Raw genomic sequence first — 50,349 nt, 5'->3', positions numbered from 1 at the left:
GACTCCCACCCACTTGATGGGGTAAGGCTCCCAGTAGACGACTGGGTTGATAGGCCGGATATGGAAGCACGGTAACGTGTGGAGTTGACCGGTACTAATAGGCCGAGGGCTTGTCCTCAGTTGCTCGCGTCCACTGTGTTGGTTCTGAAACCACGAACAACCGTCGTAGCCGTCAAAGGCCGCGGCTCCGGTTGATTGTTTCATAGTGTTTCGGTGGTCATAGCGTGAGGGAAACGCCCGGTTACATTTCGAACCCGGAAGCTAAGCCTCACAGCGCCGATGGTACTGCAGGGGGGACCCTGTGGGAGAGTAGGACGCCGCCGAACAATTATTGAAAGAGTCGGTCCCCGGACTTCGGTCCGGGGACCGGCTCTTTTTTATTTCCTGTCACTCCGTGTTCACGTTGCGCGATCACCATGCCTGTCATGAGTACCGTTGGATTGCTCAAGGCGGCAGGCGTCGGCTCTGGTGACGAGGTCGTAGTGCCGGCGTTCGACGACGTGGACCTCGCCACGGCCGTGAGCTTGACCGGTGCCGTACCGGTCTTCGCCGACATAGATCCGGTGACGTACTGCCTCGACCCGGCATCGGTGAGCGCCGTCGTCACCCCTCGGACGGCGGCTGTCGTCGTCGCGCACCGCTTCGGCCGGTCGGCCGACGTCTCCCGGCTGCGCGCCCTCGCTCAACGGCACGGGCTCCTGGTGCTGGAGCAGCATGACGCCGACGCACCGTACGACGAGACTGCTCGGCGCAGACAGTGGGCCGCCTACCTCGACGCGCGGCTCAACGGGGTGCGCACGCCCGAGGAGGCGGAAGGGCACACGTACCAGCAGTACGTCGTCCGAGTGCCGGGCAATGGACGGCCGGACCGGGACGCCTTCGCGCGGGCCGTGCAGGCCAGGGGAGTGCGGTGCCGGGTGCCGGTGAAGACGCCCGTGCACCGGATGCCCGCGTTCCGCAGGGACGTATGCCTGCCGGAGACCGAGCGGGCCGCGGACGAGACGCTGGCGCTGCCCGTGGAAGCGTCACTGACGAGACGGGACATGCAGCGCATTGTGTCGGCCTGCAACGCGCTCGGAGGACTGCTCCAGCCCGCGTTCTGAGCGGATGTAGGCGGTTGGGAGCACAGGTCCGTTCGGGGTATGATCTATTCCGTTGCCGCGGGGGAAACCCCGAAAGGCAACAGGCCCCCATAGCTCAGTCGGCAGAGCGTCTCCATGGTAAGGAGAAGGTCAACGGTTCGATTCCGTTTGGGGGCTCCGGCCAGAAGACCCCGCCCATTCGGGCGGGGTCTTCTTCGTGCTCTCGCTGCTCTCAGTCCTTCTGCAGGCCCGGTACCCGCATGGTCAGGATCGCCATGTCGTCCGACGGGGCGTCGGAGGCGAAGCGTTCGACCGCACGCATGATGCGGGCCGCCACGGCGCCCGCCGTCAGGCCCGTGCAGCCGGTCAGGACGTCCGCGAGACCGTCGTCGCCCAGCATGCGCGAGCCCTCACGCCGTTCGGTGACGCCGTCTGTCACGCACAGCAGGACGTCACCCGGGTCGAGCCGCACCTCCTGCTCGTAGAGGTCGAGCTCCTCCATGACGCCGAGCAGCGGCTGCGGTTCGGCGGCCGGCTCCACCGTGCCGTCCTGGCGCAGCCGCAGCGGCAGCGGATGGCCGGCGCAGACGACCTTCAGCAGGGCGCCGCCGTCCTCCTGGGGCCACAGCTCGCCGTACAGCAGCGTGAGGAAGCGGCCACGGTCGCCCTCGTCGAGGATCGCGGAGTTCAGCCGGTCCAGGACCATCGGCCCGCTCAGCCCCTCGCGGGCCAGCAGCCGGAGCGCGTGCCGGGCGAGACCGGTGACGGCGGCGGCGTTCGGGCCCGTACCGCAGACGTCACCGATGGCGAAGCCGTACGCGCCGTCGCGGATGGGGAACAGGTCGTAGAAGTCGCCGCCGACCTCGTTGCCCTCGCCCGCCGCGCGGTAGATGACGTCGACCTCCACGCCGTCGATGTCCGGCAGGCCGGGCGGGAGCAGGCTGCGCTGCAGGGACTGACTGATCGCCATGCGCTCGGAGTACAGGCGGGCGTTGTCCAGGGCCAGGGCGGCCCGGCGGCTGAGGTCCTCGGCCAGCTCCAGGATCTCCTGGCGGAAGTGCTCGTCGCTGGGCTTGCCGAGTGTCAGCATGCCGATGACGCGGTTGCGGGCCACCAGGGGGAGGACGACCGTCTCGCCACCCACCGCCGAGGCCGTCGCCAGTGTCGTGCCGATGCCCGAGCTGACGGTGGTCGGCTCGTTCAGTCCGAGGCTGCGCATGGACTGGCGCAGTGCCGCCTGGTGGGCGGCCTCGGAGGGGGCCGACCACACGCGGGCGCCCGGGGTGGGGATCGGGTCCGGCGGCTGGATCTTGGACAGCAGGGCCTTGAGGCCGTCGATGCGGTCCTCGTCCTCGTGGAGGACGTACGACAGGTAGGGCTCCGAAGCCTGGTCGGCGATCGTGTAGACCGCGCACCAGGTAGCGAGGGTGGGAATGGTCATCTGGGCCATCAGCGCCAGGGTCTGGTCGCGGTCCAGGGTGCCGGCGAGCAGGTCGGACGCCTCGACCAGGAAGCTGAGCGAACCGCGGCGCAGCCGCTCCAGCTCGCCCAGGCGGGCCGACTCCACGGCGAGCGCGATGCGGTCGGCGGCGAACTGCAGGCGCAGCGCCTCCTCGTTGGAGTACCGGCCGGGCGCCTCCGCCGCCACACCCAGCGAGCCCGTGAGGCGGCCCTCGACCTTCAGCGGGACCGTGACGACCGAACGCATGCCCGTGCCGCTCATCAGGGGCACGGCACCGGGGACGGCCGAGAGGTCGTCGTGGACCGCGGGCATGCGGGCCGAGCTGTAGCGGCCGGGGCCGGCCTCCACGGGGACCCGGGCGAAGCGCTGCCGGGCGGAGGGCAGGCCGGTGGAGGCGCGCACCTCCAACTCCGTCTCGTCGTCCGTGGCCAGCAGCAGGAAGGCCGCGTCACCGTCGAGCATGTCGCGGGCGCGCTCGACGGTGCGCTGCAGCAGGCCGTCCAGGTCGTCGGGGGCCGGGGAGCCGATGAAGACCTCGAAGGGATCCGTGTTCTGGCTCTCGGACGCGGTCACCGTGTCGGGGGACGAGGAGCCGCGCAGCGGGGTCTGCAGGACGGCGCGCTCGTGGTTCCGCACGAGGAGACAGACCGTCGAGGGATCGCCTTCCGTGTCGCGGACACGCAGGTGGGAGGCGTACACGGGGGTCACGCGGCCGTTGGCGCCACGGATGCCGTAGCTGCCCTCCCAGCGTGAGAGCTGGAGGGCCTCGACGATGCCGGTACTGGTCCCCGGGGTGTGCGGCCAGGCGGCGAGGTCGGTGAGGGGCTTGCCGACGACCTGTTCGGCCGGGTAGCCGAAGAGGTCCTCGGCGTCCTCGTTCCAGGCGGTGATCGAGCCGGATCGGTCGATCTGGATCACCGCGACGCGTACGCGGCCGTCGGCGAGCGGCAGGAGGGCGGCCGGCAGCGACGGGCCCGCGGCACGCGTGCCCACCGGGCGCTCGGGGAGGTCCAGCTGGAACCAGACCTGCTTGTGCGTGGGCGTGTACTCGACACCCCAGCGGGTGGCCAGCGCCGCGCACAGCTGCAACCCGCGGCCGCCCTCGCGGTCGGGGCTGCCCATGTTGACGGGAGCGGACTGGAGAGCGATCTCACGCTCGGGATATCTGTCGGCGACCTCGACCCGTACACCGTCCTCTATGCGCAGGCACAGGACGTCGGCCGCGGTGCCGGCGTGCACCACCGCGTTGGTGACCAGCTCGCTGGTCAGCACCACGGCGTCGTCGACGATGTCGGCGAAGCCCCAGCCCTGGAGGGTGTCGCGGACGAAGGAGCGGGCGGTCGCGACCGATCGCCCGACGGGCTCGAAACTGGCAGCCGCGCGCGCGGTGATCACAGAACTCCTTGTCCGGTTCTCTACGAGCGGGTGTGCGTGGCCGACCCGCTCCTGCACAGGCAGGAGCGGAGTAGGGTGCTCCGTCGGCCGAGGATCCTGGGGTGCTTCCCCAGGATGCAGTCCGGTGGTCATGGTGCGGCCGCCCCTCCGATGCCTGCCCGCTCGTGCTCGTGCCACCGCCCAGGCCGGACGGACCGGTATGGCTGGACAGCCGCATGCAAGGTTACTTACCTTCGCCGTCCATGCGGATGCCGGTCGCGCGGTAATCCGCCCCCGGGGGCGTGCGGACGATGTGCGAAGCTGCCGAACTGTTATGGCCTGGTTCAGCCATGGTGAAACACTGGGCAAGCTTCCAAGGAAGGTACGGCCAGGTCGAGTGCCTTCCCGGCTAGCGGGCAGCAGCCTTCCGGCGGCTCCTGGTATATCGAGGCAGCACCACGCGGCGGCGCACGGCACGCCGGGCAGCACCTGGAACACGTAGAGCAGAGATGGTCGACCCCCGCGGGAGGGACACAGTGGAGTCTGGCGCAGCGGCGCGGGGCACGGAGACGCGCGCGAAAGGGGGACAGACCCCGGGGAGCAGGCGCGCCACGCGCGGTGGCACCACCGCGGTGGAGACGGCTTCCCTCAACCGGTTGCTCGCGGCTCTGGAAGCGATGCGAGACGGCAATTTCCGCAAGCGCCTGCCGGTCACCGGCGACGGCGTCATGTCGGAGATCGCGGCGGCGTTCAACGACGTGGCCGACCGGAACCTGCACCTGACCGGCGAGCTGTCGCGGGTGCGGCGCGTGGTGGGCCGTGAGGGCAAGCTGACCGAGCGGCTGGAGGCGGGCGCCTGCGAGGGTTCCTGGGGGGCGGCGATCGACGCCTCCAACGCGCTGGTGGACGATCTGGCGCGGCCCGTGTCCGAGGTCGGCCGGGTGCTGTCCGCGGTGGCCGAGGGCGATCTGTCGCAGCGGATGGAGCTGCGGGCCCAGGGCACGGACGGGAACGGCGGGCATCCGCTGCGCGGGGAGTTCCTGAAGGTCGGGCGTACGGTCAACAATCTGGTCGACCAGTTGTCGACGTTCACCGACGAGGTCACGCGCGTGGCCAGTGAGGTCGGTACCGAGGGCAAGCTGGGCGGTCAGGCCCGGGTACGCGGAATGTCCGGATCCTGGAAGGATCTGACCGACTCCGTCAACACGATGGCGTACCGGCTGACCGCGCAGGTGCGGGACATCGCACTGGTGACGACGGCGGTGGCCAAGGGCGATCTGTCGCGCAAGGTCACGGTGCACGTGGCCGGCGAGATGCTGGAGCTGAAGAACACCGTCAACACGATGGTCGACCAGCTGTCGTCCTTCTCCGCCGAGGTCACCCGGGTCGCGCGCGAGGTGGGCGTCGAGGGCGAGCTGGGCGGCCAGGCGCAGGTCCCGGGCGTGGCCGGCGTGTGGAAGGACCTCACCGACTCGGTGAACCTCATGGCGGGCAACCTCACGGCCCAGGTACGGGGCATCGCGGAGGTCACCACCGCCGTCGCCAACGGTGACCTGTCGCGGAAGGTGACCGTGAGCGCGCGCGGCGAGGTCGCGCAGCTCGCCGAGACGATCAACCAGATGACCGAGACGCTGCGGACGTTCGCGGACGAGGTCACCCGGGTCGCCAACGAGGTCGGTGCCGAGGGCCGCCTCGGCGGCCAGGCGAACGTGCCGGGGGCGGCGGGCACCTGGAAGGACCTGACCGACTCCGTCAACACCGTGTTCAGGAATCTGACCACACAGGTGAGGGACATCGCCGCGGTGACGACGGCGGTGGCCAACGGTGACCTGTCGCAGAAGGTCACCGTGGACGTCGCGGGCGAGATGCTGGAGCTGAAGAACACCGTCAACACGATGGTGGACCAGCTCTCCGCGTTCGGTGCCGAAGTGACGCGCGTTGCGCGCGAGATCGGCGTCGAGGGCGAGCTGGGTGGTCAGGCGCAGGTGCCGGGTGCGGCCGGGACGTGGAAGGACCTCACCGACTCCGTCAACACGGCGTTCCGTAACCTCACCGGCCAGGTGCGGAACATCGCACAGGTGACGACGGCGGTGGCCAACGGCGACCTCTCGCAGAAGGTCACCGTGGACGTGTCCGGCGAGATGCTCCAGCTGAAGAACACCGTGAACACGATGGTGGACCAGCTGTCGAGCTTCGCCGACCAGGTGACCCGGATGGCCCGTGACGTGGGCACGGAGGGCCGTCTCGGCGGTCAGGCCCGGGTGGACGGTGTCTCGGGGACGTGGAAGGAGCTCACCGACTCCGTCAACTTCATGGCGGGGAACCTGACCTCGCAGGTGCGGCAGATCGCCCAGGTGACGACGGCGGTGGCCCGCGGTGACCTGTCGCAGAAGATCGACGTGGACGCGCGCGGGGAGATCCTCGAGCTGAAGAACACGATCAACACGATGGTGGACCAGCTCTCCGCGTTCGCCGACCAAGTGACACGTGTTGCGCGTGAGGTGGGTACGGAGGGCCGGCTCGGCGGGCAGGCTCAGGTGCCCGGCGTCGCCGGGGTGTGGCGGGACCTCACCGACTCCGTGAACGGCATGGCCGGCAACCTGACCGCCCAGGTGCGCAACATCGCGCAGGTCGCCACGGCGGTGGCCCGCGGTGACCTGTCGCAGAAGATCGACGTGGACGCGCGCGGGGAGATCCTCGAGCTGAAGAACACCCTCAACACGATGGTGGACCAGCTGTCGAACTTCGCCGAGCAGGTCACGCGCGTGGCCCGTGAGGTGGGCACCGAGGGCATGCTCGGCGGCCAGGCGGAGGTCCAGGGCGTCTCGGGCACGTGGAAGGACCTCACGCAGTCCGTGAACGGCATGGCCAACAACCTGACCATGCAGGTGCGCAACATCGCCGAGGTCACGACGGCGGTCGCCAACGGCGATCTGTCCAAGAAGATCACCGTCGACGCGAAGGGCGAGATCCTCGAGCTCGTCACGACCGTCAACACGATGGTCGACCAGCTGTCCAACTTCGCCGAGCAGGTGACCCGGGTGGCCCGCGAGGTGGGCACCGAGGGCCAGCTGGGCGGCCAGGCCCGGGTGCCCGGTGTCTCGGGCATCTGGAAGGACCTGACGGACAACGTCAACGTGATGGCCAACAACCTGACCGGCCAGGTCCGCAACATCTCCCAGGTCGCGACCGCGGTCGCCAACGGTGACCTCACCAAGAAGGTCACCGTCGAGGCCAGCGGCGAGGTGGCCCAGCTCGCCGACACCGTCAACACGATGGTGAAGACCCTGAGCTCGTTCGCCGACCAGGTGACCCGGGTGGCCCGCGAGGTGGGCACGGACGGCATCCTCGGCGGGCAGGCGCGCGTGCCGGGCGTGTCCGGCACGTGGAAGGACCTCACCGAGTCCGTGAACCAGATGGCGTCCAACCTGACCGGACAGGTGCGCAACATCGCGATGGTCACCACGGCCATCGCCAAGGGCGACCTGACCAAGAAGATCGACATCGACGCGCGCGGCGAGATCCTGGAACTCAAGACCACCATCAACACGATGGTCGACCAGCTCTCGTCCTTCGCCGAGGAGGTCACCCGCGTCGCCCGAGAGGTGGGCACGGAGGGCCAGCTGGGCGGTCAGGCGCGCGTGCGGGACGTCGACGGCACCTGGCGCGACCTCACCGAGTCGGTGAACGAGATGGCGGGGAACCTGACCCGGCAGGTGCGTGCCATCGCGCGCGTGGCCACCGCGGTGACCCGCGGCGACCTCAACCTGAAGATCGACGTGGACGCCTCGGGCGAGATCCAGGAGCTCCAGGACTACATCAACAAGATGATCGCCAACCTGCGCGACACCACGATCGCCAACAAGGAGCAGGACTGGCTGAAGGGTAACCTGGCCCGGATCTCCGCGCTGATGCAGGGCCGCCGCGACCTGGCGGACGTGGCCTCGCTGATCATGAGCGAGCTGACGCCGGTGGTGTCCGCGCAGCACGGCGCGTTCTTCCTCGCCCTCCCGCTGGTCGACGGCAAGGACCTCAAGGACGGCACCCAGGGCGACGACGCGTACGAACTGCGCATGCTGGGGTCGTACGGCTACTCCATGGGGTCCATGCCGACGTCGTTCCACCCGGGTGAGGCGCTCATCGGGACGGCGGCCCAGGAGAAGCGCACGATCCTCGTGGAGAACGCTCCGAGCGGCTACCTGAAGATCTCCTCCGGGCTCGGCGAAGCGCCCCCGGCCCAGGTCATCGTGCTTCCGGTGCTCTTCGAAGGGACCGTGCTCGGTGTCATCGAGCTGGCCTCGTTCACGCCGTTCACGCAGATCCAGAAGGACTTCCTGAACCAGATCGCGGAGATGATCGCGACCAGCGTCAACACCATCTCCGTCAACACCAAGACCGAGGTGCTGCTGAAGCAGTCCCAGGAGCTGACCGAGCAGCTGCGGCTGCGCTCGGAGGAGCTGGAGCAGCGGCAGAAGGCCCTGCAGGCCTCCAACGCGGAGCTGGAGGACAAGGCCGAGCTGCTGGCCCGGCAGAACCGCGACATCGAGGTGAAGAACACCGAGATCGAGGAGGCGCGGCAGGTCCTGGAGGAGCGCGCCGAGCAGCTCGCCGTCTCGATGCGCTACAAGAGCGAGTTCCTGGCGAACATGTCGCACGAGCTGCGCACCCCGCTCAACTCGCTGCTCATCCTCGCCAAGCTGCTCGCCGACAACCCCGAGACGAACCTCACCCCCAAGCAGGTCGAGTTCGCCGAGACGATCCACGGCGCCGGTTCCGACCTGCTCCAGCTGATCAACGACATCCTCGACCTGTCCAAGGTCGAGGCGGGCAAGATGGACGTCTCCCCGACGCGCATCGCCCTCGTCCAGCTCGTCGACTACGTGGAGGCCACCTTCCGTCCGCTCACCGCGGAGAAGGGTCTGGACTTCTCGGTGCGGGTCTCCCCGGAGCTGCCCGCCACGCTGCACACCGACGAACAGCGCCTGCTGCAGGTGCTGCGCAACCTGCTCTCCAACGCGGTGAAGTTCACCGACACCGGCGCCGTCGAGCTGGTGATCCGGCCCGCGGGCGCGGACGTGCCCGTGGCCATCCGGGAGCAGTTGCTGGAGGCCGGCTCGCTGCGGGACGCGGACGCCGACCTGATCGCGTTCTCCGTCGCCGACACCGGCATCGGCATCGCGGCCAGCAAGATGCGGGTCATCTTCGAGGCATTCAAGCAGGCGGACGGCACGACGAGCCGCAAGTACGGCGGTACGGGCCTCGGGCTGTCCATCTCGCGGGAGATCGCGCGGCTGCTGGGCGGCGAGATCCACGCCCAGAGCGAGCCCGGCCGCGGCTCCACGTTCACCCTGTACCTGCCGCTGCACCCGAGCGAGCTGCCGCCGCAGGGCTACACGCAGGCCGCGCCCGCCCTGGAGGCCGGGGAGCTGGTGGAGGCCGAGGCGCAGGCGCCGTCCGGCTTCGAGACGCCGGCCGAGGTGAAGTCGTACCAGGCGACCCAGAACGGGCCCGCCGCGCTGTTCAGGCGGCGCCGCAGGACGCTGCCGGCGGCGGACGGACACGGCGCCCTGCCGGGCGGGGCCACCGCTCCCTCCGGGCCTCCCGCGCAGGAGCAGTGGTCGCCCAACGGCCAGGAGGCGGCCCCGCAGCCGCGGCAGCCGGTCCGCTTCGACAGCGAGCAGGTGCTGATCGTCGACGACGACATCCGCAACGTCTTCGCGCTGACCAGCGTCCTGGAGCAGCACGGCCTGTCGGTGCTGTACGCCGAGAACGGCAGGGAGGGCATCGAGGTCCTGGAGCAGCACGAGGACGTGGCGGTCGTCCTGATGGACATCATGATGCCCGAGATGGACGGTTACGCCACGACGACGGCCATCCGGCGGATGCCCCAGTTCGCCGGGTTGCCGATCATCGCGCTGACGGCCAAGGCGATGAAGGGCGACCGGGAGAAGGCCATCGAGTCGGGCGCCTCGGACTACGTCACGAAGCCGGTCGACCCCGATCACCTGCTCTCGGTGATGGAGCAGTGGATGCGGGGCGAGTGACCGGTGTTCCGCGGCGCGGGGCGCCTCCCGCGCGGCGGGGAGCGCGGCGGTGTGCGGCCCGCGCACCCGGGGTAAGCGGCCGAAAGCGGGTCCCGCGGTGGCGAGTTGTCGCCCCCGCGGGACCGGCGCGGCATAACTGAGTGTGGTGGAAGCCGTGTAGAAGTGCGGGATTCGGGGAACCTTCTGGTCCCCCGCTACGTTTCTGCTACGTGCACGGTGACATCGCGGTGACAGGGTGTGGCGACGGGCGGGGTGCGGCTACGATGACCGGCACGAGGACGGGCGGCACAAGGAAGTCGCCCTCTGGGACGGCCCTCGGTGGTGCCGCTCCAGATCCTGCGGACAGGGGAGGCCCCACGCCGGGGCGAGGAGGGCGGGCCATGGTGCAGAAGGCCAAGATCCTCCTGGTCGATGACCGGCCGGAGAATCTGCTGGCGCTGGAGGCCATTCTCTCCGCGCTCGATCAGACGCTGGTGCGGGCATCGTCCGGGGAGGAAGCGCTCAAAGCGCTGCTGACGGACGACTTCGCGGTCATTCTGCTGGACGTCCAGATGCCGGGCATGGACGGTTTCGAGACGGCCGCGCACATCAAGCGGCGGGAGAGGACCCGGGACATCCCGATCATCTTCCTCACCGCCATCAACCACGGACCGCACCACACCTTCCGCGGGTACGCGGCGGGCGCGGTCGACTACATCTCCAAGCCGTTCGACCCGTGGGTGCTGCGCGCCAAGGTCTCCGTGTTCGTCGAGCTGTACATGAAGAACTGCCAGCTCAGGGAGCAGGCGGCGCTGCTGCGGCTGCAGCTGGAGGGTGGCGGCCGGTCCGCCGTCGGCGACAGCAAGGAACCCGCGGGAATCCTCGCGGAGCTCTCCGCGCGGCTGGCCGCGGTGGAGGAGCAGGCGGAGGCGCTCTCCAAGCAGCTGGACGACGAGTCCGCGGACGCCGCGACGGTGGCCACGGCCGCCCATCTCGAACGCAAGTTGACGGGCCTGCGCCGCGCGCTGGACGCCCTGGAACCGGGCACGGGCAGCGGAGCCGCCTCCGTACCGTCGCAGAACTGACAGCAGGTCCCGCAGGAGCCGGTCACACCGGCCGTGCCGCGTTGTGCCAGGCGGCCCAAGCCGCGTGACGGGAAGTCAGGGCTTCGGCGGGGGCCTCGTCAGCTTTCTGCCCCTCCTCCCGCGACACGAACGGGTGAAGCGGTGGGCACACGTGTCCGTTGTGGTTCGCGACGGTAATCTCGCACTCATGGCCTCACGTCAGCCCGCAGCCAAGAAGCCGCCCGCGAAGAAGGCGGTTGCCCCCACGAAGGCTCCGGCGAAGAAGGCCCCCGCGAAAAAAGCCGCCGCGAGGAAGGCGCCCGCCAGGAAGGCGGCTCCGAAGCCGGTACCCAGTCCGACCGGGGGCGTGTACAGACTCGTACGCGCGGTCTGGCTCGGTGCCGCGCACGCCGTCGGCGCCGTGTTCCGGGGCATAGGGCAGGGCGCGCGGGGCCTCGACCCGGCGCACCGCAAGGACGGCGTCGCGCTGCTGCTGCTGGCGCTCGCGCTCATCGTCGCCGCCGGTACCTGGTCCAGCCTGCAGGGCCCGGTCGGTGACCTCGTCGAGATGCTCGTCACCGGCGCCTTCGGCCGGCTCGATCTGCTCCTGCCGATCCTGCTCGCGGTCGTCGCCGTACGGTTCATCCGCCATCCCGAGAAACCCGAGGCCAACGGGCGCATCGTGATCGGCCTGTCCGCGCTCGTGATCGGCGTGCTGGGACAGGTGCACATCGCGTGCGGCTCGCCCGCGCGCAGCGACGGCATGCAGGGGATAAGGGACGCCGGCGGCCTCATCGGCTGGGGCGCCGCGAGCCCGCTGACGTTCACCATGGGCGAGGTGCTCGCCGTACCGCTGCTCGTGCTGCTCACCGTGTTCGGGCTGCTCGTCGTCACGGCGACCCCGGTGAACGCCGTTCCACAGCGGCTGCGGGCGCTCGGCCGGAAACTCGGCATCATCCAGGACCTCGACGGCCGGGAGTTCACCGAGGACGACGAGCGGTACGAGGAGCAGTGGCGTGAGGCGCTGCCCGCGCGCGCCCGTCGGCGCGCCGGTACTCCGCAGGCGTACGACCCCGACAGCGGCGAGCAGGAGCCGCTCACGAAGCGCCGCGGGCGGTCCCGGCGCTCCGGGGCACCGGAGTCCGACGCGAACCGCCCGAAGGGTCCCGTGGACGTCGCCGCGGCCGCCGCCGCCGAGCTGGACGGCGCCGTCCTGCACGGCATGCCGCCCTCCCCGGTCGTCGCCGACCTCACCCAGGGCGTCACCGCGGACCGCCACGGCCGTCAGGAGACCACGCCCGTGCCGGCGGCGCGCGCCGAGGAGCCCGTGCCGGCGGCCGCCGAGGTCCCGCAGCGGAAGAGGTCGGGCTCCGGCGTCCCGGACCTCACCAAGGCAGCTCCGGAGGCCCCTCGCGACCTTCCCGCGCGCGCGGAGCAGCTCCGGCTCTCCGGGGACGTCACCTACGCGCTGCCGTCCCTGGACCTGCTGGCGCGCGGCGGCCCCGGGAAGGCGCGCAGCGCGGCCAACGACGCCGTCGTCGACTCGCTCACCACCGTCTTCACCGAGTTCAAGGTGGACGCGCGGGTCACCGGCTTCACGCGCGGCCCGACGGTCACCCGGTACGAGATCGAGCTCGGCCCGGCCGTGAAGGTCGAGCGGATCACGGCGCTCACCAAGAACATCGCGTACGCCGTCGCCAGCCCCGACGTGCGGATCATCAGCCCGATCCCCGGCAAGTCCGCGGTCGGCATCGAGATCCCCAACACCGACCGCGAGATGGTCAACCTCGGCGACGTGCTGCGGCTCGCGGAGTCCGCGGAGGACGACGACCCGATGCTGGTCGCGTTCGGCAAGGACGTCGAGGGCGGCTACGTCATGCACTCGCTGGCGAAGATGCCGCACATGCTGGTCGCCGGCGCCACCGGGTCCGGCAAGTCGTCCTGCATCAACTGTCTGATCACCTCGGTCATGATGCGGGCGACCCCGGAGGACGTCCGGATGATCCTGGTCGACCCCAAGCGCGTCGAGCTGACCGCGTACGAAGGCATCCCGCACCTGATCACGCCGATCATCACCAACCCGAAGCGGGCCGCCGAGGCGCTCCAGTGGGTCGTGCGGGAGATGGACCTCAGGTACGACGACCTGGCCGCGTACGGCTACCGGCACATCGACGACTTCAACCGCGCGGTGCGCGAGGGGAAGGTGAAGCCGCCGGAGGGCAGCGAGCGCGAGCTCCAGCCGTACCCGTACCTGCTGGTGATCGTCGACGAGCTCGCCGACCTGATGATGGTGGCGCCCCGGGACGTCGAGGACGCGATCGTGCGGATCACGCAGCTCGCGCGCGCGGCCGGCATCCACCTGGTGCTCGCCACGCAGCGGCCGTCCGTGGACGTCGTCACCGGTCTGATCAAGGCGAACGTGCCGTCGCGGCTCGCCTTCGCCACCTCCTCGCTCGCCGACTCGCGCGTCATCCTGGACCAGCCCGGCGCCGAGAAGCTGATCGGCAAGGGCGACGGGCTGTTCCTGCCGATGGGCGCGAACAAGCCGACCCGTATGCAGGGCGCCTTCGTGACCGAGGAGGAGGTCGCGGGGGTCGTCCAGCACTGCAAGGACCAGATGACGCCGGTCTTCCGGGACGACGTCGTGGTCGGCACCAAGCAGAAGAAGGAGATCGACGAGGACATCGGCGACGACCTGGACCTGCTGTGCCAGGCGGCCGAGCTGGTCGTCTCCACGCAGTTCGGCTCGACCTCGATGCTCCAGCGCAAGCTGCGGGTGGGCTTCGCCAAGGCGGGGCGGCTGATGGACCTGATGGAGTCGCGGAACATCGTGGGGCCCAGCGAGGGCTCCAAGGCGCGGGACGTCCTGGTCAAGCCCGACGACCTGGACGGTGTGCTCGCGGTGCTCCGTGGGGAGGATTCGTAGGGAACCGGTCGTCGGCCGGTTCCCTACGCGTACGCGTACCGGGGGGCGGGTAGACGATTGTGACTCACCCGTAAGGAACCGGTGAGCAACCGTTTCCCTCCGGCGCACGTCAAGTTGAGGGAGGGGACACTCGGCTGTCCCATCCTCAGGATGTCCGGCCATTCTGATGGCGTACAAAGCATCACCGTCCGGTTGCCCCACGCTTTCGCACCCCCCCTAGACTGAACCTCCAGCACAGGTGGCTACACCCTCGAAAGGCGCCCCCGTGTCCATCGGCAATCCCTCTGACGGCAATCCCCCTGAAGACGAGCGTCCGTTCGAAAACGAGCTGGACGAGCACGAGGCGGAACGCCCCTCGATCGGCCACGTCCTGCGGCAGGCGCGCATTGCGGCCGGTCTGACCGTCGACGACGTCAGCAACGCCACCCGGGTCCGCATCGCCATCGTGCACGCGATCGAACAGGACGACTTCGCCCCCTGCGGCGGCGACGTGTACGCGCGCGGGCACATCCGCACCCTCGCGCGCGCGGTGCACGTCGATCCCGGACCGCTGCTGGCCCGGTACGACGCCGATCACGGCGGGCGGCCCGCACCCACCCCGGCGGCCCCGCTCTTCGAGGCCGAGCGCATCCGCCCCGAGCGCCGCGGCCCCAACTGGACCGCGGCCATGGTCGCCGCCATCGTCGCGGTGATCGGTTTCGTCGGGTTCACGCTGTTCGGCGGTGACGACGAGGAGGGCGCCAGGACGCAGGTGGCCGAGGGGTCCACCGCGACGACGAGCGCGCCCGCCTCGCAGCCGCCGAAGAACGAGAAGCCCGAGCCGGAGCCGTCGGACAGCGCCATCGCGGCCGCGCCCCGCGACAAGGTGACCGTCCAGGTGAGCGCCGTCGACGGCCGCAGCTGGATCTCCGCCAAGGACCACAACGGCCGGCTGCTCTTCGACGGGCTGATGGAGCAGGGCGACTCCAAGACCTTCCAGGACCAGCAGAAGATCGACCTCGTCCTCGGCGACGCCGGCGCGATCCAGCTGTACGTCAACGGCAAGAAGATCGAGGACGAGTTCCGGGCGGGCGCGGTCGAGCGCCTGACGTACACGAAGGGCGACCCCGAGGCCGGATAGTCCCCGAACGGGGGAGCCGGCCGGGCGGCCTCGTCCGGCCGGAATCGGACGGAAGGCGCCGGTGGGGACACGCGCGCGGGGGCACCGGGGCACGGGGTCGGCCGGGATCGGCCAACCCCGTCGACGTGGGCCGTCAGTGGGACGAAGTAGTCTTGAGCCCATGCCTGAACGCCGTACCGTCGCACTCGTCACCCTTGGCTGCGCCCGTAACGAGGTGGACTCGGAGGAGCTCGCAGGCCGCTTGGAGGCGGACGGCTGGGAGCTCGTGGAGGACGCCGAGGACGCTAATGTCGCCGTGGTCAACACGTGCGGCTTCGTCGAGGCCGCCAAGAAGGACTCCGTGGACGCGCTCCTGGAGGCCAACGACCTCAAGGGCCACGGCAGAACCCAGGCCGTCGTGGCGGTCGGCTGCATGGCCGAGCGGTACGGCAAGGATCTGGCGCAGGCGCTGCCCGAAGCCGACGGCGTGCTCGGGTTCGACGACTACGCGAACATCTCCGACCGGCTGCAGACGATCCTCTCCGGCGGCATCCACGCCTCGCACACCCCGCAGGACCGGCGCAAGCTGCTGCCGATCAGCCCCGCCGAGCGGCAGAGCGCGGGCGTCGACATCGCCCTCCCCGGGCACGCCCCGGTCGACCTCCCGGAGGGCCTAGCGCCCGCCTCGGGCCCCCGCGCGCCCCTGCGCCGCCGGCTGGGCGGCTCGCCCGTCGCCTCGGTGAAGCTCGCCTCCGGCTGTGACCGGCGGTGCTCCTTCTGCGCCATCCCGTCCTTCCGCGGCTCCTTCATCTCGCGCCGCCCCAGCGACGTGCTGAACGAGACGCGCTGGCTCGCCGAGCAGGGCGTCAAGGAAATCATGCTGGTCTCCGAGAACAACACCTCGTACGGCAAGGACCTCGGCGACATCCGGCTGCTGGAGTCGCTGCTGCCCGAGCTCGCCGAGGTGGACGGCATCGAGCGGGTGCGCGTCAGCTACCTGCAGCCCGCCGAGATGCGGCCCGGGCTCATCGACGTGCTCACCTCCACGCCCAAGGTGGCGCCCTACTTCGACCTGTCCTTCCAGCACTCCGCCCCCGGCGTGCTGCGCGCGATGCGGCGCTTCGGGGACACCGACCGCTTCCTCGAGCTGCTCGACACCATCCGCGCCAAGGCCCCGCAGGCCGGTGCCCGGTCCAACTTCATCGTGGGCTTCCCCGGTGAGACCGAGGAGGACCTGGCGGAGCTGGAGCGCTTCCTGAACGGCGCGCGGCTGGACGCGATCGGCGTCTTCGGCTACTCCGACGAGGAGGGCACCGAGGCCGCGACGTACGGGAACAAGCTGGACGAGGACGTGGTCGCCGAGCGTCTCGCGCGTGTGTCCAGGCTGGCGGAGGAGTTGGTCTCGCAGCGCGCCGAGGAGCGCCTCGGCGAGACGCTCCAGGTGCTGGTCGAGTCGGTCGACGGCGAGGACGGACCGTACGGCCGCGCCGCGCACCAGGCACCCGAGACGGACGGCCAGGTGCTGTTCACCAGCGGTGCGGGGCTGCGCGTCGGTGCGCTGGCCGAGGCCAAGGTGGTCGGCACGGAGGGCGTCGACCTGGTGGCCGAGCCGCTCCCGGGTGCGACGGCGTGTAGCGAGGAGGCGGCCAGATGACGGGAGTCCCGGCATCCGCGGCGGGCGGGCCCCCCAGCGCCCCTGGCGCCCCGGGCGAGGCCAAGCCGGTGCGCGGCGGGAAGCTGGGCGCTGCCGCCGTCGATCAGGCCAGCCTCTGGAACATCGCGAACATCCTGACCATGCTGCGCCTGGTCCTGGTGCCCGGTTTCGTCGTGCTCATGCTGATGGACGGCGGGTACGACCCGGTGTGGCGCGCCTGGGCCTGGGCGGCCTTCGCCGTGGCCATGATCACCGACGTCTTCGACGGGCACCTGGCGCGGACCTACAACCTCGTCACCGACTTCGGGAAGATCGCCGACCCCATAGCCGACAAGGCGATCATGGGAGCGGCGCTGGTCTGTCTCTCCTCGCTGGGTGACCTGCCGTGGTGGGTGACCGGGGTCATCCTGGGCCGGGAACTCGGCATCACCCTGATGCGTTTCCTGGTCATCCGGTACGGGGTCATTCCCGCGAGCCGCGGCGGCAAGATGAAGACGCTGGCGCAGGGCACCGCCGTCGGCATGTACGTACTGGCGCTGACGGGACCGCTGGCGACCCTGAGGTTCTGGGTGATGGCTGTGGCGGTCGCCCTGACCGTGGTGACCGGACTCGACTACGTGAGACAGGCCATTGTGCTGCGCAGGCGGGGAATGGCCGAGCGGGAGGCTGTGTTGCAGGAGTCGGAGCGGTGAGTTCCAGGGCCGCCGAGGTGCTGCGACTACTGCGCGTGAAGGGCGAGACCCTCGCCGTCGCCGAGTCGCTGACCGGTGGTCTGGTGGCCGCGGAGATCACCGCGACCCCCGGGGCCTCGCAGGCCTTCCGGGGCTCGGTGACCGCCTACGCCACCGAACTCAAACGGGAGTTGCTCGGCGTCGACGGCGCCCTGCTGGCGATGCGGGGTGCGGTGGATCCGCAGGTCGCGGCCCAGATGGCGGCCGGTGTGCGGAAGGCGCTCGGTGCGGACTGGGGGATCGCGACCACGGGGGTCGCGGGTCCGGACCCGCAGGACGGGCAGCCGGTCGGCACCGTTTTCGTGGCCGTCGACGGGCCCGGCGGCGCGGATTCCGGTGATACCGGTGGCGGGAAAGTGGCCGCGCTGCGGTTGAACGGCGACCGGGCGGAAATTCGTATGGAGAGTGTACGGAGCGTACTCGCCCTGCTCCTCGAGGAGCTCAGGGGCGAACGGACCGGGAACGAGCGGGCACAGGATACGGAACAGAACGGGGGGACTTGATGTTTGCAGCCCTGAGTGAACACGACAGCGCTCCCCGCACGGCCGCGGCGCAAGGCGGTACGGTGGGGCGTGAAGGATGCGGTTACACGGTCCGAGGAGGGAGCCACCGATGATTCTGCTCCGTCGCCTGCTGGGTGACGTGCTGCGTCGGCAGCGCCAGCGCCAGGGCCGTACTCTGCGCGAAGTCTCCTCGTCCGCCCGAGTCTCACTCGGCTATCTTTCCGAGGTGGAGCGGGGGCAGAAGGAGGCTTCCTCCGAACTGCTCTCCGCGATCTGCGACGCGCTGGACGTACGGATGTCCGAACTCATGCGGGAAGTGAGCGACGAGCTGGCCCTCGCGGAGCTGGCCCGGTCGGCATCGGCCACCGAGCCGGTGCCCGCGCCGGCGCGCCGCCCCATGCTGAACTCCGTCTCGGTGACCGGTGTGTCACCGGAGCGGGTCACGATCAAGGCGCCCGCCGAGGCGGTGGACGTCGTCGCCGCGTGAGGCGCGCGTACGCGTGAGCCACGTGCCGGACAGACGCCCGGCGCGGACCTGAAGAAGTGTGGCAAGGCCCCGGCCGGGGCCCCACCGGGTGAACCCCGGAGGGGCCCCGGCCGGGGTTTTCGCGTCTGGGGCGGGCCGCGCTCCGCTTGCCGGTCCCCGGTGCGGGGGTCATCGTGGAGGGGCGAAGCTCGGGGCTGTAGGGGCTGCACGGAAGAGCCCGCCCGACGGACGACGGATCCGGAGCATGCCGGTCCACAACGTGATGAGCCCGCCCGTGGGCGTGCCTGAACGCGGGCGCCGGGCGCGCGCGGTGCCTCTCTTCGCCCGTGGTGCGCCCTGTCGGCCGATACGGGCAGCTGCCTAGTGTCGGGCCGGAGGGTTCGAAACGACCCCGGACGGCTGGGGCGGCCTGGAGGTGCGGCCATGCGGACAGTGCGTTGGGGAGCGGTACTGAGCGTGGGGGCACTGTGGTGGTGGGGCGTACTGCGGATCGCGTTCGCCCCGGACGCCGGCCTGGTCGAGGCGACGGTCGCCGCCGGCGGATGGGGGCTGAGCCTGCTGCCGGTGCACTGCGCCCCCAAGGACCGCACCGTGCCGGAGCCCGCTGCCACGATGGCGCCACCGTGTGAGGGGACCAGGGCGTCCGAACCGTCGTGACCCGGGCCGGGCCGTTCCGGCGGGTGTGCTGAGGTGTCCTCAGGAGGCCGTACGGCGGTGGGAGCGGCGTACGGGCGCCGGGGCCGGGCCCGTCTGGCATGTGGGGCACCAGTAGGTGGGGCGCTCGCGGGCGCCGTCGCCCTGGTCGGCCAGGCGGACGGGGGTCCGGCAGCGCAGGCAGGGGCGCCCCGCGCGGCCGTACACGAAGAAGTTCTGGCGGGGCAGGCCCGTGGTGTTGCGGTCCGGGCGGTCACGGTTGACCTCCAGCAGCCGCTGCGCCAGCTCGGGCAGCTGGGCGGCGTGGCCCGGCGGGAGGTCGCCGACCGGCAGCCACGGGGTGACCTTGAGCAGGAAGCAGAGCTCGCACTTGAAGACGTTGCCGATGCCGGCGAGGTTGCGCTGGTCCAGGAGGGCTTCGCCGAGGGGGCGGGTGGGGTCGGCGAGGAGACGGGTGAGGGCGAGGTCCGGGTCCCAGTCGGGTCCGAGCAGGTCGGGGCCCAGATGGCCGACGACATCCTGCTCCTCGGCGGTGCGCAGCAGCGCGAGGACGGGAAGGCGGTAGCCGACGGCTGTCCGTTCGGTGGTGCCGAGGACGGCCCGGATCTGGTGGGTGGGGCCACCGCTCCAGCGCTGTCCGTTCTCGAAGACCTTCCAGGCGCCGTCCATCCGCAGATGGGAGTGGAGCGTCAGGCCGCCCTCGATCCGGGTGAGCAGGTGCTTCCCGCGCGGGGTGACGTCCAGGACGGTGCGGCCGGTGAGGTCGGCGGTGGCGAACTTCGGTACCCGGAGGTCGGAGCGGGTCAGCACCCTGCCCGCGAGGGCGGTGTGCAGCCGTTTCGCGGCCTGCCAGACGGTGTCTCCTTCGGGCATGGTCCAAGGGTGGCACGGTGCGGGCGGAGACCGTCCCGGAGGCCTAGGCGCGCAGCCGCAGCCCGCGGGGCGTCGCGACGAAACCGGCTCCTTCCAGGAGGGCGCCGAGCGGTGACGTGAGTGCCGGGGTGCCGTTGACGCGTTCCACCGTGACCGTGCCGAGGGAGCCCGCGCGGGCGGACGCGGCGAGGGCCTCGGCGGCGGCCGGCAGGCGCGGATCGTCGGCGAGCGTGCCGTCCGGGTCCGAGGGCCAGGCCAGGAGGGTCTTGCCGCCCCGCTCCACGTACAGGGTCAGCTCGCCGTCGACCAGGACGACCAGGGCGCCCGCCTTCCGGCCCGGCTTGTGCCCGGCCCCGGACGGGGGCTCCGGCCACGGGAGGGCCGCGCCGTACGCATGGGCGGGGTCGGCGGCCGCCAGGACCACGGCCCGGTCGTCGGCGGCGCGGCGGCGGGCCCTTTCACCGCCCACGCCGTACCGGCCGCCGTGGCGCTGCCCGTCGGCCCGGGCCTCGGGAAGACGGCTGCCGCCCAGGCCCCCGGTGGCACTGTCTCCGGGCGACCCGAACGGGTCGGTGGTGCCGGCGGGGAAGCCGACCGGCCCGGTCGCACCGCCCGTGGCGCCGGGGCGGCCGAGGTGGGGAGGGAACTCGGGCGGCGCGAACCCGGCGTCCGGCCCGGTCTCTCCGCGCTCCCGTGCGTTCGCCGTCGCCCGCAGGCGGTCCACCGCGCCCTCCATCGCGAACTGGGCGGCACCCAGTCCCTCGACGACGTAGCCGCGGCGCGCCTGACCGCTCTCCTCGAAGGCGGACAGCACCCGGTAGACCGCAGAGAAACCGCCCTCGACGCCCTCGGCGGCCACGGCGCCCCGGGTCACCACGCCGTGCCGGTCGAGCAGGGTGCGGGCCAGGGCGTGGGCGCGCACGGTGGGGTCCGGCTCCTGGGCGGGGAGCAGGGACCAGCGGCCCGCGACCGTGGGAGGGCCGGTACGGGACTGGGGGCGCGCGGCGGCGGTCAGGGAGCCGTAGCGGCCGCGCGGCACGGCGCGCTTGGCGCGGTGGGCCGTGGCACCGGCCGTACGGCCCGAGCCGAGCAGCGAGCGCATAGGGGTGAGCGTGTCGTTGGTGAGCAGGCCCGACCAGGCCAGGTCCCAGACGGCGTCGGCCAGCTGGGGATCGGTGACGTCGGGGTGCGTGGTGGCACGGACCTGGTCGGCGATCTGGCGGAAGAACAGGCCGTACCCGCCGGACAGCGCGTCGAGCACCGACTGGTGGAGCGGGGTCGTCTCCAGGAGGTGCGGGGAGGGGAGCAGCAGCGGGGCCGCGTCCGCGAGGTACAGGGAGACCCAGCCGTCCTTGCCGGGGAGTGCTCCGGCACCCGCCCAGACGACCTCGCCCGCCGCCGTCAGCTCGTCGAGCAGCGCCCCCCGGTAGTCGGCGACGCGGGACGGCAGTACCAGCTTCTCCAGGGCCGAAGCCGGTACGGAGGCGCCCTGGAGCTGTTCGATCGCGCGGACCAGTCCGTCGACGCCCCGCAGTCGGTGACCTCCGCCCACGTGCTGCCACCGCGGCAGGAACTGCGCGAGGGCGGCTGGAGGCGCCGGCTCCAGTTCGTGCCGGAGCGCGGCGAGGGAACGGCGGCGCAGCCGACGCAGCACGGTCGCGTCGCACCACTCCTGGCCGATGCCCGCGGGGTGGAACTCGCCCTGCACGACGCGTCCGTTCGCCGCGAGGCGCTGGAGGGCGCCTTCGGTGACGGCCACGCCGAGGCCGAAGCGGGCCGCCGCCGTGGCCGAGGTGAAGGGACCGTGCGTGCGCGCGTACCGCGCGAGGAGGTCGCCGAGCGGGTCCTTGACCGGTTCGGTGAAGGCCTCCGGGACACCGACGGGCAGCGCCGTGCCGAGCGCGTCCCGCAGCCGGCCGGCGTCCTCGATCGCCGCCCAGTGGTCGGCCCCGGCGATCCTGACCCGGATGGCACGGCGGTTCGCGGCCAGCTCCCGGGCCCAGTCGGGCTCGGCGCCCCGCTCGGTCAGCTCGGTGTCCGTGAGCGGGCCCAGCAGTCGCAGCACGTCCGCCACGCCTTCGGGGTCCTTCACCCGCCGGTCCTCGGTGCGCCATTGCAGCTCCCGCTCCAGCTCGGTCAGCACCTCGCCGTCGAGCAGCTCACGCAGCTCCGCCTGGCCCAGCAGCTCGGCCAGCAGCCGGGAGTCCAGCGACAGGGCGGCGGCCCGCCGCTCGGCGAGGGGGGAGTCGCCCTCGTACAGGAACTGCGCCACGTACCCGAAGAGCAGGGAGCGGGCGAACGGTGAGGGCTCCGGGGTGGTGACCTCGACGAGCCGTACCTTGCGGGACTCGATGTCGCCCATCAACTCGCCGAGCCCGGGAACGTCGAAGACGTCCTGCAGGCACTCGCGGACCGCCTCCAGCACGATCGGGAACGAGCCGAACTCGCTCGCCACCTTGAGCAGCTGGGCGGCCCGCTGGCGCTGCTGCCACAGCGGGGTCCGCCTGCCCGGGTTGCGCTTGGGCAGCAGCAGCGCGCGGGCGGCGCACTCGCGGAACCGGGACGCGAACAGCGCGGAGCCGCCCACCTGTTCGGTGACGATCTGGTCGACCTCGCCCTTGTCGAAGGCCACGTCCGCCGCGCCGACGGGGGCCTTCTCGGCGTCGTACTCCGTGCCGCCCTTCATGGGGTCCTGGTCGAGCAGGTCCAGGCCCATCAGGTCGGCGTCCGGCAGCCGCAGCACGATGCCGTCGTCGGCGTGCATGACCTGGGCGTCCATGCCGTAGCGCTCGGACAGGCGGGCGCCGAGGGCGAGTGCCCAGGGGGCGTGCACCTGGGCGCCGAAGGGGGAGTGCACGACGACCCGCCAGTCGCCCAGCTCGTCGCGGAAGCGCTCGACGACGATGGTGCGGTCGTCCGGCACGTGACCGCAGGCCTCGCGTTGTTCGGCGAGGTAGGACAGGACGTTCTCCGCGGCCCAGGCGTCCAGGCCGGCCGTGCGCAGGCGCAGCCGCGCGTCGTCCGGGGTCAGGGAGCCGATCTCGCGCAGGAAGGCACCCAGCGCGCGCCCCAGCTCCAGCGGCCGGCCCAGTTGGTCGCCCTTCCAGAAGGGCAGCCGGCCCGGGACCCCGGGCGCGGGGGAGACCAGCACCCGGTCGCGTGTGATGTCCTCGATGCGCCAGGAGCTGGTGCCCAGCGTGAAGACGTCGCCGACGCGCGACTCGTACACCATCTCCTCGTCGAGTTCGCCGACCCGGCCGCCGCCCTTCTTCGGGTCGGCGCCCGCGAGGAACACCCCGAACAGGCCGCGGTCCGGGATCGTGCCCCCGGAGGTGACGGCGAGGCGCTGGGCGCCGGGGCGGCCCGTGACCGTGCCGGTGACCCGGTCCCAGACCACGCGCGGGCGCAGCTCCGCGAAGGCGTCCGACGGGTAGCGGCCCGCGAGCATGTCGAGCACGGCCGTGAACGCGGACTCGGGGAGCGAGGCGAAGGGGGCGGCACGCCGCACCAGGGCGAGCAGGTCGTCGGCCTGCCAGGTGTCCAGCGCGGTCATGGCGACGAGCTGCTGGGCGAGCACGTCCAGCGGGTTGGCGGGGACGCGCAGGGACTCGATGGCGCCGGTGCGCATCCGCTCGGTGACCACGGCCGCCTGCACGAGGTCGCCGCGGTACTTGGGGAAGACCACGCCCGTGGAGACCGCGCCCACCTGGTGTCCCGCGCGGCCCACGCGCTGGAGGCCGGAGGCGACCGAAGGCGGTGACTCCACCTGGATGACGAGGTCCACGGCGCCCATGTCGATGCCGAGCTCCAGGCTGGAGGTGGCGACGACGGCGGGCAGGCGACCCGCCTTCAGGTCCTCCTCCACCTGGGCGCGCTGCTCCTTGGAGACCGAGCCGTGGTGGGCGCGGGCGATGACCGGGGGAGCGCCGTGGGCCGCGCCCGAGTTGCCCATCAGCTCGGCCGGGGAGTGGTGCTCCTCCAGAGCCTCCAGGGACTCGCCGGTGGCCCGCTCGTGGGCGATCTCGTTGAGCCGGTTGCACAGGCGCTCCGCGAGGCGGCGGGAGTTGGCGAAGACGATCGTCGAGCGGTGCGACTGGACGAGGTCGGTGATGCGCTCCTCGACGTGCGGCCAGATCGACGGGCGGTCGGCGCCCTGTGCGCCGTCGGCCGCGGGCGAGCCGCCCAGCTCACCCAGGTCCTCGACCGGGACGACCACGGACAGGTCGAACTCCTTGCCGGACGGCGGCTGGACGATCTCCGCCTTGCGGCGTGGGGACAGGTACCGGGCGACCTCGTCGACCGGGCGGACGGTCGCCGAGAGGCCGATGCGGCGGGCGGGCCTCGGCAGGAGCTCGTCGAGCCGCTCCAGGGAGAGGGCGAGATGCGCGCCGCGCTTGGTGCCGGCGACCGCGTGCACCTCGTCGAGGATCACGGTCTCCACGCCGGTCAGCGCGTCACGCGTGGCCGAGGTGAGCATCAGGAACAGCGACTCCGGCGTGGTGATCAGGATGTCCGGCGGGCGGGTGGCGAGGGCGCGGCGGTCGGCGGCCGGGGTGTCGCCGGAGCGGATGCCCACCTTGATCTCCGGCTCGGGCAGGCCGAGGCGCACGGCCTCCTGGCGGATACCGGTGAGCGGGCTGCGCAGGTTCCGCTCCACGTCGACGGCGAGGGCCTTCAGCGGGGAGACGTACAGGACGCGGCAGCGCTTCTTGGGGTCGGCGGGAGGCGGGGTGGAGGCCAGTTGGTCCAGGGCGGCGAGGAACGCGGCGAGGGTCTTGCCCGAGCCGGTCGGGGCGACGACGAGCACGTCCGAGCCCTCGCCGATCGCCTGCCAGGCCCCGCCCTGCGCCGCTGTGGGCGCGGAGAACGCCCCCGTGAACCAGGAGCGGGTCGCGGGGGAGAAGGCGTCGAGCGGGGAACTGGCCATGCATCCATCCTGCACCCGTGCACTGACAATGCGGTTGACCTGCGGAAATGCCGCCGTGCGAGGAAGGCGCGCCGGGCGGTGGCCGGATGCGGCGGGAGGATGAGGGCGTGAGGGGTTCCGGGAAGCGGGCGCGGCACTGGCGGTGTGCGGAGTTGCCGGGCGTCGGTCTGCTGCGGGCCCGGTACGTCCATGAGCGGTTCGTACGGCGCGCGCACGAGCACGTGCGCGCGCCTTTCCTGACCGTCGTGGCCGCGGCCGTAGTGGTGACGGCCGGGGAACGGGCGCTGAGCGCGGACCGGGCCCGCACGCGCGCGTGCGGGCCCGGAAACGCCTCCGGCGTCACAGGCGCTCGTACGCGCGGAGCGTGAGCAGCGCCTCGATGGTGACGATGGGGCGCCTCTCCCGTTCGGGGCCCGGCGCCCACTGACCCCGGGGACGGTGCCCGTCGGCCGAACAGCGGGCGAGGACCGGCCAGCCACCGTCCTCCTGCTGGCCGGCCGTCAGGAAGTCCAGCGACCGGGCCATCTCCTCGTCGGTGAACCACGCGCGCGCGAGGGAGTCCGGGGTGCGGGCGTAGTCGTACGGGAAGTGGTGCCCGCCCGGCGCGCAGCCGTCCGGCATCGGACACGCCTCCAGCTCCCCGGGGTCCAGTACCACCAGCCGGTGGCCGCGGACCAGACGGCCGAGCCGGTCGGCGGCCGCCTCCGCGCGCGGGCGGTCGGGCACGGAGTCCAGGAAGGCCACGGCCGCCTCGATCTCGAGCGGATGGGACCGCTCCAGGGCTTCGACCGCCTGCCAGCAGAAGTCGGTGGCCCGGAACAGCCACGCGTGCCACACCTCGTTGCCGTGCAGCAGTCCCACCACGGGCCCGGTGGCGAGGAGGTCGCCCGGCGGGGCGTCGGCGGCGGGGCGGGAAGGTGCCGTGGGGTGGCCGTGCCGGCTGGGACGGAGCGCCGGGAGGGCGCCGTCCGGTGTCGACACGGAGGTCAGGTAGCGGCAGACGCGTTCCGCCCGCTGTCCCGCGCAGCGGGCGATCGAGTCGAGTACGCGCAGTGCGTGCGCGGTGTGCAGCGGCTGGCTCACGGGCCCGCGCACATCGGGCTCCAGCGCGTGGCCGTACCCCTCGTCCGGGTTGCGGTAGGCGGTGAGCGCGGTCTCCACCGCGTCGGCGTCGCCGTCCAGGAAGTGGTACACGAAGCGGCGCTGCTCCAGCACGCGCGCGGTGTGCCAGATGAACTGCTCGGCGCGCGTGAGCGGAGTGTGCGCCACGGACGTCGGGGGCGTCGGGGGGAGTGGGGATGCTCCTGTTTCGGCCATGCGTCAGACCGTAGGGCGGAAAGCGTTCTCGGCAAGCGGTCCCGGCTCGGCCCACCCCCGGGCGCGGGATACTGGAGGCATGCGGTTGACGGTCTTCTGGCAGCGGATGGCGGATCACTTCGGAGAGGGGTACGCGGACACCTTCGCGCGCGATCATGTGATGTCCGAACTGGGCGGGCGCACCGTACGGCAGGCGCTCGACGCCGGCTGGGAGGCCAAGGACGTGTGGCGCGTGGTGTGCTCGACGATGAACGTTCCGGGCGACCGGCGCTGACCGTCCGCCGCGGCCCCGGCGGCCGCCGGATGCCCGTACGAAGATCTCGGGGAGCGGGACCGAATGTCGTCGGGGTGGGCGAAACTTGCTCCGTGGCATCCACAGACGAGACCGCGCCGGTCGACCAGCTCACCTCCCCGTACGGCACCACGCCCCCCGCACCGCCTCCCGCGGCCGACGATGCCGGACGGGGCGACCGGATGCCGCGCTGGCTGCCGCGCGCCATGGTGCTGGCCCTGTCGCTCATCGCCGCCTTCCAGCTCGGCAGCTGGGCGTTCCACCAGCTCATCGGGCTGCTCGTCAACGTGCTCATCGCGTTCTTCCTGGCGCTCGCGATAGAGCCCGCGGTCAGCTGGATGGCCTCGCGCGGGCTGCGCAGGGGCTTCGCCACCTTCCTAGTCTTCCTGGGTGTGCTGATCGGGACCGCCGGGTTCTTCACACTGATGGGCTCGATGCTCGCGGGCCAGATCGTCAGGATGGTCGAGGGTCTCCCGGAGTACTTCGACTCCGTGATCAGCTGGATCAACACCACCTTCCACACCGAACTGAAGCGGGTGGACATACAGGAGGGGCTGCTCCGCTCCGACTGGCTGCAGAGGTACGTGCAGAACAGCGCCACGGGTGTGCTGGACGTCTCCACACAGGTCCTGGGCGGTCTCTTCAGGCTGCTGACGATCACGCTGTTCTCGTTCTACTTCGCCGCCGACGGTCCGCGGTTGCGGCGCGCGCTGTGCTCCGTGCTGCCGCCCGTCAGGCAGGCCGAGGTGCTGCGGGCCTGGGAGATCGCCGTCGACAAGACCGGCGGGTACCTGTACTCACGCGGTCTGATGGCGCTGATCTCCGGGATCGCGCACTACATCCTGCTGGCGTACCTGGACGTCAACTACGCGCCCGTCCTCGCCGTCTGGGTCGGACTGGTCTCCCAGTTCATCCCCACCATCGGCACCTACCTGGCGGGCGCCCTGCCGATGCTGATCGCCTTCACGGAGAACCCGTGGTACGCGCTCTGGGTGCTCGTCTTCGTGGTGATCTACCAGCAGTTCGAGAACTACGTGCTGCAGCCCAAGCTGACCGCGAAGACGGTGGACGTCCACCCGGCGGTCGCCTTCGGGTCGGTCATCGCCGGTACCGCCCTCCTCGGCGCCGTCGGGGCGCTGATCGCCATTCCCGCGGTGGCCACGCTGCAGGCGTTCCTCGGGGCGTACGTGAAGCGGTACGACGTCATGGACGACGACCGGTTCCAGGGGCGGCGCAGACGGAACGCGGGCAGGATCCTCGCTCGCGTGCGGCGGATGCTGGAGCAGGAGCGGCGGCCGGAGCAGAAGCAGAAGGCGGGCGACGACCCCTCCTGAGGGCGCCGGGCGCCCCGGATCCGTGGAAGGGGGCGCGCTTGACACTGAAATCGAACATCCATTCTCATGGAGGTTCCGGTGGAGCTCGCGGTGGGTTGTTTGGGGTTCTTTGTCACGATTCTCGCGGAGGAATGCCGGAGTTATCCACAGGCCGAACGGGCGTCAGGGCGCATTGTCAGTGGCAGGCGTTAGCGTCTTTGACGTGAAGCGAACGACTCAAGCAAACCGGGTGGAACCCATGGCAGGAACCGACCGCGAGAAGGCGCTCGACGCCGCGCTCGCACAGATCGAACGGCAATTCGGCAAGGGCGCGGTCATGCGCATGGGCGAGCGGCCGAACGAGCCCATCGAGGTCATCCCGACCGGGTCGACCGCGCTCGACGTGGCCCTCGGCGTCGGTGGCCTGCCGCGCGGCCGCGTCGTGGAGGTCTACGGGCCGGAGTCCTCCGGCAAGACCACGCTGACCCTGCACGCCGTGGCGAACGCGCAGAAGGCCGGCGGTCAGGTCGCCTTCGTGGACGCGGAGCACGCCCTCGACCCCGAGTACGCGAAGAAGCTCGGCGTCGACATCGACAACCTGATCCTCTCGCAGCCCGACAACGGCGAGCAGGCCCTGGAGATCGTGGACATGCTGGTCCGCTCCGGTGCCCTCGACCTGATCGTCATCGACTCCGTCGCCGCGCTCGTCCCGCGCGCGGAGATCGAGGGCGAGATGGGTGACAGCCACGTCGGTCTGCAGGCCCGTCTGATGAGCCAGGCCCTGCGGAAGATCACCAGCGCGCTCAACCAGTCCAAGACCACCGCGATCTTCATCAACCAGCTCCGCGAGAAGATCGGCGTGATGTTCGGCTCCCCCGAGACCACGACCGGTGGCCGGGCGCTCAAGTTCTACGCCTCCGTGCGCATCGACATCCGCCGCATCGAGACCCTGAAGGACGGCACGGAGGCGGTCGGCAACCGCACCCGTTGCAAGGTCGTCAAGAACAAGGTCGCGCCGCCCTTCAAGCAGGCCGAGTTCGACATCCTCTACGGCCAGGGCATCAGCCGCGAGGGCGGCCTGATCGACATGGGCGTGGAGCACGGCTTCGTCCGCAAGGCAGGCGCCTGGTACACGTACGAGGGCGACCAGCTCGGACAGGGCAAGGAGAACGCCCGCAACTTCCTGAAGGACAATCCCGACCTCGCCAACGAGATCGAGAAGAAGATCAAGGAGAAGCTGGGCGTCGGGGTACGGCCGGAGGAGCCCGCCACCGAACCGGCGGCGGACGCGACGGTCGCGGCCGCCACCACGGCCGAGGCCACGAAGACGGTGCCCGCTCCGGCGGCCAAGACGGCCAAGACCAAGGCCGCGGCAGCCAAGAGCTAGCCCGTGACACGGCGAACGGACTGGGCCGAGTACGCCCGCCCCGTGGCCCCCGACGGGCCGCGGGGCGGAGACGACGCGGACGCCGCCGAGGCGGAGAGGATGTACGGGGGGCGGCCGGACGACGCCCACCCACTGGACGACGGCCGCAGGCGGAGGGGCGGCCGGGCGGGTGCCGGTGCCCACGGCCGGCCGGACGAGGGGACGTGGCCCGACGCCGGTCCGGGCGGTACGGAGCCCTGGCCGGCGGGCGACGGCCCGGACCACGAGGACGGCGGCCGTGCCCACGGCGGTGGTCCGCGCGGCGGGCGTGGGCGTGGACGCCGGCGGCGCGACGCCGACGAGTCCTACGCGGAGTCGTCCGGTGGCCGGCAGGACGGGGGTTCCTCCTCCTCGTCGAGGGCCGAGGAGGGGGAGTCCTCGGGGGACCCGGTCGAGCGGGCTCGGGCGATCTGTCTGCGCCTGCTCACCGGGACCCCGCGCACGCGCAAGCAGCTCGCCGACGCGCTGCGCAAGCGGGAGATACCCGAGGACGTGGCGGACCAGGTGCTGTCGCGGTTCGAGGAGGTCGGCCTGATCGACGACAGCGCCTTCGCGGACGCCTGGGTGGAGTCCCGGCACCACGGCAGGGGCCTGGCCCGTCGGGCGCTCGCGCAGGAGCTGCGGACCAAGGGCGTCGACCCGACGCTGATCGACCAGGCCGTCTCCCGGCTGGACTCCGATCAGGAGGAGAGCACGGCACGCGAGCTCGTCGCCCGCAAGCTGCGCTCCACGCGCGGTCTCGACCGCGACAAGCGCCTCCGGCGTCTCGCCGGCATGCTCGCCCGCAAGGGGTACTCCCAGGGCCTGGCCCTCAAGGTGGTCCGACAGGCGTTGGAGGACGAGGGGGAGGACACGGAGGGGCTGGACGAGCCGTTCTGAGGCGCCGGCGCCGAAGCGGGAAGCCTGGGGAGGGTGAGGGGAAGGGGGAGAGGGGGAGAGGGAAGAGGGGGGCGAAGCGGGGCCCGGAAACGTGTCCCGTCGGTTGAAGCAGCCGAGGCAGCAGTCGGTGCAGTCGGTGCAGTCGGTGCAGTCGGTGGGTGAGCCGTGCTGACCGGCAGGCCGGCCGACACGCTGCGGTGCCGACCGGCCGTTTGTCACTCCCCGTGCGTTACGGGGAGTCCCGCTTGCCGCCACGCCTGAAAGCCGCCCACCAGGTCGGTCGCCCGGTGGAGCCCCAGCTGCCGCAGGGACGCGGCAGCGAGGCTGGAGGCGTAGCCCTCATTGCAGAGGACCACGACGCGCAGGTCGTGGCTGGTGGCCTCGGGGAGCCGGTGGCTGCCTTGCGGGTCGAGCCGCCACTCGAGTTCGTTGCGCTCCACGATCAGGGCGCCGGGGATCAGGCCGTCGCGGTCGCGCAGGGCCGCGTAACGGATGTCGACCAGGAGGGCCTCGCCCGCCTGCGCGGCCTCGTGGGCCTCATGTGTCTCGACGCGGTCGAGGTCCTCGCGGACACGCTCCAGCAACTCGTCGATACCGGTCGGACGGCCGGGGTACCCCTGGCGCTCGGGTTCCGGTTCGGGTGCGCGTGCGCTGGTCACTGCCAGTCCTCCGGGCTCTCGACCTGCTCCAGCCGAAGGACCGGCCCCGTACGGCTGTAACGGCGGATCCGGGGGAGGGGCGGGTAGTAGGCGTGGACGGACACGGCGTGCTGCTCGGTGGACTCGTTGAGCACCTCGTGCACGTGGTGGCGGCCGAACGCCCGGCCGCGGCCGGTGGGCAGCTGTCGTACGCGGTCCAGTCCTTCGGTGAGTTCCAGCGTCTGCCAGCCGCCGCCGGGCAGCCGGGCGGCGAGCGAGTTCTCCGTCAGTTCGCCGGAGGCGGTGACGAAGGCGCCCACGGAGTCGGCGTGGTCGTGCCAGCCGGTGCCGGTACCGGGCGGCCAGCCGATGAGCCAGGCCTCGCTGCCGCCGGGGCCGTCGAGGCGAATCCAGGTGCGGCCCTCGGGGTCGAGGGGCAGCGAGGAGATCAGCTCGGCGTCGGCGGCCGCACGCCGCGCGAAGTCGAGCAGTTCGGCCTGGGTCGGAGGCGCGTCACGGGCACCGGGGCGGGAGGGCACAGCGGAGGAGGCAGCAGGTGATACGGGTGATACGGGTGATACGGGTGATACGGACACGGATACCGTCCTGGGAGTCTTCGCGCGGGAGCACACGGCGGCGCAGGGAAGAGCGCGGCGCGCACTGGAAAGGGAAGGCGAGTTCAGCAGGACGGACGACACACGCAGCCCGCATAGCGGATCAGGTCCATATGGACCCTCCGCCACAGGTGCACGCAGGTGTCGGTCACGGTCGGGAGTACACCACGGCCGGAGGAAGCGGTCAACCGGCAGCCATGGGACGCTGCCCGCAGTCCTCTCGACTCCCGCAGTCCTCTCGACTCCCGAAGCCCTCTCGACTCCCGAAGCCCTCTCGGCCCCCGAAGTCCTCTCGGCCCGCGTCCGTCCCCGCCCCGCCGCCTCCTCAGGTCTCTCGGTCCGCGTCCGCCCCCGCCGCCTCCTCGGACCGCGTACGTCTTCCCAGTGCCGCCTCCGCCGCCGAGTACAGCGCGGCGGGGTGGACCCCGCTCAGCGCGGTCACCAGATGGCCGTCCGGGCGGATCAGCAGCACCGTGTGCGCGGCCGCGCCCGGGTACTCCTCGGCGACCAGCAGTTCGGCGGGGCCGGGCAGTGCCGTCACGGCGGCCGCGAGCCGGGGCATGAGGCCGGCGCTCACCCAGTGCTTGCGCTCCCACACCCCCGTGCCCGGTGCGATCAGCACCACCAGCAGCGCCCCGCGTCCGAGCCGGTCCCGCAGCCGTACGGAGGAGCCGTCCTCCGCGGTCACCCGCACATCGGTGACCGCGTCGCCCGGCAGCGTGTCCACGGCGGTCTCCGACTCGGCGCGCGGCGGTGCGAGCGGCGACCCGGCGTAGCTCCCCGGCCCGCCCAGCTGTCCGTGTCCCAGGTGCCCGTCGGCGAAGAGCGCGTCCTGGCCGCGGGCCGGGCCGAGGACGTACGAGCGCAGTCCACCGCCGCCGCGCAGCACGGGCAGCGCCTGGTCGGCGGCGCGCAGCCGGGCGGCGACGACCGCCCGCCGTTCCTCCTGGTAACTGTCGAGCAGCGCCTCGTGGGGGCCGTGGTGCCAGGCCAGTGCCAGCTTCCAGGCGAGGTTGTCGGCGTCCCGCAGACCCTCGTCCAGGCCCTGGGTGCCGAGCGCGCCGAGCAGGTGGGCCGCGTCCCCTGCGAGGAACACCCGGCCGGCCCGCCAGCGGCGCGCGAGGCGGTGGTGGACGGTGTGCACCCCCGTGTCGAGCAGCTCGTACGGCGGGGTGGTGCCGCCGCTCCAGCCCGCGAGCGTCTCCCTGATCCGGGTCACCAGCATCTCGGGCGTGACCAGGTCCTTGCCCGGCGGCAGCAGCCAGTCCAGGCGCCACGCCCCGTCGGGAAGCGGCCGCGCGGTCACCTCCCCGCCCGTGGGGCCGGACGTGCGCCACGGCGGTGACCGGTGCAGCAACGCCTCGTCGGGCCGGGGGAGTTCCGTGCGCAGCGCCGCCACCGCGTGCCGCTCCACGGCCGTGCGCCCGGGGAAGCGGATGTCCTGGAGTTTGCGGACCGTCGAGCGGGGGCCGTCGCAGCCGACGAGGTAGCTGCCGCGCCACCAGGTGCCCTTGGGGCCGCGGGTGTGTGCCGTGACGCCCGACGGCTCCTGCTCGATACCGTCCAGCCGGCTCTCCACGGCGACCTTGACCAGCCGCTCGCCCGCGACGGCCGTGCGCAGGACACCGGTCAGCACGTGCTGGGCGATGTGCAGCGGGGCGGCCGTCTCGAGGGGCGCGTGGACGTCCGCGGAGGTGCGGCCGACTGACTCGCCGGAGGTGTCCTGGGTCGGGTGCACGGGCGTGTCTTCGAGCGCGTCCCCGGCGAAACGGACTTCCCGCGTCACCTGCTTGCGCCGCATCGACCGCCAGCCGGCCCAGCGCAGCCCCGCCTCGGCGAGCGGCGTCCCGGTCAGCCGGGTGAGCAGTGCGGCCGTCTCCGCACGCAGGACGACCGTCCGCGCGGGGCGCTGCTCGTCCTTGCCCGGGCCCTCGTCGAGGAGGACGGAGGGCACGTCTTGGCGCGCGAGCGCGAGCGCGAGCGTGAGCCCCACGGGCCCCGCTCCCACGATGATCACCGGGTCCACGGCGCGGTACCCCCTGCCCGGACCGGTGTCCTGCGGAACGTTCGGGAACAGGCAGTTGAAGGGGGGTGCACGATCACAGAACGTATGCAACCCATTGCCGGTGCTTGCGTCAAGTGACGGAGGCAGTGGCGATCATGCCACTGCCTCCGCTTCTTCACATATCGTCAGTTCTTCTGCGCGCGCGGGCCGTTCAGGGGGTCTTGCCCACGTCTCCGCCTATGCCTGTTCCCGCACCGCCGCCTCCGCCGCCCGCGCCACCATCGGGTTTGGCGCCCGCGCCGGTGCCGTGGGCGCCGACCAGTTCACCCGGCGCGTTGAGCTCGGCCGCGTCACCCGCGCCGAGGACCGCGCCGGTGCTCTTCTTGCTGCGCCGGAGCCTGGCCTCCAGCCAGGACGCGAAGCTGGTGAGGAGGAAGTTGAGCAGGATGAAGATGACCGCCACCACGATGAAGCTGGGGATGACGTTCGCGTAGTTCGCCGCCAGCGTCTTGCGGGCGTTGAGCAGCTCGGTGAAGTTCAGCATGGCGCCGCCGAGCGCCGTGTCCTTCACGATCACGACGAGCTGGCTGACGATCGCCGGCAGCATCGCGGTCACGGCCTGCGGCAGCAGGATGGTCGTCATCACCTGCGTCTTGCGCATACCGATGGCCTGCGCGGCCTCGGACTGCCCCTTGGGCAGCGACAGGATGCCGGCCCGGACGATCTCGGCGAGCACCGAGGCGTTGTACAGGACCAGGCCCGTGACCACCGCGTACAGCGGCCGGGAGTCGGTGTCGATGTTGGTGTAGTCCGAGTAGAACTGGTTGGCGAACACCATCAGCAGCAGCACCGGGATGGCGCGGAAGAACTCGATGATCGTCGCCGCCGGGACCCGTACCCACTTGTGGTCCGACATGCGGGCGATGCCGAGGGCCGCGCCGAGCGGCAGGGCGATGACCATCGACAGGGCCGCCGCCTTGAGCGTGTTGCCGAGGCCGGGCAGCAGGTACGTCGTCCATGCCTGGGCCTCGACGAAGGGCTTCCACTTGGCCCCCTCCATCTGGCCCTTGTCCGCCATGGTCTGCCAGACCCACCACAGTGCGAGCACCAGGAGGACGCCGAAGACCACGGAGAGGACCAGGTTGCGCCGTTTGGCCCGGGGCCCCGGCGTGTCGTACAGAACGGAACTCATCGCTTCACCGCCAGTCGCTTGCCGAGCCATCCGAGAAGCAGGCCGGTCGGCAGCGTCAGCACCACGAAGCCCAGGGCGAAGATCGTGGCGATGAGGAGGAGCTGCGCCTCGTTCTCGATCATTTCCTTCATCAGCAGCGCGGCCTCGGCCACGCCGATGGCCGCCGCCACCGTGGTGTTCTTGGTGAGGGCGATCAGTACGTTGGTCAGCGGGCCGATCACCGTGCGGAACGCCTGCGGGAGCACGATGAGCGAGAGCACCTGGGAGAAGCTCAGTCCCAGGGCGCGGGCCGCCTCGGCCTGCCCGACCGGCACCGTGTTGATGCCGGAGCGCAGGGCCTCGCACACGAACGTCGCGGTGTACATGCTCAGGCCCAGTACGGCGAGCCGGAAGAACTTCGCGTCGAAGTCGTCCGTCGCGCCGAGGGCGACACCGAAGATGTTGGAGAGGCCCAGCGAGGTGAACACGATGATGACGGTGAGCGGGATGTTCCGCACGATGTTCACGTAGGCCGTGCCGAAGCCGCGCATCAGCGGCACGGGGCTGACCCGCATCCCGGCCAGTACCGTTCCCAGGACCAGGGAGCCGACGGCCGAGAGCAGTGTCAGCTGCACTGTGGTCCAGAACGCCCCTAGGACGTCGTAGCCTTCAAGAAAGTCGAACACGATCTCCCGCGCTTCCGCGTGTGCCGAGGGGAGTGGCGGGCCGCCGCGTCGAACGGCCCGCCACCGATGCCTGCCTTACTTGACGATGTCGCCGACCTTCGGGGCGGGCTCGTTGTCGTAGTTCGCCGGGCCGAAGTTGTCCTCGACCGCCTTGTCCCAGTCCTTGTCGCTGACCATCTTCTCCAGGGCGGCGTTGATGTCGTCGAGCAGCTCGGTCTCGCCCTTCTTGACACCGATGCCGTAGTTCTCGTTGCTCAGCTCCAGGCCGGCCAGCTTGAACTTGCCCTTGTACTGCTCCTGCGACGCGTAGCCGGCGAGGATCGAGTCGTCCGTGGTCAGGGCGTCGACCGCACCGCTCGCGAGGCCGTCAAGGCACTCGGAGTAGGTGCCGAGCTGCTGCAGGTTGGCCTTGGGCGCGAAGTCGTTCTTGACGTTCTGCGCGGAGGTCGAGCCGGTGACCGAGCAGAGCTTCTTGCCGTTGAGGTCCTCGCCCTTGGAGACGTTGTCGTCGGCGCGGATCAGCAGGTCCTGGTGGGCGAGCAGGTACGGGCCGGCGAAGTCGACCTTCTCCTTGCGCTCGTCGGTGATCGAGTAGGTGGCCGCGATGAAGTCGACGTCGCCGCGCTCGAGGGCGTTCTCACGGTCGGCGCTCGGCGTCTCCTTCCACTCGATGTCCCCCTCCTCGTAGCCGAGCTCCTTGGCCACGTACGTGGCGACGTCGACGTCGAAGCCCGCGTAGCTGCCGTCGGGCGTCTTGAGGCCGAGGCCCGGCTGGTCGAACTTGATGCCGATGGTGATCTTGTCGCCGCCGCCCGAGCCGCTGTCACTGCCACCGCCGCCACAGGCGGTCGCGGTCAGGGCGAGGACGAAGGCGGTGGCCGAGGCGGCGGTGACCTTGCGGAGCTTCATGGTGGACATCCTTTGCGTGGTGACGAGAAGCGGGCCGTCGGTGCGGGTGCCGCGGGCGCCGGGTGCGGGTGACGTGGGCCGTCGGGCCCGGGCAGCGGATCTCTCGGAGCACGTGGCCCCGTGCTGCCCTCGGTGGTGCGGGCTCAGCGGTGCTGATCAGTGGTGCGGATCAGTGATGCAGGATCTTCGACAGGAAGTCCTTGGCCCGGTCGCTGCGCGGGTTGCTGAAGAACTGGTCCGGCGCCGCCTCCTCGACGATGCGCCCGTCGGCCATGAACACGACCCGGTTGGCGGCCGAGCGGGCGAAGCCCATCTCGTGGGTCACGACGATCATGGTCATCCCGTCGCGTGCGAGCTGCTGCATGACCTCCAGCACCTCGTTGATCATCTCGGGGTCGAGGGCCGAGGTCGGCTCGTCGAAGAGCATGACCTTCGGGTCCATCGCCAGCGCCCGCGCGATCGCCACACGCTGCTGCTGCCCGCCGGACAGCTGGGCCGGGTACTTGTCCGCCTGTGTGCCGACGCCGACCCGGTCGAGCAGGGCGCGCGCCTTCTCCTCGGCCTTCGCCTTGTCGGTCTTGCGGACCTTCACCTGGCCGAGCATGACGTTCTCGAGCACCGTCTTGTGCGCGAAGAGGTTGAAGGACTGGAACACCATGCCGACGTCGGCGCGGAGCCGGGCGAGCGCCTTGCCCTCCGCGGGCAGCGGCTTGCCGTCGATCGTGATGTCGCCCGAGTCGATCGTCTCGAGGCGGTTGATGGTGCGGCACAGGGTGGACTTGCCGGACCCGGAGGGCCCGATCACCACGACGACCTCACCCCGGGTGATCGTCAGGTCGATGTCCTGGAGCACGTGCAAGGCGCCGAAGTGCTTGTTCACGCTTTTCAGGACGACCAGGTCGTCGGTCGCGGCCACGGTGTCCTTGGCCACCGATACTTCGGTCATCGCTTACTGGCTCCGTCCTCCTCGGTTTCGGAGGACAGTAGTGACCTGCGCCTACCAGCGTCATTACATCTGAGGGGAAATTGAGCATAACGATCCGATAGCGGGTCACCACGGTGAGTAAAGGGCCCGCGGCAGCCGATTACCGCCGCGTACCGGCTGGGTAACGCCGGATCGCAGCTACTTGACGTCGTACTCGGTCATCGGCGTCACTGCACAGGAGACACGCGCGCGCGTGCCCGCGTTCTCCGCGCGTTGCAACCGCGTTCACATGGAACGGGGTGCGCGCCGGCCGGGATTCCGGCCTCCGCGCGGCCTCGGGACCGCACGACCGACCTGTAACGAAACGGATCGCAGCAGCCATTCGCAGAGATCGACCCGCATCTCTTCCCCACAGAGACCATCACAGAGACCGAAACGCGCCCATTCACGAGAACCGCCACCCACAGGCACCACCACCCACAGTGACCGACACGCACCGGAGGGGGCCGGAATGAGACTGCTCCTCGTCGAGGACGACAATCACGTCGCCGCCGCCCTGTCCGCGGTGCTGGCCCGGCACGGCTTCGACGTCACGCACGCCCGCAGCGGCGAGGAGGCCCTCCAGGCGCTCGTCCCCGAGGGCGCCGGCTTCGGCGTGGTGCTGCTCGACCTCGGCCTGCCCGACCAGGACGGCTATGAGGTCTGCGGGAAGATCCGCAAACGCACCAGCATCCCCGTCATCATGGTCACCGCCCGGGCCGACGTGCGCTCGCGCATCCACGGACTGAACCTCGGGGCGGACGACTACGTCGTCAAGCCGTACGACACCGGGGAACTGCTCGCCCGCATCCACGCCGTCAGCCGGCGCAGGGCGGCCGGTGAGACCCCCGGGCCCGGGAACAGCGCGCTCAGACTGGGCACCGTGCAGATCGAGCTGCCCACCCGCCAGGTCAGCGTGGACGGCATGGTGGTCCAGTTGACCCGCAAGGAGTTCGACCTGCTGGCCCTGCTCGCCCAGCGCCCCGGGGTGGTCTTCCGCCGGGAACAGATCATCAGCGAGGTGTGGCGCACCAGTTGGGAGGGGACCGGCCGCACCCTGGAGGTGCACGTCGCCTCCCTGCGCTCCAAGCTGCGCATGCCCGCACTGATCGAGACAGTGCGCGGAGTCGGGTACCGCCTGGTCATCCCCGCGGCATAGCGTGCCCGGGTGCGCACTCGTCTGCTTCCGCTGCTCATCGTCCTCATGGCCGCCGTGCTGCTGGCGCTCGGCATCCCGCTCGCGGTCAGCCTGGCGGCCGCGGAGCAGCAGAAGGTGGTCGTCGACCGCATCGACGACACGGCGCGTTTCGCGGCCCTCGCGCAGTTCGTCGCCGACCGTCCGCCCGGCTCCCGGGTCGACGACACCGGCGAGCGCCGGCAGACCCTGCAGCGGGAACTCGACCGCTACCACGACGTGTACGGCATCCGCGCGGGCGTCTTCGACCGCGGGTGCGAGCGCAGGTGCAGCGCCATGGCGAACGCCCCGCGCAGCTGGTACGTGCCCCTGGAGGGCGAGGGCCGCGACGCCTACGGCGAGGCGCTGCTGGGGCGGCGCAGCGACGACCCGGAGCAGGTGTGGCCCTGGGAGCGCGGCCGGCTGGTCGTCGCGTCGCCGGTCGTCCGGGACGGTGACGTCGTCGCCGTCGTCGTCACCGACTCGCCCACCGGGCAGATGCGGTCGGAGATCCTGCGGGGCTGGCTGGTCATCGCGGCGGTCCTGGTGGCCGCGATGCTCCTCGCCGTCGGGGCCGCGCTGCGCCTGACCGGCTGGGTCCTCAAGCCCGTGCGGGAGCTCGACGCCACCGCCCACGACATCGCCACCGGGCGCTTGAAGTCCCGGGTCCCGGTGGCCGGCGGGCCGCCGGAGTTCCGGCGGCTGGCCCGGTCGTTCAACGAGATGGCCGGCAACGTGGAGGAGGTCCTCGAACAGCAGCGCGCCTTCGTCGCGGACGCCTCGCACCAGCTGCGCAACCCGCTCGCCGCGCTGCTCCTCCGTATCGACCTGCTCGCCCTGGAACTGCCCGAGGACAACGAGGAGATCGGCTCCGTGCGCGCCGAGGGGAAGCGGCTCGCCCAGGTCCTCGACGACCTGCTCGACCTCGCGCTCGCCGAGCACGCCGAGGCGTCCCTGGAGCTCACCGACATCGGCGAACTGGCCGCCGAACGCGTCGCCGCCTGGGGACCGGTGGCCGGGAGCAAGGGCGTACGGCTGGCGGGGGACTGCCCGCCCACCACCGCCTGGGCCGACCCGATCGCCCTGTCGAGCGCCCTGGACGCCGTGATCGACAACGCGCTGAAGTTCACCCCCGGGGGAGAGGACGTCTCGGTGCGCGTGTCCTCCAACGGCGACGTCTCCACGGTCGTCGTCGCCGACCGGGGGCCCGGGCTCGGCGACGAGGAGCTCAGCCGCATCGGCGACCGCTTCTGGCGCAGCCCGGGGCACCAGAACATCAAGGGGTCCGGGCTCGGCCTGTCCATCACGCGCGCGCTGCTCGCGGCGGGTGGCGGATCGATCGCGTACGCCCGCCACGAACCGCACGGGCTGCAGGTGACCGTGACGGTGCCGAGGTCAGGACCACCGGCCTGAACGGCACCTGAGGCCGTCGTGCCGCGCCCTACGGCTTCATCGAGCGGTAGTACCGTCGCGCGCCCTCGTGCAGGCTCAGCGGGTCCGTGTAGATGGCCGTGCGCAGGTCCACCAGTTGCGCCGAGTGGACGTGCGAACCGATGCTGTCGCGGCTGTTGATCACCGTCCGGGTGAGCCACTCGGTCAGCCGGGGATCCACGCCCGCGCGTGTGATGAGCAGATTGGCCACGGTGAGCGTCTGCACGGTGCCGCCCCGCTGCACGGACGGATAGGCGTCGGCGGGCATCACCGAGGACCGGTAGAAGCCGAGGGCGTCGTCCTGGTCGTGCAGTTCGGCCACGAGGGCGGCGTCGATCTCCACGAACCGGAAGTCGGACGTCTCGGCCAGGTCCGCCAGTCCGCGGGTCGGCAGGCCGCCCGACCAGAAGAACGCGTCGATCCGGCCGTCGCGCAGCCGGTTCGGCCCGGTCGCTATGCCGTCCTTCTCCGGTACGACGTCCTGCCGCGGATCGAGCCCGGCCGCCTTCAGCACCCGGTCGGCGATGAGCCGTACGCCGGAGTCGTCGGGCCCCACACCGACCCGCTTGCCGCGCAGGTCCTCGACCGTCTCGATGTCGGACGTGCGCGCGACGACGAGCTGCGCGTAGTCGTCGTACAGCCGTGCCATGCCACGCAGCCCGGCGTGCCCGGGCATCCGGTTCTGCTGGTACGTCTCCACCGCGTCCGCCGCGGCGATGGCGAAGTCGGCCTCACCGGTGGCCACGCGCGCGACGTTCTGCTGCGAGCCGTCGCTGGACTGCACCACCACCTTGAGACCGGGCATGTCCCGGGCGATCGCGGCGCGCAGGCGCTCCCCGTACTCGTAGTAGACCCCCTCCTCCGTGCCCGTGCTGAGCGTGATCGTTCCGGTCGGGGGCTCCTCGCGCGGCCACAGCCACCACAGGAGCAGCCCGAGGACCACGAGCGCGGCCGTGGCGACCGGCAGGCGTCGGCGGGCGCCGTAGCGGCACAGACCCTGGAGCATGGCGCGATCCTGCCAGCTCAGGGGGCGACGGCCAAGGCTTGTCGGGCGGCCGGGGTGAAGCCGTGACCGACCTGTGTGGGGGCGTGTGCGAGGGGTGACGGCGCTGGTCGTTCAACGGTGTGTCCGTGTGCCGTCCGTGCGCCGGGTCCGTGCGTCGCGGGCCCGGCGCACGGAGGCTCTAGAGGCCGTCCGCCACCGCCTCGCGCAGGCGGTCGAGCTCCCGGTACATCGTCCCGCCCGGGCACTTCGTCACCATCCAGTCCCGGTGCCCGCTGATCTCCGGCACCTCCTTGTGGGCACCGTTCACGGGGTTGACGTACCGCACGCGCGCGTACGGGTCGACGCCGTGCTGCCGCACCAGCACACGGGCCAGACGGGTCAGCGACTTCCGGGCGGCCTTGGTCGGGCGCCGCTTGGTCAGGGTGCCCATCAGGGCGATGCCCAGGTTCCCGGAGTTGCAGCCGCCGACGTGGAAGGCGGTCACCACCCTGCCGTCGCCGTCGTGCCCGGGCAGTCCGCCGTCGTCGGTGTGCCGGCCCTCGTAGATGCGGCCCTCCTCGTCGATGAGGAAGTGGTAGCCGATGTCGCCCCAGCCGTTGGTCTCGGTGTGCAGCTGGTAGATGCCGCGCACCGTGGCGGCCGGGTCGGAGTCGTCGTTCGACGTGGCGGTGTGGTGCACGGTGAGGGTCTGGAAGGGGTAGTACGCGGCCGGCGTGTTCTCCGAGCCGTCCGACGCGTACCGCAGGGACTCGTCGGCCCCCCAGGCGGCCCGCGACACGTAGGCGAGGCCGCGCATCCGCGTCGTCTCCTTCGGGACGGCCACCGCACGCCGCGGGCCGCGCCGGGTGTCGAGCGCCAGTGAACGCAGCCCGGTCGCCCCGGCGGGCGCCCTCAGCTCGTAGCCGGCGGCCTCGTCGGCGGGGATCAGCAGCCCACCGCCGCTCGCGGGGAAGCAGCCGTCCTCGGGGAACGCCCGCCAGGCACCCTCCGTCCCGTCGGCCGTGCGCAGCCGGATGCCGCCGCCGGTGGCCTCCGGCGCGCCCTCCCAGCGCACGCCCACGAAGCCGATGGGGAAGGCGGCCGCCACGGGCGCCTCGCCGACGGCGGCCGCGGCGCGGGTCTCGGGGAAGATCCCGGTCGTGAGGCCGGCCCGGGTGGCGCCGGCCATGGCGGTGTCCGGTTCTGCCGGGCCGGCCATCACGGCCGGCGTGATCACGGCCCCGGCGGCGACCGCGCCCGCGGTGCCGATCAGGGTGCGCCGGGTGACGGGTGACTGCGCCCGGTGGGCGGGAGTGGCGGGAGGAACGGTCACGGCGGGTCCTCAACATTCCTGGTCGTACGGCAGCTGCCGGGATACGTACGGGACGGACGGCCGGGCCGGAGGGGTGCCCCGGGCCGGCTGTGCTCGTGAAGACCCAACGGAGCGTAGGGGGTTACGTCACCGCCTTCCATGGGGCGTCACACCTGGACGTGCAGGTGGGAGAGGGTGGGCGAAGGTGATTACAGTGACCGCATGCATCCCTCCCCCGCCTCTTCCGTCCGGGAGTTCCACCGGGCTTTCGGACTCGACGCGCGCACCGTGCCGACGGAGGTGGCGCCGGACCTCGCGGCCCACCGCGGTGACCTGCTCGCCGAGGAGGCCGCGGAGGTCGCCGAGGTGGCCGTCGGGGGGCCGCTGGACCGGCTGGCGCACGAACTCGCGGATGTCGTGTACGTGGCGTACGGCACCGCGCTCGTCCACGGGATCGACCTGGACGCGGTGATCGCCGAGATCCACCGCGCCAACATGTCGAAGCTGGGACCGGACGGGCAGGTGGCCCGCCGGGCGGACGGCAAGGTGCTCAAGGGGGAGCACTACCGGGCGCCGGACGTGGCGGAGGTGCTGCGCCGGCAGGGATGGCGCGGCGAGCAGGGCTGACGGGAGGCGGGCCGCGCTCCGGCGGGCGGAGGCGGAGGCTCCCCGGTGCACCGCCTACCCTTGTGGCATGAGCAGCAGTGACCGGAGCCAGGCAGTGGGCGTGAAGACCTACGAAGTACGCACCTACGGGTGCCAGATGAACGTCCACGACTCCGAGCGCTTGTCCGGTCTGCTGGAGGACGCGGGCTACGTCCGCGCCCCCGAGGGCACCCGCGAGGGCGACGCCGACGTCGTCGTCTTCAACACCTGCGCGGTCCGCGAGAACGCCGACAACCGCCTCTACGGCAACCTCGGCCGCCTCGCCCCCATGAAGGCGTCCCGCCCCGGCATGCAGATCGCCGTCGGCGGCTGCCTGGCGCAGAAGGACCGCGACACCATCGTGAAGCGGGCGCCCTGGGTGGACGTCGTCTTCGGTACGCACAACATCGGCAAGCTGCCGGTCCTGCTGGAGCGCGCCCGCGTCCAGGAGGAGGCGCAGGTCGAGATCGCCGAGTCGCTGGAGGCGTTCCCCTCCACGCTGCCGACCCGCCGCGAGAGCGCGTACGCCGCCTGGGTCTCCATCTCCGTCGGCTGCAACAACACCTGCACCTTCTGCATCGTCCCGGCGCTGCGCGGCAAGGAGAAGGACCGCCGCCCCGGCGACATCCTCGCCGAGGTCGAGGCCCTGGTCGCCGAGGGCGTCTCGGAGATCACGCTGCTCGGCCAGAACGTCAACGCGTACGGCTCCGACATCGGCGACCGCGAGGCGTTCAGCAAGCTGCTGCGGGCCTGCGGGAGCATCGAGGGACTGGAGCGCGTCCGCTTCACCTCGCCGCACCCGCGCGACTTCACCGACGACGTGATCGCCGCCATGGCCGAGACGCCGAACGTGATGCCGCAGCTGCACATGCCGCTCCAGTCCGGCTCGGACACCGTCCTGAAGGCGATGCGCCGCTCCTACCGGCAGGAGCGCTACCTCGGGATCATCGAGAAGGTCCGCGCGGCCATCCCGCACGCCGCCATCACCACCGACATCATCGTGGGCTTCCCCGGCGAGACCGAGGAGGACTTCGAGCAGACCCTGCACGCGGTGCGCGAGGCGCGCTTCTCGCAGGCCTTCACCTTCCAGTACTCCAAGCGCCCCGGCACCCCCGCGGCCACCATGGAGGGCCAGATTCCCAAGGAGGTCGTCCAGGCGCGCTACGAGCGTCTCGTCGCCCTCCAGGAGGAGATCTCCTGGGAGGAGAACAAGAAGCAGGTCGGCCGCACCCTGGAGTTGATGGTCGCCGAGGGCGAGGGCCGCAAGGACGGCGCCACCCACCGCCTCTCCGGCCGCGCCCCCGACAACCGCCTGGTGCACTTCACCAAGCCGGACCAGGAGGTGCGCCCCGGCGACGTGGTGACCGTGGAGATCACGTACGCCGCCCCGCACCACCTGCTCGCCGAGGGCACCGTCCTGGACGTGCGCCGCACGCGCGCGGGCGACGCCTGGGAGAAGCGGAACCTCAAGAAGGCGGAGCAGGAGGACAAGCCGGCCGGCGTGCTGCTCGGGCTGCCGAAGATCGGCGTCCCGGAGCCGTTGCCGCTCGCCACCACGGGCTGCGGCTGCGACTGATCCCGGCCCGCGGGACTACGCTGCTGATCATGCTTGTAGCCGCCGCCGTGTGCCCCTGCCCGCCGCTGCTCGTGCCCGAGGTCGCCGCCGGGGCGGCGCCCGAACTGGACGCCGCGCGGGCCGCGTGCGCCACCGCGCTCGGGGTACTGGCCGCCGCGCTCCCCGACCGGCTCGTGGTGGTGGGCCCGGCCGGGGACAGCCTCCCGTACCCGGCGGGCACGGCGGGCTCCTTCCGCGGCTTCGGCGTCGACGTCGACGTACGCCTCGGGCCCGGCGAGCCGGACGGCACGGAGGCGGAGTCCGGCCTGCCGACCTCCCTGGCGGTCGCCGCGTGGCTGCTGGCGCGCACGGAGTGGGCCGGCGCGCCCGTCGAGGGGTTCGGTGTGGCGCGGGACCTCCCGGCCGGGCGGTGCGTGGACACGGGACGGGAGATCGCGGCACGGTCACCGCGGGTGGCGATGCTGGTGATGGGTGACGGCAGCGCGTGCCGCACGCTCAAGGCGCCGGGGTACCTCGACGAGCGCGCGGCCGGCTTCGATGCGGCGGCCGCGCGGGCGCTCGGCTCGGCCGACACCACCGCCCTGAAGGCGCTGGACGCCGGTCTCGCGCACGAGTTGCAGGTCGCCGGCCGTGCACCCTGGCAGCTCCTCGCGGGCGCCGCCGAGGGCACGGACCTGTCCGGTTCGCTGCTGTACGACGACGCCCCGTACGGCGTCGGGTACGTGGTGGCCACCTGGTCCTAGGGCACACGGCGGACGGCCGGGAGCGTCGTGCTCCCGGCCGTCCGCCGGTGTCGTCCAGGTGCCGCTGCCGTGTCGCTCAGGAGGCCGGTGGAGGAGGTGGGGACCCGGTGCCGTCGTCCTTGTGCGCGAGCCGGTCCACGGCGTTCTTGGCCCGGTCCGTGCCCATGTGGATCCGGTCGCTGTACCTGCCCTTGGTCTTCTCGTCGACCATGTGCGCCGCCTTGTCGATACCGCGCCCGACCTTGTCCCCGTGTTCCTTCGCGAGGCCCGAGATCCTGTTCGTGGCGGGGCTGCATCTGGCTTTCAGACTGTCCAGGAGACCCATGGTCCACCTTCCTCGCGCGAGCGGTTAAGCGCGGGCGCCCTCGCCGGCCGTGTCGTCCGCGGCGTTGTCCGCGGCCTTCGCGGCGGTCTGCTGGGCGGGGATCTCCACGTCACCGGTCCCGCCGGAACCCTCCGGCGCGGTCCCGCGCGCGTCCTCGCCGCCGTCCTCGGTCTCCGGCGCCGTGCCCGCCTCGGCTGCTGCCGCCTCGGCCGCGGCCGGTTCCGGTACCCCGCCGCCGGAGGTCTCGGGGGTTCCGCCCGCCTCTTCCGGCGCTTCCGTCCCGTTCCCGCCGGTCCCGGCTGCCGGTGTCGCGGCCCCGGCCTCGACGGTCGACGCCTCCTCCGCTGTCCTCGACCTCCGCAGAAGTCGTGCAAAAACGCCCATATCCACTCCAACGTTACTCGTGCGGGCGAAATCCCGCGTCGCCCGGTGCGTCCGATTGCGTCGCCCGGGACACCGGCACTCGGAACCGGCGGTCGGAACCTCGCAACAGGAACGACCCCGGCCGTGTGACGTCACGTAACTCGTTCGAGGGGAGTACGTGAGGTTTGCGAGACTGGGTCGGTGAGCAGCGCACCCTCCGCCCCCCGTGTCATCGCCGTCGTCGGACCCACCGCGGCGGGCAAATCCGATCTCGGCGTCTTCCTGGCCCAGCGCCTCGGCGGCGAGGTCGTCAACGCCGATTCGATGCAGCTCTACCAGGGGATGGACATCGGCACCGCCAAACTGACACCCGAGGAACGCGGTGGCGTCCCGCACCACCTGCTGGACATCTGGGACGTCACCGTCGCGGCCAGCGTCGCCGAGTACCAGCGGCTCGCCCGCGCGCGGATCGACGCGCTGCTCGCGGAGGGCCGCTGGCCGGTGCTGGTGGGCGGCTCCGGACTGTACGTCCGCGGCGCGGTCGACAACCTGGAGTTCCCCGGCACCGACCCGGAGGTCCGGGCCCGCCTGGAGGAGGAACTCACCCTGCGGGGCTCCGGCGCCCTGCACGCGCGCCTGGCCGCCGCCGACCCGGAGGCCGCCCGGGCCATCCTGCCGAGCAACGGCCGCCGCATCGTGCGCGCCCTGGAGGTCATCGAGATCACCGGCAAGCCGTTCACCGCCAACCTCCCCGGCCACGACTCCGTCTACGACACGGTGCAGATCGGCGTCGACGTGGACCGTCCCGAGCTGGACGAGCGCATCGCCCGCCGGGTCGACCGCATGTGGGACGCCGGACTCGTCGACGAGGTGCGCGCACTCGAGGCGCGGGGGCTGCGCGAGGGGCGTACGGCGTCGCGCGCGCTCGGCTACCAGCAGGTGCTCGCCGCGCTCGCCGGGGAGTGCACCGAGGAGGAGGCGCGGGCCGAGACCGTGCGGGCCACCAAGCGCTTCGCGCGCCGCCAGGATTCCTGGTTCCGGCGCGATCCGCGGGTGCACTGGCTGAAGGGCGGAGCGGCGGACGGCACGGAACTTCCCGGGCTCGCGCTGACTCTGGTCGAACGACCGGTTACAGCCTGATCACGTCCTGGCATCGGGACGCTCCGGCCGTCATCCGGGCCTCCGGGACCGTGCCATCATCAAGCTTCGATCGACCAGTGGAATCCTAGTGGGGAGGGCGCGTGGCGATGGAGGCCGGCCCTCGCGACACCGCGCAAGGAGCGGACGGTGATCTCGCGGCACCCGCGGGGCAAGGGGAGCGGCAGACCCTGGAGGGGTACCGTCCCGACGCCGGAGCCGACGGTGATCCGCTGAGCCCGGACGGGCCGGAGGAGCAGCCGCCGGACGGAGTGACCGCCGACGGGCCGGGGCCGGACGAGATGTCCGCCGGGCCGGAGGTCGAGGTGGAGCTGCGCCCGCAGCGCCGGATGCGCATCTGGCAGCTCGCGCCCATCGTCGTCCTGGCCGCGGTCGGTTCGCTGATGTTCGCCTTCCCGCTCGCCTTCGAGTTCGGTGACGGCGGCGCCGTGGTCGCCATGCTGGGCCTGCTGATCTGCTTCTGTGCGGCCGGCTGGGGCATGATGGCCGCCCGCCGGGTCGGCAGCACCTGGCCCGGACTGCCGCAGCGCGGATCCGGCCGACGCCCGGACTGGCGGGTCGTGCTCCTGTACGCGGTGGTGGTCGCCGTACTGGTCGGCCTGGCCGTGTGGCGCGTGGCCCGGCTGCGCTGAGCCCCCGAGCGCGCGGCCGGTGTTCCCGCCGGCGCCCCCCCCGCGCCACCGTCGCCGTCGTACCCACCCCGTACGATCGAGGGATGAGCACGCGGATCGCCTTCCTCAAGGGGCACGGCACCGAGAACGACTTCGTGATCGTCCCGGACCCCGAGAACGCCCTCGACCTGCCCCCGGCCGCCGTCGCCGCACTGTGCGACCGGCGCGCGGGCATCGGCGGGGACGGTCTGCTGCACGTCGTGCGGTCCGCCGCGCACCCCGAGGCCGCGGCGATGGCGGCCGAGGCGGAGTGGTTCATGGACTACCGCAACGGCGACGGCTCGGTCGCCGAGATGTGTGGCAACGGCGTGCGGGTCTTCGCCCGCTACCTGCAGCGCGCCGGCCACGCCGACGCGGGCGACCTCGCGATCGCCACCCGCGGGGGCGTGAAGACCGTGCACCTCGCCAAGGACGGCGACATCACCGTCGGCATGGGCCGGGCCCGCCTCCCCGAGGGCGAGGTCACGGTGAGCGTCGGCGGGCGCAGCTGGCCCGCGCGCAACGTGAACATGGGCAATCCGCACGCGGTCGCCTTCGTGGACGACCTCGCCCACGCCGGTGACCTGTACGACCCCCCGCCCTTCAGCCCGGCCGCCGCCTATCCGGACGGGGTGAACGTGGAGTTCGTGGTCGACCGCGGCCCCGGGCACGTGGCGCTGCGCGTGCACGAGCGCGGTTCCGGCGAGACGCGGTCCTGCGGCACCGGCGCCTGCGCCGTGGCCGTGGCGGTGGCCCGCCGTGACGGCGCCGACCCGGCGGTGACGGGCACCCCGGTGACCTACACCGTCGATCTGCCCGGCGGCACGCTGGTGATCACCGAGCGCCCGGACGGCGAGATCGAGATGACCGGTCCCGCGGTGATCGTCGCCGAGGGAGAGATCGACGCGGAATGGCTGGAAACCGCGGCGCGTTGACGCGTTCCGCGGCTGCGCATCGCAGCGTGCGGGATGCCGGAGGGCAGGGAACCGGGCTCGGCGGACGCGCCCACGTTCGATTCCATGGTCCCGGGCGTCCCACATGGCTCGAAACCGTAAACCCCGAGTCCCTCGCTCGAATGGGTGATCCGTTTCACGCTCGGCGAGAGGCGGTCAGCCGGGCGTGGTGGGCTCGATAGCATCAAGCACCGGTCCGGACGGGGGAACGACGCCCACCCCTGAGTCGCCGTTTGCCCAAGGGCACCCGTCCGCCGGTCCACGGAGCCGGAGGTGCCCATGAGTGCGGAGGCCACGAACCCCCTCACGCCCGCCACTGTGACGACCGCGAGCCACCGCAGGAAGAACCGCCCGCGCATCGATCTGCGCCGCCTCGGCCGGGCCGCGGTGCTCGGCCCGGCCGCCCGCGACCGGCTGCCGGACGCGATCGGCCACGTGGTCGAGGTCCACCGCGCCCACCACCCCGACGCCGACGTCGACATCCTGCGCCGCGCCTATCTGCTCGCGGAGTCCTCGCACCGCGGCCAGATGCGCAAGAGCGGCGAGCCGTACATCACGCACCCGCTCGCCGTGACGCTGATCCTCGCCGAACTCGGCGCGGAGACCACCACGCTGACGGCCTCCCTGCTGCACGACACGGTCGAGGACACCGAGGTGACGCTCGAACAGGTCGGCGCCCAGTTCGGCGAGGAGGTCCGCTACCTCGTCGACGGCGTCACGAAGCTGGAGAAGGTCGACTACGGGGCCGCCGCCGAACCCGAGACGTTCCGCAAGATGCTCGTCGCCACCGGCAACGACGTCCGCGTGATGTCGATCAAGCTCGCCGACCGGCTGCACAACATGCGCACGCTCAGCGTGATGCGCCGCGAGAAACAGGAACGCATCGCCAAGGTCACCCGCGACATGCTGATCCCCCTCGCCGAACGGCTCGGCGTGCAGGTCCTCAAGACCGAACTGGAGGACCTGGTCTTCGCGATCCTGCACCCCGAGGAGTGCGCGCGCACCAGGGAACTGATCGCGGAGAACGCCGAGGACGCCGCGCACGGCGGCGACACCCTCGCCGAGACCGCCGACGAGGTGCGCGCGGTGCTGCGCGAGGCCGGCATCCAGGCCGAGGTCGTCATCAGGCCCCGGCACTTCGTCTCCGTGCACCGCGTCTCCCGCAAGCGCGGACAGCTGCGCGGCGCGGACTTCGGGCGGCTCCTGGTGCTCGTGGGCGAGGACGCCGACTGCTACGCGGTCCTCGGCGAGCTGCACACCTGTCTCACCCCGGTCGTCTCGGAGTTCAAGGACTTCATCGCCGTACCGAAGTTCAACCTCTACCAGTCGCTGCACACCGCCGTGGCGCGCCCGGACGGCCAGGTCGCCGAGGTCCTCATCCGTACGCACCAGATGCACCGGGTAGCCGAGGCCGGGGTCGTGGCGCTCGGCAACCCCTACGCGCCGGGGGCCGACGACCCCTCCGACGGCGAGCGGGCCGACCCCACCCGGCCCGGCTGGCTCTCCCGCCTCCTCGACTGGCAGGAGGCGGCCCAGGACACCGACATGTTCTGGTCCACCCTCCGCGAGGACCTCGCCCAGGACCGCGAGATCACCGTCTTCCGGCCCGACGGGGGCGCACTGGGGCTGCCCGAGGGCGCCAGCTGTGTGGACGCCGCGTACGCCCTCTACGGGGAGGACGCGCACGCCTGTATCGGCGCACGGGTCAACGGGCGGCTGGCGACGCTCAGCACGGTGCTGAGGGACGGCGACACCGTCCAGCTCCTCATGGGACAGGACGCGGACGCGGCCTCGGAGCCGTCCCGGGAGTGGCTGGACCACGCCCACACGCCCGGCGCGCGCATCGCCATCCAGCGCTGGATGGCCACCCACCCGTCGGCCGACGACACCGGCGCACCGGCTGCCCCCGCCGGCGCTCCGGCCGAGGGACGCGCCCCGCGCAACGACGGCGCCACCGCGCG

Annotated in this window: 39 protein-coding genes, 1 tRNA gene and 2 rRNA genes; 26 read left to right on the top strand and 16 right to left on the bottom strand. The window is 71.7% G+C overall.

Annotation, left to right across the window (positions count from 1 at the left end; translation table 11 throughout):
- From UW392_RS04080 to UW392_RS04065, 4 genes are all read left to right on the top strand, one after another.
- Positions 1-118, top strand: a 23S ribosomal RNA gene (locus tag UW392_RS04080); the annotation flags it as partial.
- A gap of 91 nt (positions 119-209) precedes the next feature.
- Positions 210-326 (top strand): 5S ribosomal RNA (gene rrf, locus UW392_RS04075).
- A gap of 114 nt (positions 327-440) precedes the next feature.
- Positions 441-1,103, top strand: a complete 663-nt coding sequence (locus tag UW392_RS04070) for a DegT/DnrJ/EryC1/StrS family aminotransferase (RefSeq protein WP_320773462.1) — start codon at positions 441-443, stop codon at positions 1,101-1,103.
- Between the two features lie 83 nt (positions 1,104-1,186).
- Positions 1,187-1,259: transfer RNA gene (locus tag UW392_RS04065), tRNA-Thr, on the top strand.
- A gap of 55 nt (positions 1,260-1,314) precedes the next feature.
- On the opposite strand, the gene UW392_RS04060 is transcribed toward UW392_RS04065, so the two are convergent.
- A complete protein-coding gene (locus tag UW392_RS04060; RefSeq protein ID WP_320773460.1) occupies positions 1,315-4,071 on the bottom strand; it encodes a SpoIIE family protein phosphatase in 2,757 nt (918 codons plus the stop codon).
- 383 nt (positions 4,072-4,454) lie between these two features.
- On the opposite strand from UW392_RS04060, the gene UW392_RS04055 reads away from it, so the two are divergent.
- The 9 genes from UW392_RS04055 (at position 4,455) to UW392_RS04015 (ending at position 19,062) form a co-directional block, all read left to right on the top strand.
- Positions 4,455-9,962, top strand: coding sequence for a HAMP domain-containing protein (locus tag UW392_RS04055; protein ID WP_320773459.1), 5,508 nt, complete (start codon positions 4,455-4,457; stop codon positions 9,960-9,962).
- A gap of 380 nt (positions 9,963-10,342) precedes the next feature.
- Entirely contained in the window at positions 10,343-11,026 is a 684-nt protein-coding gene (locus UW392_RS04050) for a two-component system response regulator (protein ID WP_320773458.1), read from the top strand.
- A 187-nt stretch (positions 11,027-11,213) separates the two neighbouring features.
- Positions 11,214-13,931 carry a DNA translocase FtsK gene (locus UW392_RS04045; protein WP_320773457.1) on the top strand — a complete coding sequence of 906 codons (2,718 nt, stop codon included), beginning with the start codon at positions 11,214-11,216 and terminating at the stop codon, positions 13,929-13,931.
- Positions 13,932-14,196: 265 nt separating this feature from the next.
- The gene (locus UW392_RS04040; RefSeq protein ID WP_320773456.1) at positions 14,197-15,051 is read left to right on the top strand and encodes a RodZ domain-containing protein; all 855 of its coding nucleotides are present in this window, start codon (positions 14,197-14,199) and stop codon (positions 15,049-15,051) included.
- A gap of 160 nt (positions 15,052-15,211) precedes the next feature.
- Positions 15,212-16,684, top strand: a complete 1,473-nt coding sequence (gene rimO, locus UW392_RS04035; protein WP_320773455.1) for a 30S ribosomal protein S12 methylthiotransferase RimO — start codon at positions 15,212-15,214, stop codon at positions 16,682-16,684.
- Positions 16,681-17,376 carry a CDP-diacylglycerol--glycerol-3-phosphate 3-phosphatidyltransferase gene (gene pgsA / locus UW392_RS04030; RefSeq protein WP_320773454.1) on the top strand — a complete coding sequence of 232 codons (696 nt, stop codon included), beginning with the start codon at positions 16,681-16,683 and terminating at the stop codon, positions 17,374-17,376. Before rimO ends, pgsA begins: the two co-directional genes overlap by 4 nt.
- Positions 17,373-17,918, top strand: coding sequence for a CinA family protein (locus UW392_RS04025; RefSeq protein WP_320773453.1), 546 nt, complete (start codon positions 17,373-17,375; stop codon positions 17,916-17,918). Before pgsA ends, UW392_RS04025 begins: the two co-directional genes overlap by 4 nt.
- 109 nt (positions 17,919-18,027) lie before the next feature.
- Positions 18,028-18,405 (top strand): helix-turn-helix transcriptional regulator, encoded by a 378-nt coding sequence (locus UW392_RS04020; RefSeq protein WP_320773452.1) that lies wholly within the window; start codon positions 18,028-18,030, stop codon positions 18,403-18,405.
- A 423-nt stretch (positions 18,406-18,828) separates the two neighbouring features.
- A complete protein-coding gene (locus UW392_RS04015; protein ID WP_320773451.1) occupies positions 18,829-19,062 on the top strand; it encodes a hypothetical protein in 234 nt (77 codons plus the stop codon).
- A gap of 39 nt (positions 19,063-19,101) precedes the next feature.
- Here the strand turns inward: UW392_RS04015 and UW392_RS04010 are convergent, their stop codons facing one another.
- The 3 genes from UW392_RS04010 to UW392_RS03995 all read right to left on the bottom strand — a co-directional run bounded on the left by UW392_RS04010 (position 19,102) and on the right by UW392_RS03995 (position 26,176).
- On the bottom strand, positions 19,102-19,932 hold the full coding sequence (locus UW392_RS04010; protein ID WP_320773450.1) for an Fpg/Nei family DNA glycosylase: 831 nt from the start codon (positions 19,930-19,932) through the stop codon (positions 19,102-19,104).
- Positions 19,933-19,975: 43 nt separating this feature from the next.
- The gene (locus tag UW392_RS04005; protein ID WP_320773449.1) at positions 19,976-24,859 is read right to left on the bottom strand and encodes an ATP-dependent helicase; all 4,884 of its coding nucleotides are present in this window, start codon (positions 24,857-24,859) and stop codon (positions 19,976-19,978) included.
- 339 nt (positions 24,860-25,198) lie between these two features.
- Positions 25,199-26,176, bottom strand: coding sequence for a hypothetical protein (locus tag UW392_RS03995; protein ID WP_320773448.1), 978 nt, complete (start codon positions 26,174-26,176; stop codon positions 25,199-25,201).
- A gap of 79 nt (positions 26,177-26,255) precedes the next feature.
- Between UW392_RS03995 and UW392_RS03990 the strand changes: the two genes are divergently transcribed.
- From UW392_RS03990 to recX, 4 genes are all read left to right on the top strand, one after another.
- Positions 26,256-26,450: a DUF3046 domain-containing protein gene (locus UW392_RS03990; RefSeq protein WP_320773447.1), complete on the top strand. Its 195-nt coding sequence runs from the start codon at positions 26,256-26,258 to the stop codon at positions 26,448-26,450.
- A gap of 92 nt (positions 26,451-26,542) precedes the next feature.
- Positions 26,543-27,802 carry an AI-2E family transporter gene (locus UW392_RS03985; protein WP_320773446.1) on the top strand — a complete coding sequence of 420 codons (1,260 nt, stop codon included), beginning with the start codon at positions 26,543-26,545 and terminating at the stop codon, positions 27,800-27,802.
- Between the two features lie 238 nt (positions 27,803-28,040).
- Complete coding sequence (gene recA, locus UW392_RS03980) at positions 28,041-29,168, top strand: recombinase RecA (protein WP_320773445.1); 1,128 nt, start codon at positions 28,041-28,043, stop codon at positions 29,166-29,168.
- Positions 29,169-29,171: 3 nt separating this feature from the next.
- A complete protein-coding gene (gene recX, locus UW392_RS03975) occupies positions 29,172-30,086 on the top strand; it encodes a recombination regulator RecX (RefSeq protein WP_320773444.1) in 915 nt (304 codons plus the stop codon).
- A gap of 215 nt (positions 30,087-30,301) precedes the next feature.
- Here recX and UW392_RS03970 read toward each other — a convergent pair whose 3' ends face one another.
- The 8 genes from UW392_RS03970 to UW392_RS03940 all read right to left on the bottom strand — a co-directional run bounded on the left by UW392_RS03970 (position 30,302) and on the right by UW392_RS03940 (position 37,055).
- Positions 30,302-30,745, bottom strand: coding sequence for a rhodanese-like domain-containing protein (locus tag UW392_RS03970; protein ID WP_320773443.1), 444 nt, complete (start codon positions 30,743-30,745; stop codon positions 30,302-30,304).
- A complete protein-coding gene (locus UW392_RS03965; RefSeq protein WP_414495532.1) occupies positions 30,742-31,320 on the bottom strand; it encodes a cysteine dioxygenase in 579 nt (192 codons plus the stop codon). Before UW392_RS03965 ends, UW392_RS03970 begins: the two co-directional genes overlap by 4 nt.
- An 83-nt stretch (positions 31,321-31,403) precedes the next feature.
- Positions 31,404-31,475, bottom strand: a complete 72-nt coding sequence (locus UW392_RS66910) for a putative leader peptide (protein WP_414495540.1) — start codon at positions 31,473-31,475, stop codon at positions 31,404-31,406.
- Between the two features lie 188 nt (positions 31,476-31,663).
- Positions 31,664-33,364, bottom strand: coding sequence for an FAD-dependent monooxygenase (locus UW392_RS03960; protein ID WP_320773441.1), 1,701 nt, complete (start codon positions 33,362-33,364; stop codon positions 31,664-31,666).
- 190 nt (positions 33,365-33,554) lie between these two features.
- Positions 33,555-34,535, bottom strand: coding sequence for an amino acid ABC transporter permease (locus UW392_RS03955; RefSeq protein WP_320773440.1), 981 nt, complete (start codon positions 34,533-34,535; stop codon positions 33,555-33,557).
- Entirely contained in the window at positions 34,532-35,200 is a 669-nt protein-coding gene (locus tag UW392_RS03950) for an amino acid ABC transporter permease (protein WP_320773439.1), read from the bottom strand. The genes UW392_RS03955 and UW392_RS03950 overlap by 4 nt, the downstream gene beginning before the upstream one ends.
- A gap of 75 nt (positions 35,201-35,275) precedes the next feature.
- Positions 35,276-36,109, bottom strand: a complete 834-nt coding sequence (locus UW392_RS03945) for a glutamate ABC transporter substrate-binding protein (RefSeq protein WP_320773438.1) — start codon at positions 36,107-36,109, stop codon at positions 35,276-35,278.
- Between the two features lie 169 nt (positions 36,110-36,278).
- A complete protein-coding gene (locus UW392_RS03940; RefSeq protein WP_320773437.1) occupies positions 36,279-37,055 on the bottom strand; it encodes an amino acid ABC transporter ATP-binding protein in 777 nt (258 codons plus the stop codon).
- A 490-nt stretch (positions 37,056-37,545) separates the two neighbouring features.
- On the opposite strand from UW392_RS03940, the gene UW392_RS03935 reads away from it, so the two are divergent.
- Both UW392_RS03935 and UW392_RS03930 read left to right on the top strand, forming a co-directional pair.
- On the top strand, positions 37,546-38,232 hold the full coding sequence (locus UW392_RS03935) for a response regulator transcription factor (RefSeq protein WP_320773436.1): 687 nt from the start codon (positions 37,546-37,548) through the stop codon (positions 38,230-38,232).
- Between the two features lie 9 nt (positions 38,233-38,241).
- Complete coding sequence (locus UW392_RS03930; protein ID WP_320773435.1) at positions 38,242-39,660, top strand: ATP-binding protein; 1,419 nt, start codon at positions 38,242-38,244, stop codon at positions 39,658-39,660.
- 28 nt (positions 39,661-39,688) lie between these two features.
- Here UW392_RS03930 and UW392_RS03925 read toward each other — a convergent pair whose 3' ends face one another.
- Both UW392_RS03925 and UW392_RS03920 read right to left on the bottom strand, forming a co-directional pair.
- Positions 39,689-40,684: a TAXI family TRAP transporter solute-binding subunit gene (locus UW392_RS03925; protein WP_320773434.1), complete on the bottom strand. Its 996-nt coding sequence runs from the start codon at positions 40,682-40,684 to the stop codon at positions 39,689-39,691.
- 178 nt (positions 40,685-40,862) lie between these two features.
- The gene (locus UW392_RS03920; protein ID WP_320773433.1) at positions 40,863-41,996 is read right to left on the bottom strand and encodes a peptidoglycan recognition family protein; all 1,134 of its coding nucleotides are present in this window, start codon (positions 41,994-41,996) and stop codon (positions 40,863-40,865) included.
- A gap of 201 nt (positions 41,997-42,197) precedes the next feature.
- On the opposite strand from UW392_RS03920, the gene UW392_RS03915 reads away from it, so the two are divergent.
- The 3 genes from UW392_RS03915 (at position 42,198) to UW392_RS03905 (ending at position 44,939) form a co-directional block, all read left to right on the top strand.
- A complete protein-coding gene (locus tag UW392_RS03915) occupies positions 42,198-42,602 on the top strand; it encodes a MazG nucleotide pyrophosphohydrolase domain-containing protein (RefSeq protein ID WP_320773432.1) in 405 nt (134 codons plus the stop codon).
- Between the two features lie 67 nt (positions 42,603-42,669).
- A complete protein-coding gene (miaB, locus tag UW392_RS03910) occupies positions 42,670-44,196 on the top strand; it encodes a tRNA (N6-isopentenyl adenosine(37)-C2)-methylthiotransferase MiaB (protein ID WP_320773431.1) in 1,527 nt (508 codons plus the stop codon).
- A gap of 29 nt (positions 44,197-44,225) precedes the next feature.
- Entirely contained in the window at positions 44,226-44,939 is a 714-nt protein-coding gene (locus UW392_RS03905) for a class III extradiol dioxygenase subunit B-like domain-containing protein (RefSeq protein ID WP_320773430.1), read from the top strand.
- Between the two features lie 76 nt (positions 44,940-45,015).
- On the opposite strand, the gene UW392_RS03900 is transcribed toward UW392_RS03905, so the two are convergent.
- Both UW392_RS03900 and UW392_RS03895 read right to left on the bottom strand, forming a co-directional pair.
- Complete coding sequence (locus UW392_RS03900; RefSeq protein ID WP_320773429.1) at positions 45,016-45,264, bottom strand: antitoxin; 249 nt, start codon at positions 45,262-45,264, stop codon at positions 45,016-45,018.
- A 24-nt stretch (positions 45,265-45,288) separates the two neighbouring features.
- On the bottom strand, positions 45,289-45,648 hold the full coding sequence (locus UW392_RS03895) for a hypothetical protein (protein WP_320773428.1): 360 nt from the start codon (positions 45,646-45,648) through the stop codon (positions 45,289-45,291).
- A gap of 180 nt (positions 45,649-45,828) precedes the next feature.
- On the opposite strand from UW392_RS03895, the gene miaA reads away from it, so the two are divergent.
- The 4 genes from miaA to UW392_RS03875 form a co-directional block, all read left to right on the top strand.
- Positions 45,829-46,767 (top strand): tRNA (adenosine(37)-N6)-dimethylallyltransferase MiaA, encoded by a 939-nt coding sequence (gene miaA, locus UW392_RS03890; RefSeq protein WP_320773427.1) that lies wholly within the window; start codon positions 45,829-45,831, stop codon positions 46,765-46,767.
- A gap of 107 nt (positions 46,768-46,874) precedes the next feature.
- Complete coding sequence (locus UW392_RS03885) at positions 46,875-47,417, top strand: hypothetical protein (RefSeq protein WP_320773461.1); 543 nt, start codon at positions 46,875-46,877, stop codon at positions 47,415-47,417.
- An 83-nt stretch (positions 47,418-47,500) separates the two neighbouring features.
- Positions 47,501-48,370, top strand: a complete 870-nt coding sequence (dapF, locus tag UW392_RS03880) for a diaminopimelate epimerase (RefSeq protein ID WP_320773426.1) — start codon at positions 47,501-47,503, stop codon at positions 48,368-48,370.
- Positions 48,371-48,667: 297 nt separating this feature from the next.
- A partial coding sequence (locus UW392_RS03875) for a RelA/SpoT family protein (protein WP_320773425.1) occupies positions 48,668-50,349 on the top strand: 1,682 nt, incomplete at its 3' end.

The organism is Streptomyces sp. CRN 30 (assembly GCF_034105845.1).
The sequence above is the reverse complement of the archived record's forward strand: the minus strand, read 5'-3'. Positions and strand labels throughout refer to the sequence as shown.

Coding starts and splice junctions, on each gene's coding strand:
- UW392_RS04060 (WP_320773460.1), bottom strand. CDS start 4,071: ATGACCACCGGACTGCATCCTGGGGAAGCACCCCAGGATCCTCGGCCG.
- UW392_RS04050 (WP_320773458.1), top strand. CDS start 10,343: ATGGTGCAGAAGGCCAAGATCCTCCTGGTCGATGACCGGCCGGAGAAT.
- UW392_RS04045 (WP_320773457.1), top strand. CDS start 11,214: ATGGCCTCACGTCAGCCCGCAGCCAAGAAGCCGCCCGCGAAGAAGGCG.
- rimO (WP_320773455.1), top strand. CDS start 15,212: ATGCCTGAACGCCGTACCGTCGCACTCGTCACCCTTGGCTGCGCCCGT.
- pgsA (WP_320773454.1), top strand. CDS start 16,681: ATGACGGGAGTCCCGGCATCCGCGGCGGGCGGGCCCCCCAGCGCCCCT.
- UW392_RS04020 (WP_320773452.1), top strand. CDS start 18,028: ATGATTCTGCTCCGTCGCCTGCTGGGTGACGTGCTGCGTCGGCAGCGC.
- UW392_RS04015 (WP_320773451.1), top strand. CDS start 18,829: ATGCGGACAGTGCGTTGGGGAGCGGTACTGAGCGTGGGGGCACTGTGG.
- UW392_RS04010 (WP_320773450.1), bottom strand. CDS start 19,932: ATGCCCGAAGGAGACACCGTCTGGCAGGCCGCGAAACGGCTGCACACC.
- UW392_RS04005 (WP_320773449.1), bottom strand. CDS start 24,859: ATGGCCAGTTCCCCGCTCGACGCCTTCTCCCCCGCGACCCGCTCCTGG.
- UW392_RS03995 (WP_320773448.1), bottom strand. CDS start 26,176: ATGGCCGAAACAGGAGCATCCCCACTCCCCCCGACGCCCCCGACGTCC.
- UW392_RS03990 (WP_320773447.1), top strand. CDS start 26,256: ATGCGGTTGACGGTCTTCTGGCAGCGGATGGCGGATCACTTCGGAGAG.
- recA (WP_320773445.1), top strand. CDS start 28,041: ATGGCAGGAACCGACCGCGAGAAGGCGCTCGACGCCGCGCTCGCACAG.
- UW392_RS03955 (WP_320773440.1), bottom strand. CDS start 34,535: ATGAGTTCCGTTCTGTACGACACGCCGGGGCCCCGGGCCAAACGGCGC.
- UW392_RS03945 (WP_320773438.1), bottom strand. CDS start 36,109: ATGAAGCTCCGCAAGGTCACCGCCGCCTCGGCCACCGCCTTCGTCCTC.
- UW392_RS03940 (WP_320773437.1), bottom strand. CDS start 37,055: ATGACCGAAGTATCGGTGGCCAAGGACACCGTGGCCGCGACCGACGAC.
- UW392_RS03935 (WP_320773436.1), top strand. CDS start 37,546: ATGAGACTGCTCCTCGTCGAGGACGACAATCACGTCGCCGCCGCCCTG.
- UW392_RS03925 (WP_320773434.1), bottom strand. CDS start 40,684: ATGCTCCAGGGTCTGTGCCGCTACGGCGCCCGCCGACGCCTGCCGGTC.
- UW392_RS03915 (WP_320773432.1), top strand. CDS start 42,198: ATGCATCCCTCCCCCGCCTCTTCCGTCCGGGAGTTCCACCGGGCTTTC.
- miaB (WP_320773431.1), top strand. CDS start 42,670: ATGAGCAGCAGTGACCGGAGCCAGGCAGTGGGCGTGAAGACCTACGAA.
- UW392_RS03905 (WP_320773430.1), top strand. CDS start 44,226: ATGCTTGTAGCCGCCGCCGTGTGCCCCTGCCCGCCGCTGCTCGTGCCC.
- UW392_RS03900 (WP_320773429.1), bottom strand. CDS start 45,264: ATGGGTCTCCTGGACAGTCTGAAAGCCAGATGCAGCCCCGCCACGAAC.
- UW392_RS03895 (WP_320773428.1), bottom strand. CDS start 45,648: ATGGGCGTTTTTGCACGACTTCTGCGGAGGTCGAGGACAGCGGAGGAG.
- UW392_RS03885 (WP_320773461.1), top strand. CDS start 46,875: ATGGAGGCCGGCCCTCGCGACACCGCGCAAGGAGCGGACGGTGATCTC.
- dapF (WP_320773426.1), top strand. CDS start 47,501: ATGAGCACGCGGATCGCCTTCCTCAAGGGGCACGGCACCGAGAACGAC.